Here is a 57,671-nt window from a genome sequence, read left to right on the forward strand (position 1 = left end):
AACCATCCAGAAGGATATATAGAACCAGATGGTAACAACTATAAATATATTTATCAATACAAAGATCATTTAGGAAACATCAGACTCTCCTATGCAGATAACGACAATGATGGAAAGATCGACGTTCTTAGAAATAATGTAGATATTGATGGAGATGGTGACAATTCAATGGAGATTTTAGAAGAAAAGAATTATTATCCATTTGGGTTACAGCACAAGGGGTACAATAATACAATAACAGGACGGGAACATCTTTATGGATACAACGGCAAGGAAGAAGAGAAGGAATTAGGTTTAAACTGGCACGACTTCGGTTTTAGAAATTATGATGCTAGTTTAGGAAGATGGATGAATATTGATAATCTTGCAGAACAATATCAATCTTTAAGTCCATATAATTATACGATGAACAATCCTGTTTTCTTTGTTGATCCTGATGGACAAGAAGTAGTAATCCATTTTGATAAGACTAAAAATAGATTATATATCTATGATGATGACAAATGGGATGATAATTTAGATACAAGAGCAGTAAGTGCAGAAGAATATAAATTTTCTTTTGGAGAAGATGAAGAAAAGTATAATCAGATACTTGTAATCCATAATGTTTTTTCTGGTGGAAACGATAGAGATGGTGATGGAGAAATTGAATATGGTGCTGATGAAAATCAAAAAGAAATCCCTAACGGTGAATACGACCTAACGGATAATAAATTAGGTGTTAATCCTAATCACTATAGAATAGATTCAAAAACTGATGGGAATCGATACAATGATCGCTATGATGATCCGTCTGAAAGGAATTCCAAAGGAGAATTAAGAGATGGATTTAGATTACATTTAGGAGCTTTGAGCTGGGGATGTGTAACTATATGTCAAGGACCAGAATATAATAAGAAACAAAAGGAATGGAATGTTTTGGATAAAATAATAAAATCCACAAGCAATAGAACTGTTAATGACAGGAAAGGAAAGCATCTTTTAAATCCCTTTTCCAGATTAACTGTTTATGGGACTATTACAGTATCAGGACAGAACCCTAAACCAAAACGAAAAAAAGGTAATTAAATGAAAAAGTACAAATTTGTTATAATCATTATAGTTTTTTGTTCTTTGAATATTGGTTGTAATAGTTGTGATGAAGTTCAAGGAATTAAAATTTCAGAGCTTCTGAGTAGACAGATAGACGACTCATATTGTGAAACGCTTGAAAATGCAATTAAATTAGATAAAGAAGCAATAATTAAGGTTTCAACTTATAAAATTTCAGATGCAGCAGGATATGATCACGGTTATGTTTTGGTTAGTTTAATTGAAAAAATTGGTGAACAAGAATATTTAAAAGCGATAGAAAGTGTTTCCACCGAACAAAAACAACATATTGAATCCTATTTATGGGCAGGTATAGATTATGGGGTAAATAAAATTTATAAGTTCAAAAAGCTTGAAGAATTGTTACCAGAATTGGCAAAATTTTTAAAAAATCGGCAAAACCACCAGCTCACGAAATAGGACATTCCCCTTGCTACCCCGCTACCGCTAGCCTCTTGGCTAGTGGCGAGCAAGAGTATGCTTTACAACTTATAAAGATAATAAAAGCTACTATAGAAATATAGTAACTTTTTGTATTTTACTTCAATGAGCAGAAATTATAAATTTCATAATAAATCAGGTTTATATTTTGTGTCTTTTGCTACGATATATTGGATAGATGTGTTTACTAGAGAACTATATTTATCTATTTTGGCAGAAAATATAGATTATTGTAGAAGAAATAAAGGAATGGAAATATATGCCTATTGTTTTATGCCAAGTCATGTACATTTGGTTTTCCGTTCTACAAACAATAATTCTTCTGGTTTATTACGGGATTTTAAAAGTTATACTTCTAAAAAATTAATACAGGCAATAGAAGAAAATCCACAAGAGAGTAGAAAAGAATGGTTGCTTTGGATGTTTGAAAAAGCAGGGAAAAAGAATCCTACAATAACAAAAAGACAATTCTGGCAACAACACAATAAACCTATTGAACTTTGGACAGATAAAGTGATTGAGCAAAAGATAAATTATATCCATAACAATCCTGTAGAAGCTGGATTTGTAACTGATCCTATAGACTGGAAATATAGTAGTGCCAGAAATTATCAAGATGATCATATCGTATTAGAAATTGATAGTGATGGTTATTTATTAGGATTGATAAAGTAAGAACGATACTAGCCAAGAGGCTAGCGGTAGCAGGGGGAATTAGGGACTATTCTACTTAATAATTGAAGTAATGTTGGACCCACAGGGCTACCTAATACCGTTAAAGGAAACCCAATTAGAGTTTATATGTTTAGCACAAGAGGAAAGAAATTAAAATGGAATTATAAAAACAATAATTAGTGATGAAAAAAAAATTAAAGTGTATTTAGATAATGAATTATATATTAATGAATCATTAGAAAGAAATACATTTGGGCATTTTTTTACTCCAAAAAGCAAGTTTGGGATCCGTGAAATTATTATTGAAAAAGGGGAGCTAAAAAAGAAAATAAAGATTTATAATTTTCTTGTTACTTGGATTTGGATAGATATTAATGAAGAAAAACAAGAGATAGATATATCATATTCATATTTTACACCAACATTAATTTAGATATCGTTTGTGCTGCCCTTGTTAGCGCAAGAATGTTTCTGGTGCTGTTATAGATTGGTGGAATATGAGTACACTAATTTATTTATAAATGCCGGTTTGTAACCAAACAATATATCATAATAAACAATTCAAAACAAAGCTGTATTACAAGTAAGTAATACAGCTTTTGTATTTTATGTTTTAGAAGTTTGATAAAACTTCTAACTTTATCTTTTCTAAATCCTTAAGTAATGCACAAATATTTTCTTCTTTTTTTGATTACTTCTTATTCAACAATAATAGGACAAGTAGATACTGTAGAAATTCAAAAAGATATTGATAAAACTGTATGGTCACCATTCCAAAAAGCGTATGAAGCATTAGATGGAGAGGCATTAAATGCAATATATGCAGATCAAGTGTTACGAGTGACTCCAGAAGGGATTGATACCCAAAATGAATTCAAACGTAAAAACCTTGAACGGCTTAAAGGTTCTAAAGAAAGTAAAACAAGAATCAAGTTGGATTTTTGGTTTGATAGTAGGCATACTAATAAAGATACCTCTTATGAAGTTGGTTTTTATAAAATTGAGATTACGACAAATGATAAAGTCCAATACATCTATGGACAATTTCATATTGTATTAAAAAAGATAACAGGAGTGTGGAAAATCACTCAAGATTGGGATACGACCGCAATCAATGGCAAATCTATAACAGCAGAAGATTTTAATAATAAGAAATCGTTAAAATTTTAATAACTTAAATGTTTGATAACATTTTCTTCTTGAGAAGGTTACTGATGTATGAGAATGATCAAAAGAGGTTCATTATCTGTAATAGAGACATTGTTTTAAATTAATCTTCTGTACATAATGAACTAATCACTACATTTATTTAATGAGAAGAGTTTTTAAATGGCTATTGGAGATAGGAATCATAGGGTTTATTGTTATTATCCTTTTTGAGTTATCATATAGATTTTCCGTCATTGATTTTTATATGCCTGATTTTAAGGCATTAAATAATGAAAAGGAGATGTCCTCAAAAACCGTTGACTATCTGGTATTTGGAGATTCTTTTTCTGCTTCTAAGGAAGGATATGTTGATCTTTTAAGAAAATCTAGCAACAGGACCTTTATAAACTCTAGTGTTCCCGGTATTGGGATTAAACAAGTAAACAGCTTTGCTAGTAGAAGATTAAAAGAGTTTGAACCTAAAAATATTTTATATCAAGTTTATGTTGGGAATGATCTTACTGATGTTAACCAATTAACAAATTATAAAAAGCTATCGATAGCAAGAAATTTGTATTGGGATATATCAGATATTGTTTTAAGTGCCGGGTTTATTAATTATAAACTTAGACATTTAAATTCGAAAAAGAAGATGGTGAATTCTAAGTTTTTTAATACGTCATTTAATGTTGAAAATTATAACCTAAGAAGTAAAATATATCTTAAATCCGATAGTACATACATATATCAGGCAGTTACGATTACTAAGAGTTTTAGAAAAAGATACCTGATTTGGAAGGAAGAATTAGTAAGTTTTTTGAATAAAATTCCTGAGAATACTAATGTATATATCGTTTTTATTCCACATTGTACTCAGTTGAATTCTTTTTATCGAGATAATATTTCTCAGATAGGAGCAATGTTTAATGAAGAACATAAATTCGGCAAAATAAACTATTATTTTTTTGAAAAAGCATCTTTGGATTTCGATAGTTATAAAAATGTGATTTTTCTAAATCCATTACAAAAAATGAGAGAAAGTGATAATATAAATAATCGATTGTATTATCTAAATGATCCCCATTTAAATAGTACAGGTCAACAGGTTTTGACAGAGTACTTAAGAGAGTATTTGCAATTGAATTAATAATTTTAGGGTTAAGTTATTTAAAATTGAACACATTGATATGTGATAAAACTTCTTATAGAAAATTAAACCTTATAATTTATATGAAAGATACAATATTGGTTTTGTATTTTTAACTAAAATATAATTAGTGAGTACATACATTTTAGGTATTTCAGCTTTTTACCATGATTCAGCAGCTTGTTTATTAAAGGACGGACAGGTAATTTCTGCCATTCAGGAAGAAAGATTAAGTAGAAAAAAACACGATGCTGGTTTTCCTCAAAGAGCAATTGATTATTGCTTAAGTTCAGAAAAAATTACCATTGATGATATAAGTTTGATCGCTTTTTATGAAAAACCATTCATGAAATTCGAACGAATTATTGATTCCTATTCTGGTAAAACACCATTTGGTTTTCGATCGTTTAAAAAAGCAATTAAAAGTTGGACTTCAGAGAAATTATGGATTCCCAATATAATCCAGAAGAAACTCAATTATAAAGGAGAGATTATTTATACAGAACATCACGAGGCACATGCTGCATCAGCTTTTTTTGTTTCGCCATTTAAAGAATCTACCATATTAACAATTGATGGAGTAGGAGAACGTGCCAGTATAACTATTGCTAAAGGTTTTGATAATAAAATAAATATTATTTCAGAACAGCAATTTCCTCATTCATTAGGGTTGTTTTATTCTGCTTTTACTTATTACTGCGGTTTTAAGGTGAATTCTGGAGAATATAAATTGATGGGATTGGCTCCATATGGAAAATCAATTTATAAAGACTTGATATATAAGCATTTTATTACTGTTGATGAGAAAGGTGTTTTAACACTTAATATGAAATATTTCAATTATGAAGTAGGATTAAAGATGACAAATAACGCTTTTAATAAAGTTATGGGGCAACCTGCTAGAAAATCAGAAAGTAAAATGTCACAATTTTATAAAGATGTAGCTCGTTCTGCTCAGGAAGTATTGGAAGAAATTGTTATTAAACTTGCTCGATCTGCCAAAGAGATAACCGGATTAGAGAATTTGTGTATGGCAGGTGGTGTTGCATTGAACTGTAAAGCAAATCAGGAATTATTAAAACAAAAGGTGTTTAAAAATATTTGGGTGCAACCTGCATCAGGAGATTGCGGTGGAGCATTGGGTGCCGCGCTAATAGGACATTATCATTATCAAAATAATACCCGTAATCTAATAAAAGATTCTCCAATACATAATGCTTATCTTGGGAACTCTTTCACAGATGATGAAATAGAAAATCAACTGCAAGAATTAGGAGTTCAATATAACCGATTATCCCCACAGACTATAATAGAAAGGACTGCAGCTTATCTAAATAATAAACATATTATAGGATGGTTTCAAGGTAAAATGGAGTTTGGTCCTCGTGCTTTGGGATCCAGATCGATACTAGCAAGTCCTAAATATCAGGATATGCAGTCTCACTTGAATTTAAAAATAAAGAAAAGAGAAGGATTCAGACCTTTTGCTCCTATAGTTATTGAGGATAAAGCAAATGAATGGTTTGATATTAAGGCTTCGTCCAAATATATGTTATTTACATTTAATGTAAAGAAACCAAAAGAAATTCCATCTTGCACACATTTAGATAATACTGCTAGAGTACAAACAGTAAATAAAGAGGATAATACAAAAATGTATGAACTACTTTCTCAGTTTGAAAAATTATCAGGATTACCAATTTTGATTAATACTTCATTTAATGTGAGAGGAGAACCTATCGTGGCAACAGTAGAAGATGCGGTTAGATGTTTTTTTAATACAGATATGGATATCTTGGTTATAGGCAATTGTATAGTAGCTAAAGATGTTAATAGTAATTTTGATATAAATACTCTAAAAGAAGTTACTTATGAATTGGATTAAACTACTATATGCCAAAGCGATAACTAATAGTTCGTTACGTAAAATTCAGATACAGTTTTTAGTAATCTTATTTGTAGCAACCATTGGTGTTATAGGGTATCAGTTTTATATACAAAACTGGACTTTGAATACTTCATTGATAGCAACTGGAGTTATTGCTTTAGTTTTTGGAATTATATATAAAAAACCAATTGTTTTAAAACCACTATTATTGATTTGGTTATTGTTTGGGTTACTCTTAGGAGAAATTACATCTACAATAATATTAGGGTTTATCTTTTATTTTTTATTCTTTCCTATTACTTTTATACTAAGAGTAAAAAATCGTAAAAAACAAACGACGCATCCTCGGTGGATTTTAAGAGAAAACGATCAAATTGATTATAATAAGTTGTATTAAATAAAGAGTTATGAGTTCGAAATTTTCAATTTTTATGGAATTACTAAGCTTTTTAAAACAACGAAAAAAGTATTGGTTAATTCCTATTATTGTTGTCACTGTATTACTGGCAGTATTAGTTTTATTAGGAGAAAACTCTGCAGTAGCTCCTTTTATTTATTCACTGTTTTAAGGTTAGTCAGTTTTAATTTTATTTGAAAAATATAGTTTTTTTCACCGACAACTTTTTTTTCTAATACCAAGTTAAGATCAAGATTTGTAGTGAAAACTATTTCTTTAATTTGATCAATTTCACAATCTTCAGAAAGAATCATATATACAATTGAAGTCGTTGTCATATGATTAGGAAGTTGTGTAAAAAGTTTTTTGAAGTACTCAAAATCTTCGCCACAGAACCAAGCTTTTTCCTTTATTGTTTTAGGCGTTTTGGGATAATAAGGAGGATTAATAATAATATAATCAAAGTATCTATTTGTTAATTGATCAAATAGATCAGAATATAAGATATCTGCTTGGAGATTGTTTTTGTCTTTAGCCTTTTTTAGGTAATCTAATGCTTTTGGGTTAATATCGGTAGCAGTAACCTGAGCTCCTTTTTTTGAAGCATATAATGAAATAATACCTGATCCACAGCCCAACTCCAATAAAGTTTTATTTTTTAAATCTATGGGATTAATAAAGTCAAGTAATATTTTGGTACTTAAGGTAAGGTGCGGAGGAAATACATCTGGATGCACAACTACTTCAATAGCATCATAATGATATTTTCTAGGTTTTAGATAAAACAATCGAAGCCCCATTTTTAAAAATGGATGAGTTATTTTTTTTAGAAAATTTCTCATCATTCAGAATAAAATCCTTGTATCTCTGGCTGCCGATATTTCCAGATTTTATGTAGAGCCTTTATCTCATAAGGGTATTTGTAAATTTGATTTTGATACCGGATACCCGCAACAGTTTGTAATATTTTTTTCTTGATACCTTTAATTCTGAAATCTGACGCAGTGGGATAATACCCATTCAAAACCGTTTCAAAGTTTTTGATTTTATCTACCATTTCCGGTGTTAACCATGGGGTAAGAGGATTTTTACGAAGATCAAATTTTTCCCACTCCGGATTAAGCCAATCTTCCAATTTTTTTGGAAAACTAAAGCCAGCTTGTTGAATTTGTTCGTATAATTCTGACCCTTCTGTAGCAACAGGGCTGTATAGATAAATAATTATTTCAGCTTGTGGATTCAGTTCTTTAATTTCTCTAATAAATTGGATATCCCAGTCTATTTGAGCCATTACTTTTTCTGGAGAATCAGCTGGCATTCCTAATACAAATGAAAATTCAGGTATGATACCTATCGGAGCTAAACGTTTAGCAAAATCTTTGATAGTTTGCCCTGTTTGAGTTCCTCCTTTATTCATTTGTTTCAGGATGTCATCATTGCCAGTTTCTGCACCAAGAAATATCATTTTACATCCTGCTTTTTTCATGGTGATCAAATCTTCATCACTATACTTATTGATAGTATCTATTCTTCCTTCACCCCACCAAGTAATACCATCATTTATAACTAGATTTGAAAATTCTATCACTCGTTTTCGAGAGGTAAAGAAGTTGTTGTCATGAAATTCGATAGCATCGATGCCATAGTTATCTTTAAAATATTTTACATCTTTATATACAGTTTCAGCAGATTTTGCTTTCCATCTACCATTATAAATAGGAACAACTGCACAAAAAGAACAGGTAAAAGGACAACCTAAGCTGGAATGATAAGAGAAAGTTTGCTTCCCTAAAAAGGTTTTACTTAAGTAATGTTTTAGATTGTAAAATTTATTAAGGTGTATATAAGGTAGTGACGGTAAGGTATCCTGATCTAATAACTTTTCTTTAGGTGTTTGAATGATCGTTCCTTCTTTATCTTGATAGATTAGATTTTTGATATTCTTAATTTCTGAGTAATTATTTGTTTCCAGAGCATTGAGGAGTGATGGGAAAGCAACATCTCCAGGACCATTTACAATATAATCCACAAAATCTGCTTCTATACAAACTTTAAATTGATTTGAAGCAAAATAACCGCCCCATATAGTAATACAAGCAGAGAACTGTTCTTTTATCTTTTTTGTATACGGAATTGCCTGTTTGAGTTGTGGCCCAGGCATTACGGTAGAACAGAAATATTTGAAATCTCCTGTATCAAAGTAGCTTTTGATTTTCTTCCAGGGATCACGCTCTAGATTACCATCTACAAAGACAAAATCATATTTTCCATAAATCGAAGCCCCAACCTGAAGTATAGAATTAGGAATTCTATGCTTTGCATTTGCACTTCTAGGGTTGAATATTAAGATTTTATTTTTTTTCATATATTCTTATTAGTTTAGAAGATATACTTAAAAATATGTATTGTAATAATAGTTAATATTTGAATTGATTACTATGTTTTTTGTTTTTATTGTGATTTTATGATAAGAAATGTTTGAAAATATTAGAACTTATAGAATTCATCAGATGTTTTTAACACTTCTCTGAAGAGGAATATTTCTTTTTCTGTAAATTCTTCTTTCCAGTACCCTGAAGATCCTTTTCGAATTAATTTTTTAAGAGAAGAGTCATCTTGGCGCAGTACTTCTTTTTTTCGTTTTCGAAAAGATTGCTTTTCAATACTCTGTTTAATATGATCAGAAGTAGTTACAATATCTAAATACTTCATAATTTTATCACATTCCGTTTTCGGAGAATTTAATAGGTTTTCGTATGTTATAAAAAGAATATTTTTGTTTAAATACCCTTGATAATGTTTTTTCCAAGACGGTTTGAGCCAACGATTCACATTTTTTCCTTTATATAAAACTGCTTGGATCATCCTCTTTTTCTTTTTCTTTAGAGATAAGTTTTGATTAAACTTTTCTCTAAGAAACTGCTCAAGAGTATGTAAACGAATTCTTTTTAAAACAGATATATATCGAGTTGTAAACCTAAAATAGTGCATTCCAGAAATTACTATGTCACGAGGGTCTCTAATAATATAGATCACCTTATGTATGGTTAAATTTGATACGGTATTGATTTCTTGGTATTCATGATGGGATTTAAAACATTGAAAAGAAGAATCTCTATGATTACCCTCTGTATATAAAGATTCAAAATCTTCGTATCCCCAATCACCTCGTAAGGGACATTGGACAAGTTCGGCAACTAATCTACTAATCCAAGTAGTACCACTTTTTGGATACCCAACAATAATGATATTTTTTTTAGACATTTTTGTAATAAAGCAAGTTTCGTATATCGAAGATACAAATTAAGATTAATCACAAGGGAATTATGAATTACTAACTACTAATCCTCATAAAATAATGTTAGAGAGTATAAATAAGAGGTATTGTAATAATGAATAATCTAAAGTCTAAAAATGTAATGTTTATGAGATAATATTTTTTCGTTTAATCCATAACCAAAGAATAATTACAATACTCCATTGTCCTATTGTTTTTAGAATAAGTGCTCCATTAATATTCCAATTTTTGATTAGATAATACCCTAAAATAGCTTGGAATAATGTTAGAAATACAGCCATAATTGCAATTTTAGATTGTAAATTCTTTTTATAATATTCATTGACTAGTAACATATGTAGAAATAAAGGTATCATATATATGAAAGCAAAAGCATAATGTAAAATTGTGAACTGTAATTTATAAATATATTCAATAATAATGTACATACCTCCTGTAATCAATAATGAAAAAGGAAATCCAAGCCAAAACAATTGCTTTTTTAATTTATAGATTAATAAATCTTTTGAACGATAGAAGTTTTTTAAGAATGGATTTAACACAAAAGAACTCCCCATTTGAGCAAGCATTAAAAAGCTTAGAAATACTTGATACTTACTTAAGGTATTAAAGTCAAAAAAAAATGTACCATAATAGGCATCAATTTTTACACGTATCGTTCCTATAACTAGAGGAATGAAAAAAGGAATAGATTCCTTAATACTGTTAAATTGAATTTGGTATTTGATGTTTCTAAACTTCTTAGAATAGTATAGTATATAACATATGAATTTAATACTTTGCATAACACTAATTAAAATAATTAGCTTTTCTATTTGTATACTATTAATTGAAAATAAATACGTAATTAAAAATAGATTATATAGTATCTCTACATATATATTGAATTTAAAATCTCTATGAAATAAGATTAAAACTTTAAATGATTGATTGAGAAATTGTATTCCTATCAAGATAAAAATTAAAATTTCGAGATCTTTAAAAACAGGAATTAAATATAGAATTAGAAAGCAAGGAATGAGTAGTAAACTTCTTGTTATAGTGTTGTTAATCCAGTTTTTATATATAACAGCTGGAGATTGACTAAAAGCTTTTAAGAGATAGTCCCTACTACCAAAACCAAGAAAAAGAATAAAGAAATTGCTCCAGATTAGTATTTCTGAATACCGACCCCATAATTCGCTTGTGTGAAATCGAATAATGATAAATGATAATAAAAGCACAGAAAAAACCCCTAAAACCTGGCTTAAACTATAAAAAGAAATAGTTTTTAATCTGGAACGTATTTTACTATTTTTAATTATCATAAAACTAATCAAATATAGGTGTTATCCTTTTTTTTTGATTGAAGTAAAAAAGTTTGAATCATCTGTGTTAATAGGATTAAAATAAAAAGTATAAACATTACTATGTACTAATGTATACCCTATTTTTATTTGAAAAATGATTAACTAGGATGTTTAATATATAGTATCAAATACCTTTAAAAAGCTTAAACTTAAAACCCATCTTTTTCAAAAAATACATTACAGATACTTTAAGAACTCCTAATCCATATATTACACTACGTTTAAAATTTATAGAAGAAGCTTCTGGAAAATATTTTGTGGGACAAGAAACTTCACCTATTCTCATTTTTTTTAAGCATAGCTGAGCTAATATTTGATTATCAAAAATAAAATCATCGGAATTTTCTTCGAAAGGGATAGACTTTAGTGCATTAGCCCTAAAGCATCGATAACCAGTATGGTATTCAGATAATTTTTGACTCATCAGGATATTTTGAAAAAGTGTTAATATTCTATTCGCAATATATTTGTAAATAGGCATTCCTCCTTTTAAAGCACCTTTATTTAATATTCTAGATCCTAATACTACATCATATATATCATTAGCAATCAGATATACCATAGAAGGTATAAGTTTAGGTGTATATTGATAATCGGGATGAAGCATAACAATAATATCAGCACCTAGATTTATAGCTTTTTCATAACAAGATTTTTGATTACCACCATATCCTTTGTTGTTTTTGTGCACTATGATATGTTTTATACCTAGATCCTGGGCGACTTTTACGGTATTATCTAAACTAGAATCATCGGTTAATATTATCTCGTCAACTATTTCTAAAGGAATCTCATTGTATGTTTGTGTTAATGTTTTTTCTGCATTATAGGCTGGTAGGACTACTACAATCTTTTTATTATTTATCATAAATATTTGATACAATTGAATATCATGTGATTCAAAGATAATATTATAAATATTTTTATTTTATTCTCTTAAAAAATCAATAATTTAAGATTATTTTTGATATTGATGACAATTATTATTAAAAACAAATTAAAGATTGGGATATATCTTTTACCTACATTGTTACTTTGCATATACTTTCTTATAGGGACTTTTTCTAAAACTCTCCATGATTTTGGGAATAGTTACTTCTCTGCACTATTAATGCGTCAAGAGATTTCTCCAGAAAAAATTCTTTTTGATATTTATGATTTTAATAAATATGTCTGGAACCTAGGGTATGAAGGTGAGTTATTAGATTTTTATTTGAATAGTCCATTTACACCAGTGTTTTTTTCTCCCTTTAGTTATATAGAAAACGCACATATGGCAAAGTTTATTTTTAATTGTTTTAGTATAGTTTTATTAATTATTACTATCTATTATTTGGCACAGAAATATCTCAAACAAAATTTTTGGATATTGACTCTATTACCTTTGTTATTTTTCGTTCCTATTAGAAATCAAATACTTTTTGGACAATCATACTTTTTAATTCTTTTTTTGATTGTGTTTGGGTATTATTGTTATACGAATAATAAAGATTTTTTTGGATCTGGATTTCTAAGTATAGCAATACTTCTTAAGTTTTTCCCAGTCTTTTATGGCATACCGTTATTGTTTGGTATAAGATGGAGAGCAATTTTATTGGGAATAGTTATTACTAGTGTTCTTGTAAGTATAGGAATTTATTATACAGGATATGAATTTTGGAAGTATTATTTTCTAGATGTACTAACTAATGCAATTAAAAATAAGAGTACTACCGATTTTCGTTTTACATATCAATCTATTGATGTTTTTTTTAAAACAATTTTTATAAGAGACTCTTATCACAATCCAACAGCATTATTTGATAACACAACATTATATGTTTTTGCACAATGGGTTATTAAATCTTGTATTATTGGAGCAACAATATATTTGAGTTTATTGCAAAAGAAAGAGATGTTTAAACTACTTTCTATATGGGTAGTTACTTTATTTTTATTGCAAAGTAGAACGGCCACATATGCGCAAATATTATGGTTAATACCCGGGTTTGTAATATACCGATCAGATATAAGTATTAAGTTAAAAATATTATTTTTTGGAATCTTATTTTTGATATGTAACTTTCCCTATCATTTATTGAGTTCTCTACCGGTAGTATTTCAATTTACTAGATTATGGTTGGTGATAGTACTATCTATTATATTTTATAGCAGTTTTACGAGAAAAATTGACGTAAGATATTTTTTTTTAGCATTTGTTTTATTAATACCACTTAACCTGAGTGCTTTTAGAAATGTAAAGGTAGATACGTCTTCTTATGTAATTAAAAAGAAAGAACATTTTATGATTTTTGATTATAATGAAAAGGAGGGACAATTAATATATGATGTAATGTCTAAAGGTGGTTTGAAGACTATAACAACAAAAATTCCTATTAAATCATTTATGACAGAATCGTGTAGTATAAAAAATAATCAAGTTTTTGTTAAAGGAAAACAAATAACTTATACGAATTCATTAAAGAAAAAAGCAGTGTTGGTAAATGATTGTGAAGTCTATTTTTTAAGTGACTATAGATCTCGATATGGAGCATTTGCATTAAAAAAGATAAACATATGTGAAAAAGAAAATAATAATTGATGAAGAATTTTTTAAAGTATTACACAAAAGATAGATTGGTATTAGCTTACAAGGAATATCAATTAAAAAGAATTAAAAATGTAGAGCCTATATTAGTATTTACTATGGCAAAAGTAGGTTCATCTAGTGTTTATTCTTCATTAAAAAGATGTACAAATATCCCTACTTTCCATATACATAGTTTAGATGAAGAAGAGGCTAACAGAAATATTAAATTATGTTTTGATCATGGAGTATATCCAGGAAGTAGGACGCCTGTTTTTCTTATTAATAAAGAAGTAATAGAGAAAAATAAACCGTATAAAATTATTTCTTTGTTTAGAAACCCTATAGAGCGTAATATTTCAGCTTTTTTTGAAGCTTTTCAATATCATACGGGAAGCTCTATAAGAAATTATACAGGTTCGATTTTAGATTTAGAAAAGATATATCATAAAAGATTATTACATTTTTATCCAATAGAATGGTATGATAAACAATTTAAAGATGGGACAGGTATAAATGTATTTGATTTACCATTTGATAAAGAAAAGGGTTATTTAATTACTAAATATAAGGATACAGAATTACTTCTTATCAATAGTAGTTTAAATGATAAGATTAAAGAAACAACCATAAGAGATTTTTGTAGAGTAGAACATTTTGAGTTGAAAAATATTAATGTAACAGAAAAATCTAATGTATCTTTATTGTATACTGAATTTAAAAATAAAATTCGTTTTTCAGAAGAGTACCTTTCTTGCTTATTAGATACTAAATACATGAATCACTTCTTTCCAGAGAAAGAAAAAGAAAGATTGTTCAATAAGTGGGTAAAGTAAACATTCAAAGTGGTATTAATTGTTTTAATGAGAATTATTAAATTATAGTTTTATAAATAGGTATTGATGTCAGATAATCTAAAAAAAAATAACTTCCTTATTAAAAGTTCTGATAGAATCAATCAAAAGGGACATAAACCTTTTGTTGTATGGTTTACCGGACTTTCTGGAGCAGGTAAGACCACTATTTCAAGTGCATTAGAGGTAAGGTTGTTTAATATGGGATTTCATACTTATATATTAGATGGTGATAATGTGAGAACAGGTATTAATAAAGATTTAAATTTTACTCCAAAAGATAGAACTGAAAATATTCGTAGAATTGCGGAAATTTCTTCATTATTCTTGGACGCGGGGATAAGCGTATTAGCAGCTTTTATCTCACCTTATAGAAAGGATAGAGAACAAGCGAAACAACTGATTGGAGAAGATAATTTTTTTGAAGTATTTGTTAATACCCCTATTAATATCTGTAAATCCAGAGATATCAAAGGGTTGTATAAAATGGCTAGTAATGGTAAAATTAAAAATTTTACAGGAATTACTGCCCCATACGAATCCCCAGTTTCTCCTGATGTAATAATTAATACTGCAGAAATTTCATTAGAAAAAGCTGTAGATGAAATATTAGAATGTATTTTAAATCGAATAGAAAAACCTAAAAATAATAGATGAAGAAAAACCTGATTCTAGTTATATTTTCCATAATCTTTACTCTTGGTACTGTAGAGGTTTTCTTGCGATGTTTTTCTCCTCAAATAATGGAGCACGATAAAATGTTTGAGTTCGATAATACGTTAGGTTGGAAGTTTATTCCCAATAAAACGGGCGCCATTGTTTATTCTGGTGAAGCTCGTCATTATATAAAAACAAATGAGATAGGTTTTAGAGATGCTTCATTGCCTAATAGCCTCAATAACAAAAAGGTTTTAGTGCTAGGAGATTCTTTTGTGAGTAATATATCTGTTAAGGATGATGAAGTCTTTACAGAAGTTATGGAACAAAAGTTAGAAGATAATATTGTACTTAATTTTGGAGTTAATGGTTATGGACAAATTCAAGAGTATTTGTTGTTACAACAATGGCTTCCAAAAATTAATCCAGACCTTATAATATTGATGATATATATTAGAAACGATTTTACGGATAACTTAAAAAATAATGATTGGTTGTATTCACGTCCATCAGCATCATGGAATAAAGAAAAACAAGTTTTAGAAATACATCCAATTTCTAACTTTGAAAAAAAGAAAAAAAGAGTAAGTACAAAGTTTTATCATAAATTACACGTATATCATCTCATAAGAACTAAAATAAATAATATTAAAAACAAATTTGATCCTTCTGAACAAATTAATTCTATTTCATATACTCCTCCAGAATTATATCTATGTCGCTCAGAACTATCGGAGAGTACCCAATTGATGTATGTAATTATGGAAAATATATTATTAAAAATTTCGGATTATGCAAAGAAATCAAATACCCCTTTAGTATTTGCTTTGGCACCATCTATAGTACAGGTACAGGATGAATTATGGGAGTCTACCTTATCAAATGCTGATAGAAACCAAGATAAGTATAAAAGATCGCTTCCTAATGATAAACTGATGAATTTTGCCAAAAAAAATGATTTACATATGATTGACCTACTTCCAATATTACGACTGGAAAGATCTAAAGGGGAAAAATTATATAATTCTAAAGAACAACATTGGACTGCTATGGGAAACAAAGTTGTTGCTAATACTATATTGGAATATTTAACTCAAAAATCACTTATAGAGTAATTTTTCTTACAGAAATAAATGTTATTCAATATAATTAACTTCGTTTTCAGATTTCTCACGAATTCTTTCAGGAACTCTAAGAACCTTCCAGGGAGCCAAAGAATCAATATCTTTTCTATGATATAAATCCCCAAGAAAACCAAATTCATGATGTCGATGTGTTTTTAGATGATTTAGCTTTTTTAATACCTCTTTAATTGGTAATCCCCATTCATTGGATAGATGCTCTGCAGAAGGTTCCATAAAGGCAATATAGGATATCTCCATTTCAGTATGAAGTCGTCTATTTTTTATTACAGGATCTTTCCAAAGAGTGTCTTGATACGTTCTTAATTTTTGATTAAAAAACTTTAAAGAATCTTGTAGGTTTTGATAAGAAAGATAATTTTTATGATCTTTTTGTTTCCTGAACATAGGTTGTATTCCAGTCTCATGGCACCAAATACATTTAGCAGGCTTTCCTGCATTTGTCACTTGATTATCTGCGGCATCTTTCAGATTTCCATTTTTGTCATAAATACCAAATCGTATTTGCCCGTTATTCATAACCTCGGCGGTTTCGAATTCATAAATATTTTTAGTGATAGAGTCTATTTCTGCCGAGATATATGCTTGCTTATTTCCGGTATTATTCTTTGTAAACGAAATTATACGATCAACCAGAGAAATACTAGAATTATCAATATACCCAGAAATACTATCAAATTTGTAAAGGGATTTATAATCTTCTAGTTTCTGAGGAATTTCAACAACTTTGTAATAATGATAAGAACTTCCTATGGTTAGAGCTATATACCTACCTAAATCAATGGCATTATTTTGTTGATATTCCTCTGTTTGTTTTAGCTTCCAATTAAGTTGTGCAAGATAATCCGAAGCTTTTTTACTAAACCCAAGTTGATCTACTTTTAAGGTAATCGTTTCATTACTAATATTAAAACCTGTTAGTGTAGTATCAGTAGCAATATGAGATCCAAGAAAAGATAAACACCATTTTAAAGCAATACTATTTTTTTTAATGGTATCACTGGGATATGATTTATTCCATTTTAAATTAATTACATAATCTTTCTCATTACAAGAAATACAGAAAAAAAGAATAAAAACCGAAGTAACAAAAAAGAGCTTCTTTTTTACAAAAACTTCATTGATATTATAATTATTTTTTAGAAACTTCATAGATATAATAATCTCCTTTATTGATAATACTTTCTTCAAAACTTTTTAAGAATTTATACTTGATTTTTTCATCAATTATTTTCCAATCATCTCCTGAATTAATGTTAAAAATAGGCTGATATGAAATAAAGATAAGGGTTTCATCTAAGGTGTTTAGTAAACCTTGAAGAGATTCAATAATAGATTCTTTAGATAAAGAGGTATTAATAATTGGATCTCCCCAAATACAATAACTTTGATATTTGTTACTATTTGTAAAAAAAACAGGGCGTTCTAGATAACTACTTAGTGCGGTTCCATCGCAGGCTACAGTAGCTATAACTTTATGAGAAAGATTATGTTTGTTTAAAAAAGTTATCACTTGTTTAGAACTTGTAAAAGGCTTTGCTATTTCAATGCTATAGGCTAAAATACCGGAGATTAACTGAATTGTTAAAATACTATAGATAATGACGTTTTTTACTCCGTCTACTGATATTTTGGAAAGTAAAGAGTTAAATCGGTTTTTTGTAAATGTATGGTAATGATTCATCCACAATCCAGAAATTATAATAAGATAATTTATTCCAAAATATCTAGGTGCGGATAATTGAGTAATAAAAAAGAATACACCTGTTCCTATAATAGCTAGATAAGTGTATGTTAATACAATTCTGTTTTTATAAAAAAGTAGGTAAGGGATAAAAAAACTTAGAATGCCAAGAATAGCGGCAACAGATTTGTTTAAATTTACTATTAAGTGAGTATTCCAGAAATGAATAGTTCTAAAATCCGGAATAAAAAATACTCCTTTAAAAAATGTGATAAGGGATTTAGGGATTTTTTGAAGCATTGACAAATCATCAATTCTTTGAAAAAAAGTAGTGTCAGTAGGTGGTATTATTTGAATAACAGCAAGAAGAGTCCCCAGAACAAAAATAGTAAGTCCAAAACCTGTTTTTTTAGATATTTGAAAACCATTTTTTTGAATACCCTCCATAAGAACAGTAAAAAGTAAGCAAGTAGTAATAACTATGAAAATAGCATGAGTATTATTTGCTATTGTAAGGACAATGGCAAAAAGCAAAAACTTTTCTTTCCTGCTAGAATAAATACAACAAGCCAAAAATAAAAATAACACTCCAAGCGAATAATTTCTGCTTAACAGGTTGTATTCGAAAAACATGAAGTAACCAAAAATGAAAAAGATTTTAAAAAGACGTGAGAAAGGGGCGTTTTTAAAAAAAATGAATACGGCCAAAGAAGAAATAATAATATGCAGTAATTGCATCCAAAATGGATTCAATGAAAATCTACTAATAAAATAAAGTAAAATGTTCCATAATATTGGATGACCTTCATATCTAGTATTGATGATTAAATTAGAAAAAGACGTACTGTCTCTGGCTAATAACCAATGATGTGCTTCATCCAGCCAAAGCTCGTGATGTAATATACCTACCAAACTTAGAGTGAAAAATATAAATGTAAAAATCAAGTAATCTGAAGCAATTATATTTAGAAGTTTAGAAGAGAAAAAAATGCCCATAAATTATTACTTAAACTTATAATACCTCATTAATAACAAAGCAGCTACAGATTTAATTTTGAGCTTATATCTTTTCATAAAATTTTGTTGGTACTTAAAATAATTCACTTCATTTACAATTCGACGTACTGCAAAATCATAGAACTTACGGTGATACGTACGCTTAAAATCAATATCTCTATCGGTAGAGGTATTCCAATCTGGTTGAATCGTGATATCACTTTCTATTTCATTATATAAAGAAGTTCCTTTAATCGGGTAGGCTACTGTAATTGTAAAATGAGTAGGATTAGCTACCTTAAGGTGATGAATAGTTTCTGCAATATCTTTTTCATCTTCTCCAGGATATCCAACCATAATAAAAGTACCTGTTTCGATACCTAACTTGTTAGTTTTTTGGATAGCTTCTCGCACTGTTTCTACTTTTACACGCCTATCCATAGCATCTACTATTTTTTGCGAACCACTTTCAGCACCTATCCATATCCTATAACATCCGGCTTCTTTTAATTGTTGTAACACTTCATCGTTCAGCCGTTCTGCTCTTGTGATGCATTCAAAAGGAATAATAACGCCCTGTTGTATCACTTCTTTATGAAACTCAGCCAGCCATTTATGACTTACAGTAAATACATCATCCACAAACCATATAGCATCAGGATTATAAGTGCGTTTTAGCATAGCCAACTCTTGAACAACAAGTTTTGCAGGTCTTCTCCGGTAACTTTGACCATATACGGCCGTACTACACCATTTACAAGTATAAGGACATCCACGTTGAGTGCTTACCGTCATAGAACTCGTTCCGTGGTTGTTTTTCCAGGTATCTAGATATTGGTGTATGTTTATAGCTTCTCTATTAGGTAATGGCAGCGCAGAAAGATCTTTCATCTTAATTCTTGCAGAAGTCTTCACCACTTTATCTTTATCTAGATATGCAATACCTGGGATAGTACTGATATCTGTTTTTTTAATAATAGCTTGGTATAACTCAAGCATCGTTTCTTCTCCTTCTCCGATTACCAAATATTGTGCTCCGGCGCGTAAATAATTTTCACAGTTGTAGGTGACATCCGGGCCTCCTAAAACAATTTTGGGAAAACCATACCCTGCTTCGTTTTTAAGAATATGTATAAGTTGAATGACTTCTACTTTGGTCATCAAGTTTGCGTAAATAGCTACAACATCTGGTTTTTTAGAAGCTAAAAATGCTAATTGCTCTTTTCTTGAACTAAACGTTGTATCAAAAACATAATTCTCAACCTGATGTTCTTTTAAATATCCTGAAATATAAAGTTGTCCTAATGGAGGATATGGTTTCATGATCCTACGTTCTTTAGGATCAGTACTTAGATAATATGCGTGAGTTAATACGATGCTCATTTTTTTGATAAAGAGATTATATAATGATCACTGTATCTTGATAAGGAAGAAAAGTCTTTAAAAAAAGAATCTAGATTCCTTAATTTTTTTAATAAACCTATTCTTTTTTTGAAAAATGATTCAAGGTAGGAGGGAGGAATACAAAATCCAATTGGTTTTATCGTATCAGTGGAAAAATCAGATTGTGATAGTATTTTTATATCCTTAGGATTATAATACCAGGTATCTACAAGAACTCCATCAACATTGGCCGAGACTGCTTGTTTTGTATTACGTCTAAAAGCTTTTTTGATATTTCCCTTTGCAATAAAATATAAACTTTCAAGTAGACAATGCTTAGGCATAATCACACCAATAATTCTTCCTTGAGGTTTAAGTTTTTTGGATGCAGAGGTAAAAAAAAACTCTAATTGATCTGAAGAAAGACAGTTTAACCCTCCAAAATCAGAAAATATAATATCAAAAGAACTTTCAAAGTGAGTTTCATTTAAGTTATTAATATCTAATTGTCTGAATTTTGGAATCTTTTGAGAAAAGAATTCTTTGTTTTCTGCTATACTAATCATTTCAGAAGAAATATCTGTTGCAATAACATTATGTCCTTGATGAGCTAACCAAATAGCATCATGACCAGTTCCACAGTTAATTTCTAAAATATCAAGAGAGTCTTCTTTAGATATGTTTTTTCTCAAGAAATCATGCACCAGATCTCTTTGCATTTTACCAATATGGCTATTTGTAAATACATCATCATACGTTATTGCGGCTATGTCAAATGCCTCATTCATTAAGTTGTTCCATTCTTTTTAATAACTGTGAATCTATGAATGCACTAGGAAAATAATAAGTAAGATATGCAATTCTCTTTAAAGCGGTTGATGATATCTTAGCAGGTTTTTTAACCAATTCTTTGAGAAAATGTATTCCCTGGCTTTTACGATATTCTTTATGAACGTAACGATGAAGTTTTTTATAATAATTAGAGTTATACGTACCACTAAACATCATTGCCAGATCATCTGAATCTGTCCAGTTAGCCTTAAACTTTAAATCATCTTTGACTTTATCATAAAATTTTGTTCCAGGTAATGGGTAAGAAACAGATACTCCCAAGTCGTCAGGAAGTAATTCTTTAATCATTCTTACAGTTTTAGCAATATCATTTTTGGTTTCACCTAAATACCCAAACTGAATAAAGAAAGCTATTCTTATTTTTTTTTCTTTCAATAAACGAGTGGTGGTATAAATTTGTTCGACCGTAGTTCCTTTATCCATAGCATCTAATATGGATTGAGAACCACTTTCTGCTCCAATCCATACTTCTTCTAATCCAGATTCTGCTAATGCGTCAATAGTGTCTTCTTTTAACAATAGATCTGCTCTACTTTGAATATAATATTTTAATGATACATTTTTTCCTTTAAGAACCTGATTAAATTCCTGAACCCATCCTGGTTTTAAACCAAAAATATCATCACACATCCAGAAACGCTTAACATTATATGTTTCTTGTAAAAATTTGATATGTTCAACAATATATTCTGGTGAATGTGAATTGTAACGATTGCCATAAATAGGTTTGGCACACCAATTACATTTAAATGGGCAACCTCTTGTGGTTGCCAGATTTAATGTAAATTCCTTGCCTCCTTCTAGCCATATGTTTTTGTAATCCTGAATATTTACCAGATCCCATGCTGGCATGGGCAATTCATCTAAATTATTAAGAACTTTCCGTTTTGGGTTTATAATACTATCTTCTCCTTTGGAGTATACAAGGCCATTAATTTTTTCAGGTGATTGATCAGTTTTTATTGTGTTAATTAATTCTAATAGAGCAGATTCTCCTTCACCTTGTATGATGTAATCAGCCCCATTATAAAGATACTTATGGTAATGATCAGTAGCGTCAGAGCTATTAACAATTACAGTACAATCATAACTTTTACCAATACGTATCATTTCAAAAGCTGCCTCACGCATAGTCGTTAAACACATTTTAGTGAGATAGTTGAAACCATCATCATAAAGTACTAAGAATTTTGGTTTCTTTTCTGCTATGTCTTTTTCTATATCATAGGGGTTATCTCTCAGATTAGTATCAAAAAGATCTACAGAAAACCCATTTTTTCTCATTAAAGAAGCGGCATAGATAGTTCCTAGTGGAGGAAAAGGAGTTTTGTTTTTCCACTGTTTATGATCCAGAGGATAGTAATATGAATGAGAAAACAGTATATCAAGCATGTTCTTCTTCGAGTTCTATGTTATATTTTAATTGAAATTCTCTATATTTTTGATTGAGTCGATTGATTACTTTTTTCTGAAAATTTTGCGGATGATGTTTAGACACTCCATTAGTGGATTTCATGGCGACGTTAAAATCCTTTTTGCTAAGTCCACCAAATTTTACATTCCATTTCTTAAGTGTAAGTTTTAAAAATAGACGATCTAACAAATCTCCAATTTTAGTATTCAATATAAATGCTATAAAATTAGAAAGAGCATTTTTTTTGACTTCTTTATACATCGAGTGTTTACCAATCTTGAGATTAGGTAAATATTCAGAAACCCATTGATTTTCGTTATAAAATTTAGTGAAATCTCCACAAATAGGTATAAGAGTAAGTAGCTCAGTCGCTGTAAAAATATTTTTTTCTGTTATTTCTAAAGTATCTTCTGTAACATAATAGTTGATACAAAAGAACTTCTTGGAATTAAGAAGGAATATTTTTTTATACAGCATCAATAATGTTCTTGCCACCCATAATCGTTTTGAAGAAGCAATTACAAAAAAGTCTACATCCCCATCTTTATCATGGTAATTTTTTGATAGTGCGCCTGAGATACCGACAGCCTTAACGTAAGGAAATTTTGCAATAAACCGTCCTTTGTTAATAGCTTTGTCCATTACAGCCTTGGCCATTTTATTGCCTTCGATGCGTCTGGATACGGTCTGGACATTATTATCAATAAAATAAAAGTTCCTATTAGAAGAAACAATACCTTTATTTTTAAGGTATTCTAATTCACTGTTAATTTCTCCTTTATTATTGGCTCCTGAAAAGAGATAAATCTCTTCTTCAGAAAGCGGATACTTAAATATTGAAAAATACAGTAAAGCTTTAAGAGAATTCACAGTTTTTTTGGGTTTTGGCTTATTAAATTTAGAAATTTTATGATAATAACTAGAAGAATGATAAAAGTTTATTATCAGAATATTTCAAAACCTAATACGGATAGTTTAATAACTGTCAGAATAATAGTAAGTTGAGGTAATTATTTTTTTATTAAATCAAAATCAATAGATACTACAACATCTTGAGCAATTTTTTTACTTACTATTTTAGGAATACTGATATCAAAATCTTCAGGTTTTGCTGTAAATGAAGAAGAAAGGGAATATGTGTCCCCATTTTTATTTACTGAAGCTTTTACATCAATGTCTTTAGATTTTCCGTGTAATGTCAAAGTTCCTTTTATCTGATATTCACTTTGTACATTATTTTTATCAAAACCTACAAGTTTTCCTTTAAAAGTTGCTTTTGGGTGATCATCAGACTCAACATAGTTTTCGTTAAAATGTTCTTCCATTAAAGCATTTTTAAAACGAAACCCCTTCATGAGTGCAAGTGCAGCTATTTCGCCTTTATCGGCATTTAGAATTGCTGTAACGGTACTGTTTTTAGCTTTAACTTCTTCAAAAGAAGGTACAGAAGCTTCAAAGTTGATAGTTCCTTTTTTAGTAAGGTATTTTTCTTGACCTATTGCTGTTATGGTCAAAAGAAAAAAAAGTAAAGCAAAATAATTTTTCATAGATCTATTTATTTGAATAGTTACTTGTGGGTATTCTGTTATTCAATTTGACGATTATAAATTTTATTCCTTTCTATATAGTATAGATTGTTTTGATAGGGGATCTAATATTATCTATTGTTCTAGCAAACCATCATCTCTCCATTGAATAATTATATCAATAGTAGCTTGAGGTAATCGAGGTCCACCCAAAGGCATTAAAAAGTTAACATCCTCAGAGGATACTCTATCTATTAGACCACGATTATCAACGGCATCTTTTACATTAGCAAAAGTGAGTAAAGGCATAGGAGCAAAATTAACTGGTGGGTCATTATGACAACCGATACAGTTTGCATCAATAATCGGTTTGACATTAGTTTCATAGGTAACCATTTGAACTGGGGTTACATCGATTAAATCACTTTCACTATCATTTTCGCAGCTTATATTGGTTAAAATAATACCAGTACATAGGAGTTTTGTCAAATAATTTCTCATCAATTGCATTCAATATTTTTTTAGAGTCAAAAATTATGCTAAAAAATAAGTATTTACAAAATTTAATAACTTTAATTAATGAAATTTAATTAAAATTAAAGAATTTTAAGTGTTTTTGTTAAATAATCAAAAAAGTATTAATGTTGTTTAGTATAACTATTTTTGTTAAAAACATTTATTAGATTAAAAAATCTTTGATAGGTTACAAACTTTTGTAACTTTTTTATCGCTTTTGAATCTAAGTATAAAATATTTTAGAATAGTTATTAAACTATATAAAATAAAGAAGTTATTAATTGATAACTAAGCCAGAGAAATATAATTTTTATTGATATTTAATAGAAGAAATAATATTGAAGATTATTTTAAAATAAAGATAAATGTAAAATTGTAAATTTGAAGATATCATAATTTAAAAAAGAGTTTTTATTTCTAATTAATATACACCGATTTGTTATGAAAAAAATATTAATGATTGTACTGGTCTTATTAATAGCCGCTATTGCTGTTTATAAATACGTTTATCAATCTCACAGAGATATTAAGAGCGAAGAAGCTGCTTTTACTGTAAATGCTACAGATTTAGCCAAAGAATTTTCTGAAGATCAGGAAGCGTCCTCTAAGAAATATCTTAATAAAACAATCGTTGTATCAGGAGAGATTACTGAAGTTGAAGAAAGCGCAATATTGCTTAATGAAGCGGCTTATTGTACATTTGACGATAAAACTGAGATCTCTGGTGCTTCTGTTGGAACAAATCTAACCGTAAAGGGCAGGTGTATAGGATATGATGAACTCTTGGAAGTGATTAAGTTAGACCAGGTTTCTATAGTAAAATAAGTTGTATCACATTTAATTTGTAAATAAATTTCTATGAAAAAAGTTTTTATACTTTTATTAATGACCCCTTATCTATTGTTAGCTCAGGATGACTTACTTGGCGAGTTAGAATCTGAAGTACAGGAAGATAATACTGTTGAAGCTACTTTTAAAGGGCTAAAAATTGTAAATTTTGAAACAACCAAATTAGTAAGCAAAAGAAATTTGTTTTTTGTAGTTTCTCACCGTTTTGGTAGTGTAGAAAATGGTATTGATGATTTCTTTGGATTGGATCAGGCAGTTACGCAGCTTAAATTTATTTATGGGATTAATGATGGTTTTAATGTAGGTATAGCCAGAAGTTCTTTTCAAAAAACATATGGAGTACACGCAAAATATAGATTATTACGACAAAAGAAAGATGGATTTCCAGTTACTATAGTTGGATATAATCTGTTAACAATTAATACAGCTTTAGAAGAAGATGTATTGCCTAAACTAGAATTTAGTAATAGACTTTCATATACTACACAAGTATTAATTTCCAGGAAAATTAATAAAAACCTTTCATTAGAACTTGCTCCTTCATATTTGCATGAAAATTTTGTAAGATTTGATGACCAGGATAATTCTCAATTTATTGTTGGAATGGGAGGAAGGTATAAACTAACCAAGCGTTTTAGTTTGAACATCGATTATGGAGTTCATCTTAATCGAAGTGATACCTCTACATTTAAAAACCCATTGTCGATAGGTGTAGACATAGAAACTGGAGGGCATATTTTTCAGTTACATTTTACCAATGCACAACCCATGTTTGAAAATGGTTTCTTAGGCCAGGCATCCGGTGACTGGGGAGATGGTGATTTTTTCTTTGGATTTAATCTGAGCAGAGTTTTTGATCTTTAGTAGAGATTTATTGCTCAATTAATCCGTCTGCTATCCAATCTTCAACGATATCAATAGTTGCCTGAGGAAGACGTCCTGATTCTGGCATAACATTAAAAGAATTGGTTGTAGCCATACGTGCAAATAAATCTCTGTTATTTACAGAATTAACTACTTCTTGATAGGTTTCTAAAGACATGGGAGCTCCTTGTGTTGGAGGGTTTGAATGACACTCTGTACAATGTGCTTCCATAATAGATTTTACATCTGCCTCATAGGTAGAAGTTTTGCCAGGTATAGGATCAGGGTCAATAACAATTTCTGGTTCTTGAGCATCATCGCTTCCTCCACAACTAAACAGGGTATAGGAGATTATAAGTAAAGTAATGATTACGGCTATCTTTTTATGCATAGCAGGTTGGGGTTTTTATTGAAAGATACTAAATTATGGGGACTATGCTATAACGTAAAGTTTTTTGAATAATTATAATTCTACTTTTACATTATATTCTTTTAACAAGTCCAGATGCGATTCTATTTCAAATTCTGAAGCTTTAAAACGATCACGTCTTACCTTAGCATCTTCTTTACGAATAACACTTCTTACAAATCTACGTACACTAGTTTGGTTTTCAAGAATAAGCCCTGGAACTTTAACACTTTCTCCTTCATTGTTTTTTGCAACCATGGTAAAATAACTAGAATTACAATGTTTTACTTTACCTGTTTGAATATTCTCGGCTTCGACACGTACTCCAACAACCATAGAGGTAGAACCTACATGATTTACAGAAGCTTTTAGGGTAACCAATTCTCCTACTTCTATAGGTTTTCTGAAATCAACTTTATCTACACTTGCTGTTACACAATATGTTTCTGAGTGCTTAGAAGCACAAGCAAAAGCAATTTGATCCATTAGAGATAGGATATAACCTCCGTGTATTTTACCACTAAAATTTGAGTGAGAAGGAAGCATAAGTTCTGAAATAATTACTCTGGATTCAGAAGATTTTTTATATCGTTTCATCTGTTTATATTTATTGTTTATTAATGGTAAGATGGAATCGCCATGTAATCATATCGGTAGGTATCAACCTGATTATTATGGCTTATTTCATAATTTTTTATCAATGATTTTATTTTTGTCTAAAGTGAGGCGATTCTTCTTCCTCAACATTAATTATAAAATACTTGGTATCCCCTAACCATGTGATTTTGGCAAATCGTTCTTTATATTTAAGTTTAACATATCTTCCTTGAAATTTTTCTAATTTTTTGATGATCTCTTCATTTTTACCTTCAACAGAAAAACTAAATATTTGGGCTCCAGAAATTCCTTGGCTTATTTCTCCTTCCCAAGTCTTAAAAACAACCCCTTTTTTACTAAACTTTATCAATTCACCACTTCTGGTTCCTTCACTATACGAAGCATAATAAATAAAAGCATACCACATTGCAAATAATGCAATAATTACAACAATTATGATTGCGAGTATTTTTTTCATAATGATTTAATATTTAGTAATTGTAGTAAATATGGTTGTCATTTTGTAAGCTTAAAAAGCTTCATATACTTTGGTTACGAATTCATCAATTTGATTAGGTTCTAACCAACGTGTAACGATAACCAGGTTTTTCTTTTGATCTACTATTATGAAATTACCGCCAAAACCTGCAGCATAAAAAATATGCTCTGGTAACCCTTCCCAATGTCTGTTACCTTTTTGGTTTAACCACCACATAAAACCATAATTAGAATTAGCAGTAGATGATTGAGTAGCTTCTTTGATCCAATCTTTAGAGATGAGTTGTTTTTCTTTCCAAGTACCATTATTTAAAAACAATAACCCAAACCTAGCATGATCAGTAGTATTAATAAAAAGCCCTCCTCCGGAATGTCCACCACCACTAACTGATTGCATTTTAAGACCATCAATGTTTACCCAAGAATTATCATATCCATACCATCTCCAGGTAGTAGATGCTCCAATAGGATCCATGATTTTTTCTTTTAAGATTTTCGGCAAAGGTTTCCTCCATACATTAAGAAGCGAATATGCAAGTACATTTACTCTTACATCATTATATTCAAAAACAGTTCCGGGTTCATTGAGTTTTCTTGATTTCCAATCATCGATACTTCCTTCTCTTGAAGGGCGATCGGCCCAATCATATCCTCCCCATAGTTGTCCTGACCAATCTGAAGATTGCGTTAAAAGATGTCTCCAGGTAATTTTTTTGTTATGTTTTCCATCAAAAGTATGGTCCCAAACATATTGATAAGGAAAATCATCAACAGATTTGATTAGCTTTTGATCAATTGCCAGTCCTGCCATAGTAGATAAATAACTTTTGGTAACGCTAAAAGTCATATCTACTCTATCAATATCACCCCATTTAGAGATGATATACCCATCTTTAAGTATTAATCCGGCCGCAGAACCACGTTTTTTGGTTGGTCCAAGAATCTGATGATAAGGCTCTCTTTGAAACCCTTTTAAGATGGCTTGACGTAAATCTTTGGACCCTGAATACTCATTATTTTTTGCAAACTCAACGGCTTCTTCTAATTTTTGTGAGTTAATTTTAAACTCAGAAGGTTTTTTTTCTTCCCAGTTTCCACGTTCAGGAAAATAAGTTTGTTGTGCGTGTAAAGAAAAAGAAATAAGTCCTAAAATACAGAACGAGATAAAAAAGTGTGAATATTTTGACATCATGATGCGACTGAATTGTTACGTATTACTTTGCGGACAATCATAAAAACTCCGATTGCAAATAATGTGGAGCCTATAAAGCCAATACCATTTACAATTGTATTGATAATCGAGTACATTTGAATTCCCCAGGATTCGATATATAAAAACATAAAATTAAATGATATCGATACCAAAAGGATCAATATATTGCCAATTAACATTAACATCCCTTCTGTTTTACTTCCTACTTTCATTAAATAGTAAATAGCTATACCTATAAAAAATAATGTAGGTACGATATAAAACAAAGAGGTTAGGATTCGCATTAAAATTTCTGCAATATTTGAGTCCATAGGATTTGTTTTTAAGTTATTATTCTTCGTTATCTTCTGTAGCTCTTTTTATGATTGCTTCAGGCAATGATTTTTTTGCTTTAGCCCCCATTTTCTTCAGTTTTTCTACACTAGTAATAAGATTACCTCTTCCTTCGACTAATTTATTCATGGCAGAGGAATAATCTTTCTTAGCATCATCGATCTTTTTGCCAACACCGGTAAGGTCTTTTACCAATCCTTCGAACTTATCATACAAGGCTCCAGCCTGACGTGCTATTTCAATGGCATTGCGCTGCTGCTTTTCATTATTCCACATGGTATCGATAGTTCTCAATGTAGCCAGAAGGGTTGAAGGAGTAACAATAACAATATTTTTTTCAAAAGCTTGATTGTATAACTTGTTATCTTCATTAATAGCTATAGCAAATGCTGGTTCTATTGGTACAAAAAGTAAGACAAAGTCAGGAGATTCAATATCATAAAGATCCTGGTAATTTTTTTCAGAAAGTTGATCTACATGGCGTTTTAGAGAATTGATGTGTTCTTTTAGATAATTTGCTTTTAGGTCATCATCGTCTTCATTAACAAAGCGTTCGTATGCGGTTAAGGATACTTTGGAGTCGATAACCATCTTTTTATTATCAGGCAAATAAATTACTACATCAGGTAATACTCGCTGACCATCATCTGTTGTAAAACTTTGTTGTACAAAATACTCGCGATCTTTCTCAAGCCCTGACTTTTCTAATACCCGCTCTAGAACCAATTCACCCCAATTACCTTGCATTTTGCTGTCTCCTTTGAGCGCTTTGGTAAGATTAGTAGCTTCTTTACTCATTTGCTCATTAAGATCTTTAAGCCCTAATATTTGTTGACGTAGTGCTGCGTGATAATCAATACTTTCTTTATGTGTTTGTTCTACTTTCTTTTCAAAAACATTAATCTTTTCCTGAAGCGGATTTAGAATATTTTTGATATTTTCTTTATTCTGCTCTGTAAATTTTGAAGATTTCTCATCTAATATTTTATTGGCAAGGTTTTCAAATTCTTTGGTGAATTTCTCTTGTAGTTTTTCTACTTCGTCTTTTTGCTCCTGGTTTTTAAGTTGAAGGTTTTCAAACTCAGCATTACGTCGGGTTAGTTCTGTATTCAGAAAATCTTTTTCTCTCCTAATTTCTTCTCGTTCCTGAGAAAGTTCGGTAAGTTGTTTTTCAGTACTTCTTTTTAGTTCTTCATATTGAGCTTGTAATTGATTAGATCGCTCATTAGCAATACTGTGCTCACTTTTGTTTTTAAGAGCAGCAACATATTTGCCTATAAAATAACCTGCAATAATAGAAATAATAATTGCCCCAACAGCAATGATGATCGGTGTGTATTCTGACATGAAACCTTTTTATTTAATCAAATATAAAGATTCAATATGAAAAGAAAGAGGTAACAATAAGGAAGTTTTCAAGCAAATTAACCCGTTAACATATTTGGTTCTTTTAAGACGCTGTTTGATAACTATTAAATCTCCAATTATTGAAATTCTTTGTAAGAACTATTGATTCATAATCATCACATTGATTTCTGGAAACTGACTTTCTAAAGATTTCCTAACACCAATGACATGTCCTGCTCCTATAATAACGATTGCTTTTTTATGATGATGTTTTAGTATTTGAACTCCAATGTTTTGAGCTATACCATCATTACGTCGGTCCCAGATGTTTGCTCCTTCAATACAAGGAGCACAAGGAGTTTTACGGAAAGTAAATCTATTAGAGATGAGATATCTTTTTATTGTTTTAAGCTTATTGGTATGTCTTCCTAGGTTTCCAAAGATAGCAGGTAGGATAGCTCGACGATATTCTTTCTTATTATTCTGTATTAAATATTTGATTTCTCCGTCTTTTTTACTGGCAATAACACATTCTTTCCATTTTTTTGAATACTCTGCAGTCTCATGTTGATGATCCATAGCGTAGATGTAATTTATATCCATAGCAATCGCAAGCTTAGCAGTTAGATCACCATTTTCATTACGGAGTGGTTTTTTACTACCGATAATACCATATCTATACAAATAAGTATAATAGGACCAATTAGCTTTATCTTTTTGTGCAGCAAAATATTGTTTTAAATAATTAAAATCACTTTTACTCATTTGTAGCACACTGGTTTTTTTAAGTTGTTCAGTGCGAGAAGGAATGTTTTTGAATATTTGAGCAATACTATCACTATATGGGAGAAACCACTTACTTTCATAATTTATCAGGCTTAGTGAATCTTCTGGTCGTTGTCTTTCTACATAAATAGCATCTGGTGTATACTTTTTAGCGATTTTTAATAAAGGTTTATAGCTGTTCTTAACAATTTTTGGAACCTCGTGCATAGTCCCCATAATAAATACTGTAGGTTTTTGCTTTTCTTGTGAAAATGTGGTAAAAATATTTAAAACTAAACTTACAATTAATGCGACTAATACTTTCATATTTATAGTTTTGATTTATTTGGGTAAAACTATAAAGTGATGGTGTGTTAAAGCTCTAAAAGAGTAGCGTTGTGGCGAATTATATAGATTTTGTGGTGAAATTAAAAGTAGCTTTTACCGTTTCTTGATAGGTTTTAGAAACCGGAACTTCTATAGCTTGTTCTAGGATAAGGTTGAGTTTCCCTTTTTCTGGTTTCCATTGTACAAAATGATACGGATTGATTAAGTAAGAACGATGAACTTGTAATAATTGGGGGAGCTCACCAGCTATAGAAGATAATTTATTACGAATTAGCTGTTTTTTTAAAGAGTTGTTTTGAAGAAAAGAAACCTCTATGTAATTATCAGAAGATTGGATACAGATAATATCATTAAACAACAGTCTTAAGTTTTCATAATTGCCTTCACCTTTAATTTCAATTTTTTGATCTTCCAGTTTTTTACTTTTATACTTTCCCAAAGACCAACGTCCAATCAATATGATGGGTAGGATTGTAGAAACTGCGGGCAGGTAGATATTTGTGATGTAATAGGGTAGTGTATATGGATTAGGTTCTCTAGCCATAATTATGTGTAAATAGACAACTCTGCTTAATACAAAACTTAGAGAGACAACGAGCAATATGAAAATTAATTCGCTTGAAATATACCAAGACCTATTATTATGTTTATATATGAGTTGTTGTAAAGGCAACATAAGTAAATAACCAAAGGCTCCTACTATACCATAAAATGGCAGATAAATTAGTTTTTCGGTATTGCCAAACTCATTAACATCGAGTGGTTCTGTGAAATATAAGAAAACAAAAATCCATAGAGCTAACCCTAAAGCTACAAGGAAATGGTGTTTAAAAGATGGGTCAAAAGGATATTCTTTGGGCATTGAACCGTTTTTTTCATCTAAAAATATATAAAGTATCTCAATAGATCAATTTCTTACTTTATACCTTCCGGTTTTTTCATCAAATAAAATTAGATCTTCAGGAAATAAAGAAGAAAAAGCACGACATTGTATTAATTCCTTAGGACGACCAAATTCAAAGCCTTCTTCATTCATTACGATCATTTTATCACACAATTGTATGGCAAAATCAATCTCGTGAGTTGAGAAAAGAATGGTTTTTTTGGTTTCAAAAGCAAGACGTTTTAGAAGTTTTAAAATATATGCTTTATGATAGATGTCTAAATGTGTGGTAGGCTCATCTAGCATGATAAAAGGAGTGTCCTGAGCTATGGCGCGAGCGATTAAAACTTTTTGTAACTGTCCGTCACTGAGTTCAAAACATCGTTTTTCTGCATATTCTGAGATATGTGTTACTTCTATTGCGGCTTGTACCTTTTGTACATCATCTTCTGTCATTTTTCCTATCCAATTGGTATAGGGTTGTCTTCCTAGCGCAACAAGTTCTTGTACAGTCAGGTTTTTTGAAGCGATCTCTTCGGTTAATACTACACTAAGTTGTGAAGCAAGTTCGGCTGTTTGATATGTTTTTAATTCTTTATCTGATAAAAATATACTGCCATGTAAAGGAGGTTGCACTTTAGATAAAGTACGTAACAAGGTAGATTTTCCAATTCCGTTAGCTCCAACAAGTCCTACCAATTCACCCTCATAGAGTTTTAAATTAATATCAGCAGCTACAACATATAACTCTTTCTTATTGCGATAACCAATAGATAAATCTTCAGTTTTAAGGACGATATTTAAATTTTCAGGATTCAAAGAATTTTTATTAAAATAACATTTTTCTTTTTCTAACTAATAACCAAATTACTACGGGAGCACCAATCAAGGATGTGATCGCATTGATAGGTAAGGTATATTCACTAGCTGGTAACTGTGCAATACTATCACAAATTAACATTATTATACTTCCTAATAGTGCTACTGCCGGAATCAGAATTTTATGATCAGATGTATGAAATAATTGACGAGTCAAGTGAGGTACTGCTAGACCTATAAAAGCGATAGGACCTGCAAAAGCAGTGATACTACCGGCTAATAATCCAGTGGCTAGAATAATCAAAAAACGACTTTTTTTTATGTTTAGCCCAAGACTACGCGCGTAATTTTGACCTAATAATAATGTGTTTAAAGGTTTTATAGTGGCTATTGCTAGTATAAACCCTAGAACAAATATTCCAGAAAAGATCATTACATCTGTCCAGGATAGGTTACCTAAACTTCCGAATCCCCAAAATACATACTGTTGTAATTGTTCTGCAGGAGCAAAGTAAGAAAGAACACTTACGATAGCCGAAGTGATACTCCCAAACATTAATCCAATAATTAGGATAGCCATGGTATCCCGAACTCGTATAGAAACGAGCATTACCATAAATAATATTAAAACACTCCCTAAACTGGCAGCAATTACAAGTCCCCATTTAGAAATTAAAAGCGCAGATACCGTTGCACTAGCCAAACCACTTCCAAGAAGCAAGAGAGATACTCCCAGACTAGCTCCAGAACTTATACCAAGAACAAAAGGACCAGCAAGAGGATTTCTAAACAATGTCTGCATTAATAGACCAGATATGCCTAATCCGCTACCTACAATAACCGCAGTTATGGCTTTAGGTAAACGGTAATCAATAATGATATGTTTCCAGGATTCTTTTTCTACTACACCACCAATTAAACTGTTTAATGTGTCTAACCAAGGGATAATTACAGATCCCAAGCTAATATTGGCAACAAAACAAACGAGTAAAGCGATTGCAATACAGAGGAAAACTATCTTATATGATTTATTTGGGATCAATTAATTTAGTTTTTCAAAAAAATAGGGTTCATAGTCAGTTAAAAGTTCAGGATGAGCGATTTGAATAATATCTTTAAGAATCAAATCTGGTCGCATAGGCCCTAATTCATAATAGATTAATCCTCCTTTAGGACCTATCTTTAAGGTAGAAGAATATACGGCTTTATTTTTAAATGCATTAAATAATTCGTACTTGTTATTTTTTTCCTGAAGAGTTGCAAGAGATGTTGAATTGCCAGATCCAATCCATAAATCTGCGTTTTGTGCTTTCTCCAAAACACTTTCAAAATTTAAGTTAAGACTTCCTGTCTTATCAGTGTTTGCCCATAAATAAATAGTATTTGCATCTTTTAAAAATTTAGCTACATAACTAGCTCCTCCAGGAACATACCAAACATCTTTATACATATTGCCAGATAATACAGTAGGTGAAGAGGTGGCTTTTTTTGCAAGCTTTAAGGCATTGTTATAATCTTTTTCAATATTTTGAAAAATAATATCAGCTTCGGTTTCTTTACCAAAAAAAGCTGCGATAAATTTTACCCACTCAGCTCTTCCTAATGGATGTTGTTCTGTCCAGGAACCATTCATTACTACAGGTATACCTGTTTTTTGAATTAAATCATACGTTTTGGTATCTCCGGTTGCAGAAAAACCAACAATTAAATCTGGTGCAAGCTCCAGAACAACTTCTGTATTGAGTTTATGCTCACTACCTAATTCTTTAACTGAACCATTGTCGATTAACTTTCTAGTTTTTTCTGAAGAAATAAAATCTGTGTTAGGAAAACCAGCTAAAGCTTTTTCTACGTTCAAATATTCTAATATAGGAATATCAGTAGTTGAGGTTACAACCACTTTTTCTACAGGCACTTCAATAAAGATAGCGTCACTATTCTCTATAGGTTTTGATGTTCCTTTAGGGTAAAGAATGTACGTAAAACCTGTTTTAGCATCTGGCCAGGGAGAAGAAACATTTATTTCTTTATAACCTTCGTGATTTTGAATTGTAAAGCCTGAAGCATACTCTATATTTTGAGTAGAAATAGTCTCTTGAGAAGTGTTTGTGGATACTTTTACCTCTTGTTTACACGAAAAGAGTATCATTAATAATGTTAATATTGAAATACTACGCATAAAGTTTTTTGTGTAAATGACGATTATGATAAATCAGTTATTGTTAAATTCCCGTCAATAGCATTGATTTTTATAATCTGACCATATCCCAGTTTAATACTAAACGAATTTTTGAGAGTTATGTTTTGTATTTGAGCGATTAACGACCTCATAGGTCCAGCGTGAGATACTATAATGATTTTGTCTGAGCTAGAACTATCCAAATCAGAAAAGAAATCCAAAACCCTTTGTTGAAGAGTTATATATGATTCTCCTTCTGGAGCAGAAACATTGACAAAGTCGTTCATCCAAGGGCGTATTTCTTCTTCAGAAATTTCATCCCAGGCTTTTAGTTCCCAATCACCAAAATTTAATTCTTTTAATCTATTGTCAAAAATGACAGGTTTTTTAAAAGTTTCGGCGAGTAATTTACAGCGTTGCAAAGGACTACTGTATACTTGAGTTATTTCTTCGACAGGGATTTGAGAATGTATATGTGTTACTTCTGTATCAAAGGAAACTGTAACTCCTAAATCACTTTGTCCATAACAGATTCCTTTTTCAATGTTTGGGGTAGTATGTCTTACCAGATATATTTCCATATGACGATGATTGTAAGATAAAATATTACTTCACTTAATTGTTGAACAGCTCCTGCACAGTCTCCTGTTTGTCCTCCAATCCATTTTTTGAATTTAGCGGCTAGAAACATTTTAGAGATGTACATAGGGATGATAGTAATAAATATCCAGGGGTTTTTAAATATCAATAAAGGGGTAATACCAAAAATACCACTGATTAGTAACATAGATGCACTCATACTTTTTGCAGCGGGTTTGGCTTTGCTATCTTGTGTATCCCTAACATAGGGATGTGTATATATTAAAGTGGTCGCTATAAAGCGACTTAGGCTATGACCGGCTATTAGAACTAGTGGAATGTAATACGGTTGTACTTCTCTTAAAGTCATAAATTTTATTGAAAGAATCAGTAGTAACCCAATGGTACCATAGGTTCCCAATCGAGAATCTTTCATAATAACCAAGATTTTTTCTTTAGTCCAACCACCGCCAAAACCATCGCATACATCTGCGAATCCATCTTCATGAAAAGCACCTGTAGCATATATTGTCGCAAAAATGGATAGTAATAAGGATATCTCAATAGAAAAAATAAAAGAAGCTCCATAAAATACCGTAGCTCCTATACTACCAACAATAATTCCAACAAGAGAAAAATATTTAGAACTCATTCTTAAATAATCAGGATCGTGATCTACCCGCTTAGGAACAGGAATGCGGGTAAAAAACATTAATGCAGTTAAAAATATATGAATCTCTTTTTTCATCTGTTTGAATTTATTCTTTTTAACGACAGATGGAACCTTTGACGATTTAAGTAATCATGGCTTAGCGAATTTAAAGTTTTTTTTAATCGTATTGGTTTCATTACTTATCTAATTAAGTATTTTCAATTGCATATTCCCAAAATGGGATAAAGCTTGAAACGATTAATATTATGGACAATATGATTCCTATCAATCCTATTTTGTTTTTCTTTAAAAACGAAATTGTTCCAAGGTATAAACTCAACAAAGATATGCTAACACATATAATTTTACCTAGTTTCTGAAAAGACAATAATTCTTGGATTAAGGATGCTTTCATTTCTTTAGCTACATAAGCCTCAGAAGCTATTGTATACCATTTTATGTGTAAACGATATAAAATATAAAAACCTATAAACGCAATAAGTATAGAAAGAATACCTTTTTTCATGAGTTTAATAATCAGTCTTTGGAGGATATTTGTGCACTTTCAAAACTAGCCATATTGTTTAGAAAAGTTACAGCAGATGCTATAATTGGATAAGCTACAGCAGCTCCCGTACCTTCTCCTAATCGCATTCCTAAAGAGATTAAAGGTTTTTTATTTAAGAAATCAAGCATTTTTTCATGTCCTTGTTCGCCAGAGGTGTGTGCAAAAATGCAATAATCTAAAACAAGAGGATCTATTGCATGAGCCGCCAGTAATCCTGCAGATACAATAAATCCATCAATTATAATAGTCATACCTAATTCTGCAGCTTTAAGGATTGCTCCTGTAATCATTGCAATTTCAAAACCTCCATATGTGGCTAATGCATCTATAGGAGATTTTGGTTTATATTTTTGATATACTTGAGAAAGAATATTTGCTTTGGTTTCAATAGCACCATTAGCAAGTCCTGTCCCTGAACCTACACAATCCTTTACTGTTGTTTGAGTAAAATAAGCCATCAATAAGGATGCTGATGAAGTGTTGCTGATTCCCATTTCACCAAAACCAACACAGTTACAACCATTATTATATGTTTCAAGTATAATTTCTCCACCTGTAGCAATTGCCTTGATACATTGATCAACTGACATAGCAGGATCCGATTGATAATTTTTTGTTCCAAAATCAATTTTGGCATCAATTAACCCTGATATTCCTTTAAAATCATGATTAACTCCTGCATCTACAATCTTTAATGCAATGTTATTTTGTTTACAGAACACATTAATGGCCGCTCCTTTGTTTAAGAAATTATAGACCATTTGGGCAGTAACTTCTTGAGGATAAGGATTTACTTCTCCTTTTTTTGCGATTCCATGATCACCAGCAAAAGTTATAATGGTCGGGTTTTTAAGCTCCGGATGATCTGTATTTTGGATCATACCAATTTGAAAAGCAAGTTCTTCCAGAACTCCTAAAGCTCCAATAGGTTTTGTTTTATGATCTATAATATGTTTAAGATTTTTACCTAGTTCTGGGTTTGAAATTGAGGTAATGTCAAAATTCATATGATATTATTAATTTGAGTTTTTAATTTCTACAGGAATTCCTGAAACCATAAGAATGGCCTTGTGTGCATGTTTGGCAATGTGCTGATTCATCCAGCCTTGAAGCTCAGTGAATTTTCTTCCTACCTCAGTGGTAGCATGTCCTCCCATACCAATTTCGTTAGAAATTATGATAATGGTAGCATCAATTTGTAAGAGTTTATCAAACTCGATTTTGGCTTGTGATAGAGATGCTTCAATATCATTTTTGGTGTCTACAAAAAAATTGGTTAGCCATAAAGTAACGCAATCGACAACAACAACACTGTTATTTTTAACAACTTTGGAGAGTTCTTTTTCTTCTTCAATAGATACCCATCGTTGATCCCGATCTGCAATATGCTGATCAATACGTTTTTGATGATCATCATCCCAAACCCTTGATGTTGCAAGATAATAAGGCGAATCAGAAAGTTGTAAAGCTAGATTTTGCGCATAATTACTCTTTCCTGATCGTTCACCACCTGTAATGTAGTATATCATAGATATCGAGGTTTTAAAGAACGCAAAGTTAGTTCTATAAATTATTTATTTGTTAAAGTAATCCGAAATTCAGTAAAATATAATACTTTCGCTCAAAATTTTGGTTCTAATACTTTATGTATAAAGTAGAAGATTAAAAGGGAATCAGGTGATCTTAGAAATACAAAACTTGAAAAATTAAATTAGAATTGATGTATTCAAAAAATCTAATTTCAAATTTTCAGATTTCAGAAATTCCTGAGCTGTTCCCGCAACTGTAAGCTTTGCCATAAAACAGAGATGATTTTGATTATCAATGTTTAAGGTGCTTGTTATTAATTCTTCAAAAACCACTGTTTGTGTCGATTTGTTTCGACATCTTTTGAGCAAATCTTAAGATACTGAAACGAGTTTAGTTCAAACGGGAAGGTAAATAACAAGACGCAAGCCAGGAGACCTGCCATAATTTATTGTAAGATCGTAATCTTCGGGTAAAAGATTAATAGATTATGGAGAAAGAAGCATATTACATATTTTTTATTACTGTATTTGGGGTATTATCGGGCTTTGCACAGAACGACTCTATCACTCGCTTAGAAGAAGTTGTTATAAGTGATATTAAGATTAAGAAGTTCTCTGAAGGCTATAAAGTACAGGAGTTAACTGATTCTGTCATTAAACGTAATGATGTTTCTCTGACCTCGTTATTGCGTTATAATTCTACAATTTACTTTAGAGAGAATGGTATTGCCGGGATTTCTTCTGCATCTTTTAGAGGTACAAGTTCTTCTCAAACTGCAGTTATCTGGAACGGTATCAATATCAACTCACAATTAAATGGGCAAACTGATTTTAATACAGTAAATATTAATAATTATGATAATATAACGATCAGAAGTGGTGGTGGTGGTGTGCAATATGGAAGTGGAGCGATAGGAGGAAGTGTACATCTCAATAATGAATTTAATTTTTCTGATCACTTTACAAACGATCTTAGAATTTCATACGGGAGTTTTAATACCACCAAAGGAAATTATAAAATACGATATGGTAATAAAAAAATATACTCGGATCTGGGAGTAGATTTTATTAACTCTGATAATGATTATAAATATTTAGGCACTGACTTCAGGAATCAAAATGGAGAGTTTAAAAATGTAAACATTAATGCGGGATTTGGTGTGTTTCTTTCTGAAAATAATGTGTTAAAGGTTTATCATAATACATTTTTGAGCAGACGCAATTTTTCAGGAATCCTCTCAGGTACTTCTATTTCTCCATCTAATGATAGTTATCGAGATACTAACTCCAGAAGTTTGATCACCTGGAAGCATTTTAATCAAAATTATACTTCAAAATTAAGTGTAGCCCATTTACACGAAATGTATCGTTTCTTTGATAATAAGGATAGTGATGAATATGATTTTGGGAAATCAAATAATCTAATAACTAAATATGATTTTTTATATCATATTAATAAGAATATACAAATAAATGCTATTGCAGATTACTCTTTTATTCAAGGAGACGGAACTAATTTTGGTGGTGCGCAGGATAGAAATATTTTTTCTGGAGTATTGTTATACAAGCATACTATAAATAAGAAGTTTAATTATGGTGTTAATATTAGGCAAGAAATCACTAGTGATTATGATAGTCCTTTATTATTTGCATTAGATGCAAAATTTACACCGTATCAAAACTATACTATTAAATTTAATGGTTCTCGTAACTATAGGATTCCTACATATAATGATTTGTATTGGGTTGGTCCAGGAGGTTTAGGAAATCCAGATTTACAACCAGAAACTTCATTACAGGCTGAGATTGGTCAAGAATTGAAGTATAAGAATATATCAATTTCGGCAACTGGATATTATATCAATGCCAAAGATTTAATTAGATGGATTCCTGTCTCAGGAACGGTTTGGTCTCCAGTTAATATTGATGAAGTAGAGAGTTATGGTGTTGAGGTAGGGCTAGGATATCAGAAAGACTGGAAAGACCATAAGTTGTTATTGCAAAATAATTATGCATATACAGTATCCGAAGATAAGGAAAGAGAAAAGCAACTGATTTATGTTCCTTTTCATAAAGTAACATCTTCAATTTCTTATAGTTATAAACGTCTTTCGGCGTATTATCAATTCTTATATAACGGTCCTGTTTTTATAACTACAGATAATACCAGAGAAATAGAAGGTTATGATGTTTCTAATCTGGGTGTGGCATATACATACTACAAAACCAGAAATAAAGAGTTTACTATAGATATTAGAACAAATAATCTATATAACAGGAACTATCAAAATGTTGGCTTCAGACCGATGCCTAACAGAAATTATCAAATTCAATTAATATTTAAATTTTAAGCAATGAAACTGAGAAGTTTATTTTTATCAACCTGCATCATAGGACTATTATTTATGACTAGTTGTAATGATGATGATGACAATGTGTTGGCACCGTCATTAGGAGATTTTGAAAACGGTATTTTAATATCTCATGAAGGAACCTTTGGAGGTGTTACAGGAACCGTTTCATTTGTTCCAAATGACTTAAGTCAAGTACAAAATGATATCTATAATGTAGTGAACGGAGAAGATCTAGGTGTTTTTCAACAATCTATTGGATTTTATGAGGATCTTGCGTTTATCGTTGTAGACAATGCAAATACTATTGCTGTGGTTAACAGGTATACTTTTGAAAAAGTAACGACTATTACTACAGGTTTATCCACTCCTAGGTATATCACTTTTTTAAACAATAAAGGATATGTAACAAATTGGGGCGATACAGCTTCTGCTACAGATGATTTTGTAGCAATAGTAAATTTGACAGATTATACGGTTGAAGGTACTACGATATCAGTGTCTGAAGGTCCAGAACAAATTTTAGAAAAAGATGGAAGTCTTTATGTATCTCATAAAGGAGGTTTTGGAAGAAATAATGTGGTTACTATTATAAATGGAGCAGATAATCAAACTCAAGAAATTGAAGTAGGTGATAAGCCAGATGAATTGATCCTAGATAGTTCTGGTAATGTATGGGTATTGAGTGAAGGACATACTGAGTATGATAACGACTTTAATATTGTAAGTCAAACACCAGGAGCTTTGGTAAAAATAAATACTACTACCAAAACAATTGATACGACAATACCTTTTACGGGTACTGACCAGCCTAATAGAATGACATATAGTAATGGTACCATTTATTATTCGTTAAATGAACAAATCTATGCAGTGAGCGAAACCAGTACTGCATTACCTACAGAATCTATAATTTCTGGTAATTTTTACGGAATCTCTGTAAAGGATAATAAATTATATGCTGTTGATGCTGGTGATTTTGCAAGTAGTGGAACAATGAAAGTTTTTGATTTATCTACTAATGAGGAAACCAATTCGTTGACAGTAGGAATTGTTCCGGCAAAAATCTATTTTAATTAGAAAAATTATAGCAGTTCTGGATTAGATTTTCTCTGCAGATAATGTAAACATAATTTTAACAATTATTTTCTTATCATTTTGAAACATCCTGTAAAAAGTACAGTTTATAGGGTAGAAAAATTTAAATACTGAATTGTAATAAATAGTTAAACGCAAAAAAGGCCTGATATCGAAAGATTCAGGCCTTTTTTTTATTTTTAGTTTATTCGCTTAAAAATTTATTTCTTCAGTAAGGATAGCAGGAAACTCTTTTTCATGATACATTCTTCCGTCAGTAAAGTCAAACATATTACTATTACCTACACTTTCTAATTCTAGAGTATTATATTTTCCAGAAGTTCTGTTACCTAATATATCATCTATAGCAGCTTTTAATAAAGGTTCATTAGGATCTCCCAGCGTTCCTAAGTTTGTAAAATCTTCAGAAACTTCGATTTCAGGAATAAAACCTCCAAAAAAATCAGTAAAACCAACTGAGTTTAATGATCTGAATACTAATGGTTGTATAGCATAAGTATGACCAGGGTTAGCACCTTGGCGTGCAAAGTTGCTGGAGTCATATAAAGTTACGGAAGCCTGGAACTTCCCTCTGGAAGCGGCTCCAACCTGAACCACTGTTATATAAGGATCAAGACCATTAATTACCAATTCACTTGCAGAAGCAGTGCTACGAGTTGTTAAAATATATACTTTGGTAAGATTGAGACTGTTGATAGCAGCACCAGTTCTAATTTGATTGTCAAATCTATTAATTAGTCGTTCTGGATTATCGTTTTGTAACGCTTGCTGAAATTCTGCATTCCATTCTTCTGTAATTATAATTTCACCATTAAATTGACCTGTAATCATACTCGATAGATCGATAGCAGATGCTACAGAGCCGCCACCATTATATCTTAGGTCTAATATCAAATTGGTAACACCATCAGATTTAAACTGTGCAAAAGCATTATTTAATTGTGCATCAAAATCAGCAGTAAAAGAATTGTACATTAAATATCCAGCCGGACTTCCGCCTACATCTAAGGTTCTGGCAATAAATACAGGGTTTTCAGTATATTGAACCTTGGTGAGTTCAACAGATTCTCCGGTTGCAGTAACATCATTTCCATCAAAAGTTGCTAAACCTATAGTATAGGTATCCGGAGCTAGAAGGCTACTAAAATTCTGATCTGTGATCTGGGTTCCGTCTATAGTATTAAAGATATCACCTCTTTGCACAGATTTAGATTCGGCATCAGTTCCAGGAAGGATATAGCGCACATATCCAAAAACATTAGAAGGGTTATTAGGATATCGAACCAAGCCAAACTCCATTCCGTTATTTCGGGTGATCCCATCAAAGGCTTGCTCAAGGGCAACATAATCATCAACCAGAAAGCTAAACTCATCTACTTTTATCTGTTCAGAACCTACTGTAACAGTTTCCTGAGTTCGTAATCCTTCAAAAATAGCTTCGGGAGAAGAAAACCCATTTAAGAAATCGGTAAACTCCTGATCAGAAGAAAAACGATCATTAGCTAAATCCGGAACATCAGCCTTATATACATAAAAGGAATTCATACCTCTATAGATAAAGTTGTTGATTTCTAATACGCTCGATACACGAGGTTCATCGTCATTATCATTAAAACAACTTGTAAAAAGACTCACCGAACAGAGTAATAGGGCAGTATACTTCAGTAATTTCATAGTAATTTATTTATGTATGGAACTCTAAATGTAACGACTTTATTATAATTTTAAAAAATATTGTAACAAATTAAAGGTATAGTCGTCTCCCTAATATAAAGCTAACCAAGTTTTATATAACAACTAACCAAAAATGAAAGAAAGAGCATTTATAACGCTAACCAATGGATTTAAAGACAAGCTTTTTAGATTAGCTAAGCGTTTGTTGGTTAGTAATGAAGAAGCAGAAGATGCTACGCAAGAAGTATTATTGAAGCTATGGAGGAATAAAGCTAAAATGGCCGAATATAAAAATGTAGAAGCTTTTGCAATGACAATGACAAAAAATTATTGTTATGATAAATTAAAAGCTAAAGAAAGCGGAAACCTTAAAATCGTACATAGTAATTATAAGGATGAACGTCCTTCATTACAACGACAGGTAGAAGCAAGAGATAGCTTGGATTGGGTAGGTAAGATTATGGATAGCTTACCAGATCAACAAAGAATGATTATCCAATTAAGGGATATAGAACAATATAATAATGCAGAAATAGCAGATATGTTAAAAATTAATGAAACAGCTGTAAGAGTTGCATTATCAAGAGGAAGAAAAAAAATTAGAGAAGAATTATTAAAAAAACACAATTATGGAGTTGTCTAATATTGAAAAATTACTAGAGAAGTATTTCGAAGGCGAAACGACCATTTCTGAAGAAAAAGAATTAAAGGTTTATTTTACCAGAGAAACTGTGCCGTCGCACCTGGAGAGATACAAAGATCTGTTTCAGTATTTTTCTCAAGAGAGCACTGTAACTGCTACTACAGACCTTAATATACCCACAGGAGGAACCCCTTGGTTCAAATGGGTTGGAGTTGCTGCATCTATCGTATTGATTGCAGGGTTGTTTTTATTTAATACTCCTACTGATAAAGAAGAAGGTCTTGGAACTTATGAAGATCCAGAAGTAGCCTTGCAAAAAACCAAAGAAGCCCTCAATTTGGTTGCGCAATATATGAATAAGGGCAAAGAGGACTTGATGTACCTGAACGAATTTGATAAAGCTAAAAAAGATTTAGTATACCTCAATGAGTTCGAAGACACTAAAAATAAATTGATAAAGTAAAAACAAAACAAATAACACCACTTTTTACGGTGTGACCTAAAATTATTTAAATTATGAAAAAGTTAGCAATTGTTTTAGCACTGGCAGTATTACCATATATATCTAATGCACAAAGTAATTTTGACAAATATGAAAACATGAAAGACGTATCGTCTGTTGTGGTAACAAGCAAAATGTTTAAATTACTAAGTAAAATTGAACTAGAAAGTAATGATGCCGAAGTGCAGGAATATATGAACCTGGTAGAAAACATTAAAAATATAAAAGTGTTTGCTACAGAAAACTCAGAAATAGGTAAAAAAATGAGAGCAGATGTGGATCAATACCTTAAGAGTTCTACCTTAGATGAGTTAATGCGTGTAAATAGCGAAGGTAAAAATGTAAAGTTTTACTCTAAGCCAGGTAAAGATGAAGACCATGTAAGCGAGTTATTTATGTTCCTTGATGGAGTAAAAGAAAAAGGAGATGGTCCTAATACAGTAGTACTTACAATTACAGGAGATATTGATTTAAAACAAGTTTCTAAAATTGCAGATCACCTTAATGTTCCTGGAGGAGAAGAGTTGAAAAACGTGAAGAAGAAAAACTAAGGTTTTATAAATCAAAAATTAAGCTTCTTTGAATCGCAGATTCTTAGAAGCTTGATTTACTTAACCATATAAACAAACTTGTCAATTAATAGACAAGAATCATCAATCAAATCAATCAAATCAATCAAAAAAATAATAAAAATGAAAAACGTGTATAAAATAATCGCTATCGCTTGTGTTGCGATATTGATGAGCTGTAATAGCGAACCTTCTTTGCAAAAATATTTTGTAGATCACCAGGATGATGCTGAATTTATTGCAGTAGATGTGGCTTCAAGCCTTTTAGATAAAGATAAAATGGATCTTACGGATGGTGAAAAAGAAGCACTTAAGAGTATTAAAAAAGTTAATTTTTTAGCATTACCGCTTAAAAATAGCTCCTCTGCTAAGTTTAATGAAGAGAGTACGGCAATCGATAAAATCCTTAGCTCAGAGAAATATGAAACTTTAATGCGTTTTGGATCTGATGGTACCAAAGCAGTATTAAAATACCAGGGTAATGATAATGAGATTGATGAGGTGATCGTATTTGCAACTGATCAGGAAAAAGGATTGCTTTTGGCTAGATTGTTAGGAGATAATATGAAACCTGAGAATATGGCACAATTAGCAAAAGCTATTGACAAAGGAGATCTTAATTTAGATGCTTTTAAGAAAATGGCAGATGCATTTGATGAAGATTAAGTTAATTACTTTGAGTAAAACCTAAAGAATTTAATTCCACAATATGGAATTAAAGTAATAAAAGAGAGAAAGCTCTGATTAAAATTTAATCAGAGCTTTTATTTTTTGTAGTATGTATGTTTTTATTTCTTCTTAGGTTGATGTAAAAGAGATTAAAAATGCAAAGTATAAACAAGCTTCCTAATAAAATCTGAACGAGTAGATATTTTAATATACCTAGTATTCCAAATAGGATAAATCCAACGCAAACAGCACCTGATAATATGATCATAAATCTATTAGAAAACATCATCTAAAGATACAATTTAAAACACCATTTATGATAAAATGATGAGCTGGATTAAATCCCTGTATAATTAGAAGGAGTAATCTGTTTAAGCTCTGTTTTAATCGTTTCAGATACCTCTAATGTTTCAATAAAATCAGCAATAGTGTTTTGATTGATTGCGGTATTGGTTCTTGTAAGTCCTTTTAAAGCTTCGTATGGATTAGGATATCCTTCTCTTCTTAAAATGGTTTGAATAGCTTCAGCTACCACTGCCCAGTTCTTTTCAAGATCTTCAGCAAACTTTTCTTCGTTTAGTAATAATTTATTCAATCCTTTTAAAGTAGCCTGAAAAGCAATAATAGTATGACCAAAAGGTACACCCACATTTCTTAGTACTGTACTGTCAGTAAGATCACGTTGTAATCGACTTACCGGTAGTTTTGATGCCAGATGCTCAAAGATAGCATTAGCGATGCCTAGATTACCCTCGCTATTTTCAAAATCAATAGGATTTACTTTATGTGGCATTGCAGAAGATCCTACTTCACCTTTTTTTATCTTTTGTTTAAAATAATCCATAGACACATAGGTCCATACATCACGATCCAGGTCTAATAAAATAGTATTGATACGTTTTAAACCATCAAATAAAGCAGCCATATGATCGTAGTGCTCAATTTGAGTGGTTGGAAACGAATGGTGTAATCCTAGTGTTGATTGTACAAACTCGGTTCCAAAAGCTTTCCAGTCAATAGCTGGGTATGCAACCTTATGAGCGTTATAATTACCAGTAGCACCACCAAATTTTGCAGCACTTGGGATATCTTTTAATAAATCAAACTGCGCTTCTAATCTGGTAACATATACCTGGAATTCTTTACCCAAACGAGTAGGAGATGCAGGTTGCCCATGCGTACGGGCAAGCATAGACACCTCTGCCCATTCATCTACTAATGATTTTAGCTTTTCAATAACTGATGTGTACTCAGGAATATATACATTGGTGATCGCTTCTTTAATACTTAAAGGTATTGCCGTATTATTAATATCCTGAGAGGTTAACCCAAAGTGGATAAACTCTTTGTATTCCTGAAGACCCAAAAGATCAAATTTTTCTTTGATAAAATACTCTACAGCCTTTACGTCATGATTAGTTACTTTTTCGATATCCTTAATGGCCGTAGCATCATCAGTAGAGAAGGATGTGTATATCTCTCTTAATTTAGGAAATATCGAAGTATCTATTCCTTGCAATTGCGGTAACGGAACCTCACATAAAGCGATAAAATATTCGATTTCTACCAGTACACGATACTTGATTAAAGCTTCTTCACTAAAAAAAGCGCTAAGCGCATTAGTTTTTGAAGCATAACGACCATCGATAGGAGAGATGGCTTGCAAAGACGTCAATGACATAATTTTGTTTTTTTGAAAGGTGCAAAGATAATTTAATTAATAACTAATAACGAAGTAAGAAGCTAGTTTTTTAACCTGATTGTGAGTGTGTAGGTGTAGATATAATTTTTACTCTATTTCTATACGTGATATAATTAGGAAATTTTATATCCATAAGAATAAATTGAGATATAAGAGGTAACATTTTCTTTGGATTTGACACTTAACTATAGAATCCACGTATTAAAGAAATAGAAAGTGTAAATCTTTAATATAATTTTAATAATGACCTTATACTATTTTAACCAATACTATAGGATTCTATAAATTACTATAAAATTATATCCAATATAATAGATAATACTATAGTTTTACGTTAGGGAAACAAAAAAAGTAAACGCTTAGAAACAGGGAAAAAGTATGAATAACAGATTTAAAAAAATGGTACGTTTCTTACTATACGTACTCACCATCGGGATGATGATCACCAGTTGTACACAAGATGATGATCATCAACCGGTAGAAAACGTCTTAAAAGCGTATTCGTATCACGATTATAAAAAACTTAATAAAAGCAAACGTCTGGAAACACAGGTTACCAAAATCAAATCGCAAAATACAGACTTGCGTAAATCCGGTACTACAGAAAGTTTTTATTTTATTGATACCAAGACCGTACAAATCCTGGAAGCAGAGGAGTATGTAAATTATACTTTTAGGGCCACACGTTTTCCTGTAGATTTGTCTATAGACCATAATTATGTACTTACCCTATATAACGATGGTAGTTTTCATCAGATGTATGTGAGTTATCCTATTCTTGAAGACGGTAGTTATGATATTGCAAATTTAATAGGATATCCCATTGATGGCGATGCATTGGTGCAAAAATCGGGCTCCTGTGGCACCCTTACCGAGGTACAAGTTTGGCAATCGGGAGTTGATTGTATAGATTTTAACTGTACTGCTGGAGGTAATCACAGTCCAGGTCAGTCTTGTAGCGGAGATCCAGATGAGCAACCTATACAAATATGTTCTGGTGCCTGGGTAACCCAATGTGTAGAACCAGATGTTGATGGCCAGGGATCTTCTGGTAGTGGCGGTGGCGGCAACCAAGGCAATAACAATAGCAGTAATGGCCCTATAGGGATTACCCCTTTTCTGGAACCAGGAGTCGATAAAGGCAATGATGAGTTGATGGAGCAAACAAATTTACCAGAAGTAAAAGCGATGATTCAATATTTAAAGGGACAAGTAAACACTTTATTTAGAGAAGATGGTAGAATGTTTAATATGGCAAGAAACAGTAATGGAGTATTAAGCGTAACAGAAGAAATAGACCCTGAAAGAATCACAAAAGGTTATGTTCAATTTCCAGCAATAGATCCTAATACCCTGGTAAAAATACATCTCCACAATAAATTTAAAAATAAAAGAGATAAAGAGAATCATAATCAAGGACGGAAAAGAAAACCTACAGTACCTTTATTTTCTAGTCATGATATTACAGAGTTTATTAGTTTTTTTAATACTCGAGAAGCGATCAACCCTCCACGAGGAGAACATATTAGTAGTCAGGAGATCAGTTCTATCCTGGTAGCAGATAAAGCGGTATTTATAAATAATGAAGGAAACCCTACTGGTACCGAAACCTCAGGAATCTATGCCTTAAAGATCAGTGATCCGGCAAGGGTACGGGAACTAAGAGAGACTTTTGATACAGAGGAAAAAAGAGAGAAATTTAATGATCAATATCCTCCTATTCTTGTCAACGGCTGTAAATTTATACAAAACACCGGGTGTTTTCTTGCCAACCAGATTAATTATTTAAATAATTACGATAATGGCAGGGGTTTTGGTATACAACTCTATATGGCCATAGAAATTGATGGAGAGATTGTAGCTTGGCAACCTTTGTAACTAAAAAACTAAATAAAAATGAAAAAAATATTTATAATCTTATTCTTAACCATAAGTATGCAAGGCTATACACAAACAATATTGCCTTCTGAGAAATTATATAGCGAAGAAAACAAAAATAAATTATTCTCCAGTAATTATTATTTTAAAGATGTAAATGGAGTGCTTAATAAATTTTTAGGTACTTGGCGATATCAATCAGAAAACGAGTTATTTGAAATTACCTTTACTAAAAGAACTAACCAGAGAACTGGAACGGGGCATTTTAGGGATGAATTAACCTCTCGGTATAAATATGTTAAAAACGGTGTCGAAATTTATAATACATATACCATGCCTGAAGTTGATAATAACCACCCTGGTTATTTTATATTTGGAAATTGGATGGATGAATCTAATTTAAATTCTATTAATCTTAAATATAAAGAACCTGGTATTAGAAGTGGAGATAGTGATCGATTGATACTAGAGCATATTATAAGTCCTAGAGAACAAACAGAGCAGCTGGATTGGTTTGCAGATATAGAACTTTTTGAAGATCCCGATAATCCGGGAGAATATATCACAGATTATAAAATACCTTATAAAATGATTCTTGTTAAGGTAAATTAAATACATCCATAAAAAACACTGGTAAATTAGGGTTATCAGTGTTTTTTATATTTTGATATGAAAAAAATACTAAAAATATTGATAGTTTGTATTAACCTGCAAGCTTTTGCCCAAACAGAAATCCCTATAGAGGATAAAAGTAAACAAGAAAATCGTATTAAAAGAAGTAGTGATTATTATTATAAAGATATAAACGGGGTTTTGGATAAATTTGTGGGCACTTGGCGATACCAATCTCCTATAGAGTTATTTGAAATTACTTTTACCAAAGTATCACAAATTAGAACAGGTATGGGATATTATAAAGATGAGTTATACAGCCGTTATAAGTATATCAAAAACGGGCAAGTGATTTATGATACCTATAACACACCAGTAACCACAGAGAATAACCCTTCTACAGATATCTCTGGTAGTATAATTAATAATACAGACCTCAATAAGATTAAGTTAATCTATCACGAACCAGGTATCAGGGGTGGGGATTTTGATTCATTGTCCATGACTTATTTTTATAGCCCCAGAGAAAATAAACATCGGTTAAATTGGAAAGTCAAGACTGCTTTATATGGTACTGGTACTCCCGGTGTATACAGCACCGTTTATAAAATGCCGTATCAGATGACATTGACTAAAGTAGAGTAAATACATCCATAAAAACACTGATAGTTATACTGTATCTTTATCAACTACATTATGATCAAACAATTACTACTGTTTATTTTTGTTTTTATAACCTATACAGGCTATTCACAAAGAGATACAATACTAGGACCTGTAAAATCAGTACGAGAACAATTATTATTTACTAAAGCCTTTCGTAAAAAAGAAAAAAAACGATACAAAAACGTTAAATATGGACCTCGTTTTTCAAGAATGAGATTCTATCCGGAGATTTTTTATAGGATACCTGAAGCCAGACTTCCCTTATATATTGATTATTGGTATGGAGGTGTATCTGTATCCTACGGCAGCTATTATATAGAATACAATAAACAAAAAAAACGTACCAAAGAAACTTGGTATTATGGTCATAATCGTATCAAGGCAGATTATAGATATACCTATGATGATAATGGTAATAAAACCCAACATAAAGAAATCTATAATGATGGTAGTCATAGAGCCACCAATTATCACTACAATAAAAAAAATAAATTATTAACTACGTTATTGTATTCTTCTGATTCACCAGACTTCTATTGGTATAAAGAGTATATCTATGATGATCAGGAAAATTTAATAGAAATCAAAAAATCAGGCCCTAGAGGAGCAACCGGCAATTCTACTATTTATGAATATGACGATCAAAACAGAAGAATAAAAATATTTTCTCATTCCTCATATACGACTAAGTATCCTGAGTGGGTAGAAAAACAACCGCAACATATACGTATCCAGTTGCATCTAGATGGTAAAATGAAAGAGTTAGGTCGTCGAGTACCTAAAGAAACTACTACATTAAAAACATCATATGTATGGGATGATCAAAACAGAAAAATAGAAATACAAGAACACGACGAATACAAACTCAATATAAAACTAAAGTATAAAGGAGATCTTCTGATCCAGATTAAACGTACCAACAAAGACTCTCTTGTAACTTTTACAGATAAAGAATACAATGATGATAAACGCATCATTAAAAGTGCCAGAACAAATGTAAAATATCCAAAAGACAGTACCTCCAAAAGATATTTTTATAACCAAAAAGAACGTCTTAGTAAAATAATCAATAATGGAAAATACAAAATTGATACGGTAGCTTTTAAATACACATACGATCAATACAACAACTGGATAGAACAAACCAAGTCTGTAAATGGAGAAGAACTGTACGTACGCAAGAGAAAAATAACATATTATACAGATTAACCGTTGCTATCACAAAAATATTTAAAATAGATGTGATTTCCTTATATCCAACTCACAGTATTTAAAAGAGCCGTTTATAACCGCAACATCTCACATTTCTACTTTCGTATTTTTTTTTCGTATTTCTACAATCGTATTTAAGAACTCAAGATCACCTAATCTTTTGCAATACCATCCTTGATCTGGCTTTATAAGCAGCGCTACCAGCATTATAACCTTTCTCCAGGGTAATTTTAAGTTCAGGATGCACCCAGTCAAACTCAGTTCCTAATAGATATAAACTAGTCATCGAATACGCTTTTGGAGCTACTTTTTGATCAGTAATGAGCCAGTCAAAACAGATTTCGGTGATTTGTTCACGATGCTGTACACTCAATAGCTTTTGCACTTGAGAGTTTCTTTTTTTGTAATAAGCTACGATAAGATATTCGCATATTTTTGCCATAGGTCGCACAGCAGGATGTTTATATACGCTGGGCATAATATTAAGCAAACGATCCAGATAAGGAAGAATGGTATCCAGGCGGTGTTTACATAAAAACTCTAATCCCCACGAAGCTCTACAAGAAATCTCATCATCTACTCTTGAACAGATATCAAGAAGCTCAGGAAGCAATTCTGGATGTTGTAGTACAAGATTGGCAAAATAACCTCTCTTTTCTCGAGAGTGATCAATCGTATCCAGGGTTTCTTCCAGTGATATCATAAGTTATACAAACGATTTATTTAAAAATAAAGACATATTCTTTATATACGCATCAATTGATCAACGACCTGTGGTACTCCTACCGTTGCTTTTTCAGCAAGGATGGTAAGATTCGGTTTAGGAGCTATCGATGGATTAGGATCAATAAAATAAATAGGAGTGTTTGCAGGAGCATATTCTACCAAACCAGCTGCAGGATATACCTGCATAGAAGTTCCTATAATAATTAATATATCTGCTTGTTCTGTAATTGTTATCGCTTTTTCCATCATGGGTACATCTTCACCAAACCATACAATATGTGGTCTTAATTGTGATTGATGATCACATAAGTCACCTGTTATAAGATCGGTTTTCCAGTCTAAAACAAGATCCGAATCAAATTGACTACGCACCTTTAATAACTCTCCGTGTAGGTGTACTACATGACTACTACCAGCACGTTCATGAAGATCATCTACGTTTTGTGTGATAATAGTTACGTTATAGTTTTCTTCTAACGTAGTAAGCGCTGTATGCCCAATGTTAGGAACCACAGTAAGCAGCTGGCGTCGTCTTTTATTATAAAAATCAAGAACCAGTTCTGGATTGTTTCTCCAGCCAATTGGAGAAGCTACTTCCATAATATCATGACCTTCCCAAAGACCATTAGCATCTCTAAAAGTGTTTATGCCGCTCTCAGCACTAATACCTGCTCCTGTAAGTATAACTATGTTTTTCACCCGCTTTAATTTTAGTAGTAGTTTGAAACTATAAAGAAATCGTATAATATATGGACTACGTATGTACTTTATAAAGATTATAAGTTTTATAACATTTTTTTAAGAAACTAAGTTAAATGTACAAGTTTTTATAAACGAGTAGACTATATTTTTCTAAGTAATTATTGGTGTTTTGTAGGTATTCTTGTGTGATACTACGTAGTTTTTACTACGTATCCTGTGTTTTATGATTTTTTGAGCACTTAGTTTTATAAAGTAATACGTACAAGTAGTAATTAATAATAATTTTTAATTATGATCGTTATTAAAACAATAATTTTTTGCTATTAAAAAGGCGGTTTTAAAGCCCATATTTTGGTTTTTATACAGTTTTTTTGAGTTTATATACTAAGTATTGCCTCAAAACGTTTTAGAGGCGCTATGGATTTATTTCGATGAATAGCATGCTTTTTAGGATTAAATACCCAATGTAACTCCTTGATAATGTTACCTGTCCGTATCAATATTGCGGTTTTACCACAGCAAAAAAAACAGTAAAAAAGCTATCTTGTAACTAGAATTATAGGATATTTTACAACCAACGCTAACTACTTTAATTATCATACCCTATGAAATACCCTTATATAATAATCGATAATGATCAGAAATCGTCAGATTCTATTCAATTGGCATTAGAGGGTCGTGAGAACTATATATGTACAGGAATAGCAAAAGATGAAGAAGAAGCTCTCGATCTTATTCTGGAAAGAAAACCCCGTTTGGTGTTTTTAGAACCAGAAGTTGCGGGAGTGCACAGCGATAAAACAAAATATTCTTTATTATCAGAACTTGCTAAGTACATGGCGTACCTGCCACAGTTTATTGTGATTACAAAAACGGCCGAATATGCGATCGAGGGAATACGTAACAGCGTACTTGATTATATTCTTAAACCACTGGCTAAGAGTCAGATCACTAAAACATTGCATCGATTCGAAAAAGATTTTGGTCAAATTATGGACCATACATTGTGTTTTAAATCATATGGAGATTATCGTTTTGTAAACATAGAAGACATCCTGTATTTAAAAGCAGATAATAATACGACAGACTTTATTATGAGTAATGGTAATAAGGTAGAAGCTTTTAAAACCTTAAAACATTTCCAGAATTTACTGCCAGATTATTTTGTGCGAATACATAATAGTTACATTATTAATACTAATTATGTATCGAGGATACATTTTGGAAAAGCAAAATGTGCGATCAAAAATACAAACGATTTGATTCCTTTTTCAAGATCCTATAAGACAAATGTAGAAGAAATCAAAGATAATTTAGCAAAAAAGAGCTTATTACAAGTGTAATCTTTTAATGAGTATATAGAATACAAACCCTTGAAAAAACACTTTTTCAAGGGTTTTTGCTTTTTTTTATGATTTTTTTGAACTACGTATACGTATGGTCTTACTGGTAATCTTATTCTTACAGTTCTTATCAAATTTTTAAAACTGGTCAACTTACTCGTGTAATCCGTTCATCTACTTCTTATAGGATGTAACCTACTAAACACACCTTAATATATTAGGCGCAAAGGCTTAAGGATCATACATTTGTAGTGTACAATTGAGGTACGGACCAATAAAATATTTGGGAAAACAATATTAAGGGATGCAACCTCAAAAAAAATAAAAGCAGCGCCGCGACAACCTAAGTTAAAACAAACGTAAAAGAATAACCCCTTATAAGCAATAATGCTGGGAAAAGAAAAATTAAAAAAAATACTAAAAAACTAATTAAAAAAGACAATACTATGAAAACTATTAAGACAATATTCGCTATATTATTTGTAAGTTCAATGTTTATCGCTTGTGAAACTGATTCAGTAAATGATGAGGTAGGATTCGAAGTGGAAGATACAATAGCAACTGAGGACGAAGTAGAAGAAGTTACACCTCCAGGAGGAAATTAATATAACTTTTTTTAAAAAAATATAAATAAAAGAGGAGTTCTAAGTTTTTAGGACTCTTTTTTGTTTTTTTGTTGTATATAAAATCATTATTTTAGAAATAAATTATTATACAATGCTCAAACGATTTTCTGTTTTTATTATTTCCATTGTGTTTTCTGTTTTTTTTAGCTGTAACAAGAAAAATGAAACTTTGGAAAGTGTGGAATTGAAATCTAATATGATACAAACATATATTGACAACGCCAAAAACAACCAGAATACAGTTAATGAAAGGAAAAAAAACTTAGAAAAAGCATATAATTTCAACTCTACTTTAAAGGACAATATTTCTAAAGTAGAGAAAATTCAAGAAATATCTTTTATATATTATTCAATTGGAGATTATGATAATTATAGAGATATGAATGAAAAGGCTTTGAAGTTATCTACTTCTATAAATGATTCACTTAACATGGCCGAATCTTATGGTTATTTAGGGATTTATTATAGAAGTTCAAAACTTGATGTAGCCTATAAAAACTTTTATGAAGCGGATAAAATATATTCTTCGTTAGATGATAAAAAATATAACAGTAAAGATTATGCTTTTGAACAGGGTAAAGTACTGATAGATATAGCTCGAATATTTCAAAAGACTAAAGATTATAGAAAAAGCGAGGACATTACTATAAAAGCTATTGAAAAATTTGAATTAGCAGAAAATCCACAATATTTACCTTTGTGCTATACTAATTTAGGAATATTGGCTAAGTATCTGGAAAGATATGATGAAGCAATAGGTTATCATTTTAAAGCTATTGATTATGCTAAAATAAATAATAGTGAGGTATCGCAGAAAACTATATCCTATAATAACATAGGAACGGTATATAAATCTCAAAAAAAATATGATGAAGCTAAAGAATATTACAATAAGGCGCTTTCGTATAAAGAAATTTTAAAGAAGAAAAGATCTCGTTATGCTCGATTATTAGATAATTTGGCTTATGTTAACTTTTTATCTAATGACACAATTAATATACCAGATCTTTTTTATGAAGCTTTAAGAATTCGAGATAGTATAAAAAATAATAGAGGAGTTATTGCTAACACTTTACATTTAGCAGAATATTATAAAACAAAAGGAGCAGATAGTATAGCAAGTATTTATGCAAAAAGAGCAAGAGACGTATCTTTAGATTTAAAGGAAAATGAAGAGTTACTTAAATCATATCAGCTTTTGTCAGAAGTATTAGATAGTGAAGAAGGTTTAGAATATGCG

The 57,671-nt window shown here is 30.9% G+C and carries 61 protein-coding genes and 1 riboswitch (1 of these 62 running past the window's edge); of the genes, 28 read left to right on the top strand and 33 right to left on the bottom strand.

Going from position 1 to position 57,671, the window contains the following annotated elements; all coding sequences use genetic code 11:
- From U0D62_RS24730 to U0D62_RS24770, 9 genes are all read left to right on the top strand, one after another.
- Nucleotides 1–1,068 (top strand): RHS repeat-associated core domain-containing protein (locus U0D62_RS24730; RefSeq protein WP_322290044.1); only part of this gene is annotated, 1,068 nt, incomplete at its 5' end.
- On the top strand, nucleotides 1,069–1,512 hold the full coding sequence (locus U0D62_RS24735; protein ID WP_322290045.1) for a hypothetical protein: 444 nt from the start codon (nucleotides 1,069–1,071) through the stop codon (nucleotides 1,510–1,512). It begins immediately after the preceding gene.
- Between the two features lie 126 nt (nucleotides 1,513–1,638).
- Nucleotides 1,639–2,208 carry an REP-associated tyrosine transposase gene (locus tag U0D62_RS24740; protein ID WP_322290046.1) on the top strand — a complete coding sequence of 190 codons (570 nt, stop codon included), beginning with the start codon at nucleotides 1,639–1,641 and terminating at the stop codon, nucleotides 2,206–2,208.
- Between the two features lie 199 nt (nucleotides 2,209–2,407).
- Nucleotides 2,408–2,641 carry a hypothetical protein gene (locus tag U0D62_RS24745; protein WP_322290047.1) on the top strand — a complete coding sequence of 78 codons (234 nt, stop codon included), beginning with the start codon at nucleotides 2,408–2,410 and terminating at the stop codon, nucleotides 2,639–2,641.
- A 230-nt stretch (nucleotides 2,642–2,871) separates the two neighbouring features.
- On the top strand, nucleotides 2,872–3,378 hold the full coding sequence (locus U0D62_RS24750) for a nuclear transport factor 2 family protein (RefSeq protein WP_322290048.1): 507 nt from the start codon (nucleotides 2,872–2,874) through the stop codon (nucleotides 3,376–3,378).
- 142 nt (nucleotides 3,379–3,520) lie between these two features.
- Entirely contained in the window at nucleotides 3,521–4,504 is a 984-nt protein-coding gene (locus U0D62_RS24755) for a hypothetical protein (RefSeq protein ID WP_322290049.1), read from the top strand.
- Nucleotides 4,505–4,634: 130 nt separating this feature from the next.
- Complete coding sequence (locus U0D62_RS24760) at nucleotides 4,635–6,389, top strand: carbamoyltransferase family protein (RefSeq protein ID WP_322290050.1); 1,755 nt, start codon at nucleotides 4,635–4,637, stop codon at nucleotides 6,387–6,389.
- Complete coding sequence (locus U0D62_RS24765; RefSeq protein ID WP_322290051.1) at nucleotides 6,376–6,789, top strand: SxtJ family membrane protein; 414 nt, start codon at nucleotides 6,376–6,378, stop codon at nucleotides 6,787–6,789. The genes U0D62_RS24760 and U0D62_RS24765 overlap by 14 nt, the downstream gene beginning before the upstream one ends.
- A 10-nt stretch (nucleotides 6,790–6,799) precedes the next feature.
- Entirely contained in the window at nucleotides 6,800–6,961 is a 162-nt protein-coding gene (locus tag U0D62_RS24770; RefSeq protein WP_322290052.1) for a DUF5989 family protein, read from the top strand.
- Here the strand turns inward: U0D62_RS24770 and U0D62_RS24775 are convergent.
- From U0D62_RS24775 to U0D62_RS24795, 5 genes are all read right to left on the bottom strand, one after another.
- A complete protein-coding gene (locus U0D62_RS24775) occupies nucleotides 6,942–7,631 on the bottom strand; it encodes a methyltransferase (RefSeq protein WP_322290053.1) in 690 nt (229 codons plus the stop codon). The two genes, U0D62_RS24770 and U0D62_RS24775, sit on opposite strands and share 20 nt — an antisense overlap.
- Entirely contained in the window at nucleotides 7,631–9,154 is a 1,524-nt protein-coding gene (locus U0D62_RS24780; protein WP_322290054.1) for a B12-binding domain-containing radical SAM protein, read from the bottom strand. Before U0D62_RS24780 ends, U0D62_RS24775 begins: the two co-directional genes overlap by 1 nt.
- Nucleotides 9,155–9,276: 122 nt before the next feature.
- Complete coding sequence (locus tag U0D62_RS24785) at nucleotides 9,277–10,053, bottom strand: sulfotransferase domain-containing protein (RefSeq protein ID WP_322290055.1); 777 nt, start codon at nucleotides 10,051–10,053, stop codon at nucleotides 9,277–9,279.
- A gap of 159 nt (nucleotides 10,054–10,212) precedes the next feature.
- Nucleotides 10,213–11,394: an MATE family efflux transporter gene (locus U0D62_RS24790; protein ID WP_322290056.1), complete on the bottom strand. Its 1,182-nt coding sequence runs from the start codon at nucleotides 11,392–11,394 to the stop codon at nucleotides 10,213–10,215.
- A 166-nt stretch (nucleotides 11,395–11,560) separates the two neighbouring features.
- On the bottom strand, nucleotides 11,561–12,304 hold the full coding sequence (locus U0D62_RS24795; protein WP_322290057.1) for a glycosyltransferase family 2 protein: 744 nt from the start codon (nucleotides 12,302–12,304) through the stop codon (nucleotides 11,561–11,563).
- A 105-nt stretch (nucleotides 12,305–12,409) separates the two neighbouring features.
- Between U0D62_RS24795 and U0D62_RS24800 the strand changes: the two genes are divergently transcribed.
- From U0D62_RS24800 to U0D62_RS24815, 4 genes are all read left to right on the top strand, one after another.
- Nucleotides 12,410–14,017: a glycosyltransferase family 87 protein gene (locus tag U0D62_RS24800; protein ID WP_322290058.1), complete on the top strand. Its 1,608-nt coding sequence runs from the start codon at nucleotides 12,410–12,412 to the stop codon at nucleotides 14,015–14,017.
- Nucleotides 14,017–14,838, top strand: a complete 822-nt coding sequence (locus U0D62_RS24805) for a putative capsular polysaccharide synthesis family protein (RefSeq protein ID WP_322290059.1) — start codon at nucleotides 14,017–14,019, stop codon at nucleotides 14,836–14,838. Before U0D62_RS24800 ends, U0D62_RS24805 begins: the two co-directional genes overlap by 1 nt.
- 66 nt (nucleotides 14,839–14,904) lie before the next feature.
- Entirely contained in the window at nucleotides 14,905–15,513 is a 609-nt protein-coding gene (gene cysC / locus U0D62_RS24810) for an adenylyl-sulfate kinase (protein ID WP_322290060.1), read from the top strand.
- Complete coding sequence (locus tag U0D62_RS24815; protein WP_322290061.1) at nucleotides 15,510–16,628, top strand: SGNH/GDSL hydrolase family protein; 1,119 nt, start codon at nucleotides 15,510–15,512, stop codon at nucleotides 16,626–16,628. The genes cysC and U0D62_RS24815 overlap by 4 nt, the downstream gene beginning before the upstream one ends.
- A gap of 21 nt (nucleotides 16,629–16,649) precedes the next feature.
- Here U0D62_RS24815 and U0D62_RS24820 read toward each other — a convergent pair whose 3' ends face one another.
- From U0D62_RS24820 to U0D62_RS24855, 8 genes are all read right to left on the bottom strand, one after another.
- The gene (locus tag U0D62_RS24820) at nucleotides 16,650–17,807 is read right to left on the bottom strand and encodes a hypothetical protein (protein WP_322290062.1); all 1,158 of its coding nucleotides are present in this window, start codon (nucleotides 17,805–17,807) and stop codon (nucleotides 16,650–16,652) included.
- Complete coding sequence (locus U0D62_RS24825) at nucleotides 17,788–19,335, bottom strand: hypothetical protein (protein WP_322290063.1); 1,548 nt, start codon at nucleotides 19,333–19,335, stop codon at nucleotides 17,788–17,790. The genes U0D62_RS24820 and U0D62_RS24825 overlap by 20 nt, the downstream gene beginning before the upstream one ends.
- Before the next feature lie 6 nt (nucleotides 19,336–19,341).
- Entirely contained in the window at nucleotides 19,342–20,718 is a 1,377-nt protein-coding gene (locus U0D62_RS24830; protein WP_322290064.1) for a B12-binding domain-containing radical SAM protein, read from the bottom strand.
- Nucleotides 20,715–21,506 carry a class I SAM-dependent methyltransferase gene (locus tag U0D62_RS24835; RefSeq protein WP_322290065.1) on the bottom strand — a complete coding sequence of 264 codons (792 nt, stop codon included), beginning with the start codon at nucleotides 21,504–21,506 and terminating at the stop codon, nucleotides 20,715–20,717. The genes U0D62_RS24830 and U0D62_RS24835 overlap by 4 nt, the downstream gene beginning before the upstream one ends.
- Nucleotides 21,499–22,962: a B12-binding domain-containing radical SAM protein gene (locus U0D62_RS24840; protein ID WP_322290066.1), complete on the bottom strand. Its 1,464-nt coding sequence runs from the start codon at nucleotides 22,960–22,962 to the stop codon at nucleotides 21,499–21,501. Before U0D62_RS24840 ends, U0D62_RS24835 begins: the two co-directional genes overlap by 8 nt.
- Nucleotides 22,955–23,854: a nucleotidyltransferase domain-containing protein gene (locus U0D62_RS24845; protein WP_322290067.1), complete on the bottom strand. Its 900-nt coding sequence runs from the start codon at nucleotides 23,852–23,854 to the stop codon at nucleotides 22,955–22,957. The genes U0D62_RS24840 and U0D62_RS24845 overlap by 8 nt, the downstream gene beginning before the upstream one ends.
- Before the next feature lie 140 nt (nucleotides 23,855–23,994).
- Nucleotides 23,995–24,531 (bottom strand): YceI family protein, encoded by a 537-nt coding sequence (locus U0D62_RS24850; RefSeq protein ID WP_322290068.1) that lies wholly within the window; start codon nucleotides 24,529–24,531, stop codon nucleotides 23,995–23,997.
- A 114-nt stretch (nucleotides 24,532–24,645) separates the two neighbouring features.
- Nucleotides 24,646–25,020 carry a hypothetical protein gene (locus tag U0D62_RS24855; RefSeq protein WP_322290069.1) on the bottom strand — a complete coding sequence of 125 codons (375 nt, stop codon included), beginning with the start codon at nucleotides 25,018–25,020 and terminating at the stop codon, nucleotides 24,646–24,648.
- Nucleotides 25,021–25,467: 447 nt separating this feature from the next.
- On the opposite strand from U0D62_RS24855, the gene U0D62_RS24860 reads away from it, so the two are divergent.
- Together U0D62_RS24860 and U0D62_RS24865 are read left to right on the top strand one after the other, a co-directional pair.
- Nucleotides 25,468–25,851 carry an OB-fold protein gene (locus U0D62_RS24860; protein ID WP_322290070.1) on the top strand — a complete coding sequence of 128 codons (384 nt, stop codon included), beginning with the start codon at nucleotides 25,468–25,470 and terminating at the stop codon, nucleotides 25,849–25,851.
- A gap of 33 nt (nucleotides 25,852–25,884) precedes the next feature.
- On the top strand, nucleotides 25,885–26,739 hold the full coding sequence (locus U0D62_RS24865) for a DUF5777 family beta-barrel protein (RefSeq protein ID WP_322290071.1): 855 nt from the start codon (nucleotides 25,885–25,887) through the stop codon (nucleotides 26,737–26,739).
- A gap of 7 nt (nucleotides 26,740–26,746) precedes the next feature.
- Here the strand turns inward: U0D62_RS24865 and U0D62_RS24870 are convergent, their stop codons facing one another.
- From U0D62_RS24870 to U0D62_RS24945, 16 genes are all read right to left on the bottom strand, one after another.
- Nucleotides 26,747–27,130, bottom strand: a complete 384-nt coding sequence (locus U0D62_RS24870) for a hypothetical protein (RefSeq protein WP_322290072.1) — start codon at nucleotides 27,128–27,130, stop codon at nucleotides 26,747–26,749.
- Between the two features lie 72 nt (nucleotides 27,131–27,202).
- Nucleotides 27,203–27,745 carry an acyl-CoA thioesterase gene (locus tag U0D62_RS24875; protein WP_322290073.1) on the bottom strand — a complete coding sequence of 181 codons (543 nt, stop codon included), beginning with the start codon at nucleotides 27,743–27,745 and terminating at the stop codon, nucleotides 27,203–27,205.
- 109 nt (nucleotides 27,746–27,854) lie between these two features.
- The gene (locus U0D62_RS24880; protein WP_322290074.1) at nucleotides 27,855–28,223 is read right to left on the bottom strand and encodes a 6-phosphogluconate dehydrogenase; all 369 of its coding nucleotides are present in this window, start codon (nucleotides 28,221–28,223) and stop codon (nucleotides 27,855–27,857) included.
- 51 nt (nucleotides 28,224–28,274) lie between these two features.
- A complete protein-coding gene (locus tag U0D62_RS24885; protein ID WP_322290075.1) occupies nucleotides 28,275–29,432 on the bottom strand; it encodes a serine hydrolase domain-containing protein in 1,158 nt (385 codons plus the stop codon).
- A complete protein-coding gene (locus tag U0D62_RS24890; RefSeq protein ID WP_322290076.1) occupies nucleotides 29,432–29,767 on the bottom strand; it encodes a hypothetical protein in 336 nt (111 codons plus the stop codon). Before U0D62_RS24890 ends, U0D62_RS24885 begins: the two co-directional genes overlap by 1 nt.
- Before the next feature lie 19 nt (nucleotides 29,768–29,786).
- Nucleotides 29,787–31,136: a DNA recombination protein RmuC gene (locus U0D62_RS24895; RefSeq protein ID WP_322290077.1), complete on the bottom strand. Its 1,350-nt coding sequence runs from the start codon at nucleotides 31,134–31,136 to the stop codon at nucleotides 29,787–29,789.
- Between the two features lie 159 nt (nucleotides 31,137–31,295).
- Nucleotides 31,296–32,228 carry a DUF5694 domain-containing protein gene (locus U0D62_RS24900; protein WP_322290078.1) on the bottom strand — a complete coding sequence of 311 codons (933 nt, stop codon included), beginning with the start codon at nucleotides 32,226–32,228 and terminating at the stop codon, nucleotides 31,296–31,298.
- Between the two features lie 79 nt (nucleotides 32,229–32,307).
- Nucleotides 32,308–33,111: a LytTR family DNA-binding domain-containing protein gene (locus U0D62_RS24905; protein WP_322290079.1), complete on the bottom strand. Its 804-nt coding sequence runs from the start codon at nucleotides 33,109–33,111 to the stop codon at nucleotides 32,308–32,310.
- Between the two features lie 45 nt (nucleotides 33,112–33,156).
- The gene (locus U0D62_RS24910) at nucleotides 33,157–33,951 is read right to left on the bottom strand and encodes an ABC transporter ATP-binding protein (protein ID WP_322290080.1); all 795 of its coding nucleotides are present in this window, start codon (nucleotides 33,949–33,951) and stop codon (nucleotides 33,157–33,159) included.
- A 10-nt stretch (nucleotides 33,952–33,961) separates the two neighbouring features.
- The gene (locus tag U0D62_RS24915) at nucleotides 33,962–34,993 is read right to left on the bottom strand and encodes a FecCD family ABC transporter permease (RefSeq protein ID WP_322290081.1); all 1,032 of its coding nucleotides are present in this window, start codon (nucleotides 34,991–34,993) and stop codon (nucleotides 33,962–33,964) included.
- Complete coding sequence (locus U0D62_RS24920) at nucleotides 34,994–36,130, bottom strand: ABC transporter substrate-binding protein (RefSeq protein ID WP_322290082.1); 1,137 nt, start codon at nucleotides 36,128–36,130, stop codon at nucleotides 34,994–34,996.
- 23 nt (nucleotides 36,131–36,153) lie between these two features.
- The gene (gene cobC / locus U0D62_RS24925; RefSeq protein WP_322290083.1) at nucleotides 36,154–36,711 is read right to left on the bottom strand and encodes an alpha-ribazole phosphatase; all 558 of its coding nucleotides are present in this window, start codon (nucleotides 36,709–36,711) and stop codon (nucleotides 36,154–36,156) included.
- The gene (locus U0D62_RS24930; protein ID WP_322290084.1) at nucleotides 36,693–37,457 is read right to left on the bottom strand and encodes an adenosylcobinamide-GDP ribazoletransferase; all 765 of its coding nucleotides are present in this window, start codon (nucleotides 37,455–37,457) and stop codon (nucleotides 36,693–36,695) included. The genes cobC and U0D62_RS24930 overlap by 19 nt, the downstream gene beginning before the upstream one ends.
- Before the next feature lie 112 nt (nucleotides 37,458–37,569).
- Complete coding sequence (locus U0D62_RS24935) at nucleotides 37,570–37,887, bottom strand: hypothetical protein (RefSeq protein ID WP_322290085.1); 318 nt, start codon at nucleotides 37,885–37,887, stop codon at nucleotides 37,570–37,572.
- A gap of 11 nt (nucleotides 37,888–37,898) precedes the next feature.
- Nucleotides 37,899–38,936, bottom strand: a complete 1,038-nt coding sequence (cobT, locus tag U0D62_RS24940; RefSeq protein WP_322290086.1) for a nicotinate-nucleotide--dimethylbenzimidazole phosphoribosyltransferase — start codon at nucleotides 38,934–38,936, stop codon at nucleotides 37,899–37,901.
- 9 nt (nucleotides 38,937–38,945) lie between these two features.
- Nucleotides 38,946–39,458 (bottom strand): bifunctional adenosylcobinamide kinase/adenosylcobinamide-phosphate guanylyltransferase, encoded by a 513-nt coding sequence (locus tag U0D62_RS24945; RefSeq protein ID WP_322290087.1) that lies wholly within the window; start codon nucleotides 39,456–39,458, stop codon nucleotides 38,946–38,948.
- Between the two features lie 84 nt (nucleotides 39,459–39,542).
- A riboswitch (cobalamin riboswitch) is annotated at nucleotides 39,543–39,916 on the top strand.
- Between the two features lie 30 nt (nucleotides 39,917–39,946).
- On the opposite strand from U0D62_RS24945, the gene U0D62_RS24950 reads away from it, so the two are divergent.
- Together U0D62_RS24950 and U0D62_RS24955 are read left to right on the top strand one after the other, a co-directional pair.
- Nucleotides 39,947–41,809 (top strand): TonB-dependent receptor plug domain-containing protein, encoded by a 1,863-nt coding sequence (locus tag U0D62_RS24950; protein WP_322290088.1) that lies wholly within the window; start codon nucleotides 39,947–39,949, stop codon nucleotides 41,807–41,809.
- A 3-nt stretch (nucleotides 41,810–41,812) separates the two neighbouring features.
- The gene (locus U0D62_RS24955; RefSeq protein WP_322290089.1) at nucleotides 41,813–42,889 is read left to right on the top strand and encodes a YncE family protein; all 1,077 of its coding nucleotides are present in this window, start codon (nucleotides 41,813–41,815) and stop codon (nucleotides 42,887–42,889) included.
- Nucleotides 42,890–43,099: 210 nt separating this feature from the next.
- Here the strand turns inward: U0D62_RS24955 and U0D62_RS24960 are convergent, their stop codons facing one another.
- The gene (locus tag U0D62_RS24960) at nucleotides 43,100–44,581 is read right to left on the bottom strand and encodes a S41 family peptidase (RefSeq protein ID WP_322290090.1); all 1,482 of its coding nucleotides are present in this window, start codon (nucleotides 44,579–44,581) and stop codon (nucleotides 43,100–43,102) included.
- A 133-nt stretch (nucleotides 44,582–44,714) separates the two neighbouring features.
- Here U0D62_RS24960 and U0D62_RS24965 point away from each other — a divergent pair, with 133 nt between their 5' ends.
- The 4 genes from U0D62_RS24965 to U0D62_RS24980 all read left to right on the top strand — a co-directional run bounded on the left by U0D62_RS24965 (nucleotide 44,715) and on the right by U0D62_RS24980 (nucleotide 46,961).
- Nucleotides 44,715–45,224 (top strand): RNA polymerase sigma factor, encoded by a 510-nt coding sequence (locus U0D62_RS24965; RefSeq protein WP_322290091.1) that lies wholly within the window; start codon nucleotides 44,715–44,717, stop codon nucleotides 45,222–45,224.
- Complete coding sequence (locus U0D62_RS24970) at nucleotides 45,211–45,687, top strand: hypothetical protein (RefSeq protein ID WP_322290092.1); 477 nt, start codon at nucleotides 45,211–45,213, stop codon at nucleotides 45,685–45,687. The genes U0D62_RS24965 and U0D62_RS24970 overlap by 14 nt, the downstream gene beginning before the upstream one ends.
- 53 nt (nucleotides 45,688–45,740) lie before the next feature.
- Nucleotides 45,741–46,277, top strand: coding sequence for a DUF4252 domain-containing protein (locus tag U0D62_RS24975; protein ID WP_322290093.1), 537 nt, complete (start codon nucleotides 45,741–45,743; stop codon nucleotides 46,275–46,277).
- A gap of 141 nt (nucleotides 46,278–46,418) precedes the next feature.
- On the top strand, nucleotides 46,419–46,961 hold the full coding sequence (locus U0D62_RS24980; protein WP_322290094.1) for a DUF4252 domain-containing protein: 543 nt from the start codon (nucleotides 46,419–46,421) through the stop codon (nucleotides 46,959–46,961).
- A gap of 340 nt (nucleotides 46,962–47,301) precedes the next feature.
- Here the strand turns inward: U0D62_RS24980 and purB are convergent, their stop codons facing one another.
- Nucleotides 47,302–48,645, bottom strand: a complete 1,344-nt coding sequence (gene purB / locus U0D62_RS24985; RefSeq protein ID WP_322290095.1) for an adenylosuccinate lyase — start codon at nucleotides 48,643–48,645, stop codon at nucleotides 47,302–47,304.
- Nucleotides 48,646–49,044: 399 nt separating this feature from the next.
- Here purB and U0D62_RS24990 point away from each other — a divergent pair, with 399 nt between their 5' ends.
- Genes U0D62_RS24990 through U0D62_RS25005 form a run of 4 tightly spaced genes read left to right on the top strand, consistent with a single transcriptional unit; the run spans nucleotide 49,045 to nucleotide 53,031 of the window.
- Entirely contained in the window at nucleotides 49,045–50,544 is a 1,500-nt protein-coding gene (locus U0D62_RS24990) for a hypothetical protein (protein WP_322290096.1), read from the top strand.
- Between the two features lie 18 nt (nucleotides 50,545–50,562).
- Nucleotides 50,563–51,156, top strand: coding sequence for a DUF6705 family protein (locus tag U0D62_RS24995; protein WP_322290097.1), 594 nt, complete (start codon nucleotides 50,563–50,565; stop codon nucleotides 51,154–51,156).
- A gap of 57 nt (nucleotides 51,157–51,213) precedes the next feature.
- Nucleotides 51,214–51,801, top strand: a complete 588-nt coding sequence (locus tag U0D62_RS25000) for a DUF6705 family protein (RefSeq protein WP_322290098.1) — start codon at nucleotides 51,214–51,216, stop codon at nucleotides 51,799–51,801.
- 51 nt (nucleotides 51,802–51,852) lie between these two features.
- Complete coding sequence (locus tag U0D62_RS25005) at nucleotides 51,853–53,031, top strand: hypothetical protein (RefSeq protein WP_322290099.1); 1,179 nt, start codon at nucleotides 51,853–51,855, stop codon at nucleotides 53,029–53,031.
- Between the two features lie 151 nt (nucleotides 53,032–53,182).
- Here the strand turns inward: U0D62_RS25005 and U0D62_RS25010 are convergent, their stop codons facing one another.
- Nucleotides 53,183–53,737: an adenylosuccinate lyase gene (locus U0D62_RS25010; protein ID WP_322290100.1), complete on the bottom strand. Its 555-nt coding sequence runs from the start codon at nucleotides 53,735–53,737 to the stop codon at nucleotides 53,183–53,185.
- A 41-nt stretch (nucleotides 53,738–53,778) separates the two neighbouring features.
- Complete coding sequence (locus U0D62_RS25015) at nucleotides 53,779–54,459, bottom strand: SIR2 family NAD-dependent protein deacylase (RefSeq protein WP_322290101.1); 681 nt, start codon at nucleotides 54,457–54,459, stop codon at nucleotides 53,779–53,781.
- A gap of 608 nt (nucleotides 54,460–55,067) precedes the next feature.
- Between U0D62_RS25015 and U0D62_RS25020 the strand changes: the two genes are divergently transcribed.
- The 3 genes from U0D62_RS25020 to U0D62_RS25030 all read left to right on the top strand — a co-directional run.
- The gene (locus tag U0D62_RS25020) at nucleotides 55,068–55,805 is read left to right on the top strand and encodes a LytR/AlgR family response regulator transcription factor (RefSeq protein WP_322290102.1); all 738 of its coding nucleotides are present in this window, start codon (nucleotides 55,068–55,070) and stop codon (nucleotides 55,803–55,805) included.
- 446 nt (nucleotides 55,806–56,251) lie between these two features.
- Complete coding sequence (locus U0D62_RS25025; protein WP_322290103.1) at nucleotides 56,252–56,410, top strand: hypothetical protein; 159 nt, start codon at nucleotides 56,252–56,254, stop codon at nucleotides 56,408–56,410.
- Between the two features lie 199 nt (nucleotides 56,411–56,609).
- A protein-coding gene (locus U0D62_RS25030) for a tetratricopeptide repeat-containing sensor histidine kinase (RefSeq protein ID WP_322290104.1) crosses the window boundary here: on the top strand, nucleotides 56,610–57,671 show its 5' portion. 897 nt of this gene lie beyond the right edge of the window; the window shows 1,062 of its 1,959 coding nt (coding positions 1–1,062); its start codon is at nucleotides 56,610–56,612; its stop codon lies beyond the right edge, outside the window.

The organism is Aquimarina callyspongiae, assembly GCF_034322225.1.
Classification (GTDB): Bacteria; Bacteroidota; Bacteroidia; order Flavobacteriales; family Flavobacteriaceae; genus Aquimarina.

Excerpts from the sequence above, each read along its gene's own strand:
- U0D62_RS24735 (WP_322290045.1), top strand. The coding sequence starts at position 1,069 with ATGAAAAAGTACAAATTTGTTATAATCATTATAGTTTTTTGTTCTTTG.
- U0D62_RS24740 (WP_322290046.1), top strand. The coding sequence starts at position 1,639 with ATGAGCAGAAATTATAAATTTCATAATAAATCAGGTTTATATTTTGTG.
- U0D62_RS24750 (WP_322290048.1), top strand. The coding sequence starts at position 2,872 with ATGCACAAATATTTTCTTCTTTTTTTGATTACTTCTTATTCAACAATA.
- U0D62_RS24755 (WP_322290049.1), top strand. The coding sequence starts at position 3,521 with ATGAGAAGAGTTTTTAAATGGCTATTGGAGATAGGAATCATAGGGTTT.
- U0D62_RS24765 (WP_322290051.1), top strand. The coding sequence starts at position 6,376 with ATGAATTGGATTAAACTACTATATGCCAAAGCGATAACTAATAGTTCG.
- U0D62_RS24770 (WP_322290052.1), top strand. The coding sequence starts at position 6,800 with ATGAGTTCGAAATTTTCAATTTTTATGGAATTACTAAGCTTTTTAAAA.
- U0D62_RS24775 (WP_322290053.1), bottom strand. The coding sequence starts at position 7,631 with ATGAGAAATTTTCTAAAAAAAATAACTCATCCATTTTTAAAAATGGGG.
- U0D62_RS24780 (WP_322290054.1), bottom strand. The coding sequence starts at position 9,154 with ATGAAAAAAAATAAAATCTTAATATTCAACCCTAGAAGTGCAAATGCA.
- U0D62_RS24785 (WP_322290055.1), bottom strand. The coding sequence starts at position 10,053 with ATGTCTAAAAAAAATATCATTATTGTTGGGTATCCAAAAAGTGGTACT.
- U0D62_RS24790 (WP_322290056.1), bottom strand. The coding sequence starts at position 11,394 with ATGATAATTAAAAATAGTAAAATACGTTCCAGATTAAAAACTATTTCT.
- U0D62_RS24795 (WP_322290057.1), bottom strand. The coding sequence starts at position 12,304 with ATGATAAATAATAAAAAGATTGTAGTAGTCCTACCAGCCTATAATGCA.
- U0D62_RS24800 (WP_322290058.1), top strand. The coding sequence starts at position 12,410 with ATGACAATTATTATTAAAAACAAATTAAAGATTGGGATATATCTTTTA.
- U0D62_RS24805 (WP_322290059.1), top strand. The coding sequence starts at position 14,017 with ATGAAGAATTTTTTAAAGTATTACACAAAAGATAGATTGGTATTAGCT.
- cysC (WP_322290060.1), top strand. The coding sequence starts at position 14,905 with ATGTCAGATAATCTAAAAAAAAATAACTTCCTTATTAAAAGTTCTGAT.
- U0D62_RS24815 (WP_322290061.1), top strand. The coding sequence starts at position 15,510 with ATGAAGAAAAACCTGATTCTAGTTATATTTTCCATAATCTTTACTCTT.
- U0D62_RS24820 (WP_322290062.1), bottom strand. The coding sequence starts at position 17,807 with ATGAAGTTTCTAAAAAATAATTATAATATCAATGAAGTTTTTGTAAAA.
- U0D62_RS24825 (WP_322290063.1), bottom strand. The coding sequence starts at position 19,335 with ATGGGCATTTTTTTCTCTTCTAAACTTCTAAATATAATTGCTTCAGAT.
- U0D62_RS24830 (WP_322290064.1), bottom strand. The coding sequence starts at position 20,718 with ATGAGCATCGTATTAACTCACGCATATTATCTAAGTACTGATCCTAAA.
- U0D62_RS24835 (WP_322290065.1), bottom strand. The coding sequence starts at position 21,506 with ATGAATGAGGCATTTGACATAGCCGCAATAACGTATGATGATGTATTT.
- U0D62_RS24840 (WP_322290066.1), bottom strand. The coding sequence starts at position 22,962 with ATGCTTGATATACTGTTTTCTCATTCATATTACTATCCTCTGGATCAT.
- U0D62_RS24850 (WP_322290068.1), bottom strand. The coding sequence starts at position 24,531 with ATGAAAAATTATTTTGCTTTACTTTTTTTTCTTTTGACCATAACAGCA.
- U0D62_RS24855 (WP_322290069.1), bottom strand. The coding sequence starts at position 25,020 with ATGCAATTGATGAGAAATTATTTGACAAAACTCCTATGTACTGGTATT.
- U0D62_RS24860 (WP_322290070.1), top strand. The coding sequence starts at position 25,468 with ATGAAAAAAATATTAATGATTGTACTGGTCTTATTAATAGCCGCTATT.
- U0D62_RS24865 (WP_322290071.1), top strand. The coding sequence starts at position 25,885 with ATGAAAAAAGTTTTTATACTTTTATTAATGACCCCTTATCTATTGTTA.
- U0D62_RS24870 (WP_322290072.1), bottom strand. The coding sequence starts at position 27,130 with ATGCATAAAAAGATAGCCGTAATCATTACTTTACTTATAATCTCCTAT.
- U0D62_RS24875 (WP_322290073.1), bottom strand. The coding sequence starts at position 27,745 with ATGAAACGATATAAAAAATCTTCTGAATCCAGAGTAATTATTTCAGAA.
- U0D62_RS24880 (WP_322290074.1), bottom strand. The coding sequence starts at position 28,223 with ATGAAAAAAATACTCGCAATCATAATTGTTGTAATTATTGCATTATTT.
- U0D62_RS24885 (WP_322290075.1), bottom strand. The coding sequence starts at position 29,432 with ATGTCAAAATATTCACACTTTTTTATCTCGTTCTGTATTTTAGGACTT.
- U0D62_RS24890 (WP_322290076.1), bottom strand. The coding sequence starts at position 29,767 with ATGGACTCAAATATTGCAGAAATTTTAATGCGAATCCTAACCTCTTTG.
- U0D62_RS24895 (WP_322290077.1), bottom strand. The coding sequence starts at position 31,136 with ATGTCAGAATACACACCGATCATCATTGCTGTTGGGGCAATTATTATT.
- U0D62_RS24900 (WP_322290078.1), bottom strand. The coding sequence starts at position 32,228 with ATGAAAGTATTAGTCGCATTAATTGTAAGTTTAGTTTTAAATATTTTT.
- U0D62_RS24905 (WP_322290079.1), bottom strand. The coding sequence starts at position 33,111 with ATGCCCAAAGAATATCCTTTTGACCCATCTTTTAAACACCATTTCCTT.
- U0D62_RS24920 (WP_322290082.1), bottom strand. The coding sequence starts at position 36,130 with ATGCGTAGTATTTCAATATTAACATTATTAATGATACTCTTTTCGTGT.
- cobC (WP_322290083.1), bottom strand. The coding sequence starts at position 36,711 with ATGGAAATATATCTGGTAAGACATACTACCCCAAACATTGAAAAAGGA.
- U0D62_RS24930 (WP_322290084.1), bottom strand. The coding sequence starts at position 37,457 with ATGAAAAAAGAGATTCATATATTTTTAACTGCATTAATGTTTTTTACC.
- U0D62_RS24935 (WP_322290085.1), bottom strand. The coding sequence starts at position 37,887 with ATGAAAAAAGGTATTCTTTCTATACTTATTGCGTTTATAGGTTTTTAT.
- cobT (WP_322290086.1), bottom strand. The coding sequence starts at position 38,936 with ATGAATTTTGACATTACCTCAATTTCAAACCCAGAACTAGGTAAAAAT.
- U0D62_RS24945 (WP_322290087.1), bottom strand. The coding sequence starts at position 39,458 with ATGATATACTACATTACAGGTGGTGAACGATCAGGAAAGAGTAATTAT.
- U0D62_RS24950 (WP_322290088.1), top strand. The coding sequence starts at position 39,947 with ATGGAGAAAGAAGCATATTACATATTTTTTATTACTGTATTTGGGGTA.
- U0D62_RS24955 (WP_322290089.1), top strand. The coding sequence starts at position 41,813 with ATGAAACTGAGAAGTTTATTTTTATCAACCTGCATCATAGGACTATTA.
- U0D62_RS24960 (WP_322290090.1), bottom strand. The coding sequence starts at position 44,581 with ATGAAATTACTGAAGTATACTGCCCTATTACTCTGTTCGGTGAGTCTT.
- U0D62_RS24965 (WP_322290091.1), top strand. The coding sequence starts at position 44,715 with ATGAAAGAAAGAGCATTTATAACGCTAACCAATGGATTTAAAGACAAG.
- U0D62_RS24970 (WP_322290092.1), top strand. The coding sequence starts at position 45,211 with ATGGAGTTGTCTAATATTGAAAAATTACTAGAGAAGTATTTCGAAGGC.
- U0D62_RS24975 (WP_322290093.1), top strand. The coding sequence starts at position 45,741 with ATGAAAAAGTTAGCAATTGTTTTAGCACTGGCAGTATTACCATATATA.
- U0D62_RS24980 (WP_322290094.1), top strand. The coding sequence starts at position 46,419 with ATGAAAAACGTGTATAAAATAATCGCTATCGCTTGTGTTGCGATATTG.
- purB (WP_322290095.1), bottom strand. The coding sequence starts at position 48,645 with ATGTCATTGACGTCTTTGCAAGCCATCTCTCCTATCGATGGTCGTTAT.
- U0D62_RS24990 (WP_322290096.1), top strand. The coding sequence starts at position 49,045 with ATGAATAACAGATTTAAAAAAATGGTACGTTTCTTACTATACGTACTC.
- U0D62_RS24995 (WP_322290097.1), top strand. The coding sequence starts at position 50,563 with ATGAAAAAAATATTTATAATCTTATTCTTAACCATAAGTATGCAAGGC.
- U0D62_RS25000 (WP_322290098.1), top strand. The coding sequence starts at position 51,214 with ATGAAAAAAATACTAAAAATATTGATAGTTTGTATTAACCTGCAAGCT.
- U0D62_RS25005 (WP_322290099.1), top strand. The coding sequence starts at position 51,853 with ATGATCAAACAATTACTACTGTTTATTTTTGTTTTTATAACCTATACA.
- U0D62_RS25010 (WP_322290100.1), bottom strand. The coding sequence starts at position 53,737 with ATGATATCACTGGAAGAAACCCTGGATACGATTGATCACTCTCGAGAA.
- U0D62_RS25020 (WP_322290102.1), top strand. The coding sequence starts at position 55,068 with ATGAAATACCCTTATATAATAATCGATAATGATCAGAAATCGTCAGAT.
- U0D62_RS25025 (WP_322290103.1), top strand. The coding sequence starts at position 56,252 with ATGAAAACTATTAAGACAATATTCGCTATATTATTTGTAAGTTCAATG.